The sequence below is a fragment of the Kitasatospora sp. NPDC051702 genome, assembly GCF_040681575.1.
Lineage (GTDB): Bacteria > Actinomycetota > Actinomycetes > Streptomycetales > Streptomycetaceae > Kitasatospora.
On record NZ_JBFAZB010000047.1, the window covers coordinates 1 to 57671 of the forward strand.

48 protein-coding genes (1 of these 48 running past the window's edge) are annotated in these 57671 nt (G+C 74.6%); 20 read left to right on the forward strand and 28 right to left on the reverse strand.

Annotated elements, in window-relative coordinates:
- The 8 genes from AB0N04_RS30610 to AB0N04_RS30645 all read right to left on the reverse strand — a co-directional run.
- Positions 1–1368 (reverse strand): beta-ketoacyl synthase N-terminal-like domain-containing protein (locus AB0N04_RS30610; RefSeq protein WP_360215635.1); only part of this gene is annotated, 1368 nt, incomplete at its 3' end.
- 138 nt (positions 1369–1506) lie between these two features.
- Complete coding sequence (locus AB0N04_RS30615) at positions 1507–2592, reverse strand: alpha/beta hydrolase (RefSeq protein WP_360215632.1); 1086 nt, start codon at positions 2590–2592, stop codon at positions 1507–1509.
- Positions 2589–3626 carry a 2-oxo acid dehydrogenase subunit E2 gene (locus AB0N04_RS30620; RefSeq protein ID WP_360215629.1) on the reverse strand — a complete coding sequence of 346 codons (1038 nt, stop codon included), beginning with the start codon at positions 3624–3626 and terminating at the stop codon, positions 2589–2591. Before AB0N04_RS30620 ends, AB0N04_RS30615 begins: the two co-directional genes overlap by 4 nt.
- Positions 3627–3630: 4 nt before the next feature.
- A complete protein-coding gene (locus AB0N04_RS30625; RefSeq protein ID WP_360215626.1) occupies positions 3631–4689 on the reverse strand; it encodes a 3-oxoacyl-ACP synthase III family protein in 1059 nt (352 codons plus the stop codon).
- 380 nt (positions 4690–5069) lie between these two features.
- The gene (locus AB0N04_RS30630) at positions 5070–6839 is read right to left on the reverse strand and encodes an ABC transporter ATP-binding protein (protein WP_360215623.1); all 1770 of its coding nucleotides are present in this window, start codon (positions 6837–6839) and stop codon (positions 5070–5072) included.
- Positions 6840–7008: 169 nt separating this feature from the next.
- Complete coding sequence (locus tag AB0N04_RS30635; RefSeq protein ID WP_360215620.1) at positions 7009–7902, reverse strand: ABC transporter permease; 894 nt, start codon at positions 7900–7902, stop codon at positions 7009–7011.
- A complete protein-coding gene (locus AB0N04_RS30640; protein ID WP_360215617.1) occupies positions 7899–8864 on the reverse strand; it encodes an ABC transporter permease in 966 nt (321 codons plus the stop codon). The genes AB0N04_RS30635 and AB0N04_RS30640 overlap by 4 nt, the downstream gene beginning before the upstream one ends.
- The gene (locus AB0N04_RS30645; protein ID WP_360215614.1) at positions 8861–10582 is read right to left on the reverse strand and encodes an ABC transporter substrate-binding protein; all 1722 of its coding nucleotides are present in this window, start codon (positions 10580–10582) and stop codon (positions 8861–8863) included. Before AB0N04_RS30645 ends, AB0N04_RS30640 begins: the two co-directional genes overlap by 4 nt.
- Before the next feature lie 301 nt (positions 10583–10883).
- Between AB0N04_RS30645 and AB0N04_RS30650 the strand changes: the two genes are divergently transcribed.
- Complete coding sequence (locus AB0N04_RS30650) at positions 10884–11510, forward strand: nuclear transport factor 2 family protein (RefSeq protein ID WP_360215612.1); 627 nt, start codon at positions 10884–10886, stop codon at positions 11508–11510.
- A gap of 38 nt (positions 11511–11548) precedes the next feature.
- Here the strand turns inward: AB0N04_RS30650 and AB0N04_RS30655 are convergent, their stop codons facing one another.
- Both AB0N04_RS30655 and AB0N04_RS30660 read right to left on the reverse strand, forming a co-directional pair.
- Positions 11549–12625: a helix-turn-helix transcriptional regulator gene (locus tag AB0N04_RS30655; RefSeq protein ID WP_360215610.1), complete on the reverse strand. Its 1077-nt coding sequence runs from the start codon at positions 12623–12625 to the stop codon at positions 11549–11551.
- A gap of 230 nt (positions 12626–12855) precedes the next feature.
- Positions 12856–15819: a hypothetical protein gene (locus AB0N04_RS30660; protein ID WP_360215607.1), complete on the reverse strand. Its 2964-nt coding sequence runs from the start codon at positions 15817–15819 to the stop codon at positions 12856–12858.
- 624 nt (positions 15820–16443) lie between these two features.
- Between AB0N04_RS30660 and AB0N04_RS30665 the strand changes: the two genes are divergently transcribed.
- A complete protein-coding gene (locus tag AB0N04_RS30665; RefSeq protein WP_360215604.1) occupies positions 16444–17673 on the forward strand; it encodes a family 2 encapsulin nanocompartment cargo protein terpene cyclase in 1230 nt (409 codons plus the stop codon).
- Positions 17674–17764: 91 nt separating this feature from the next.
- A complete protein-coding gene (locus tag AB0N04_RS30670; RefSeq protein WP_360215601.1) occupies positions 17765–18643 on the forward strand; it encodes a geranyl diphosphate 2-C-methyltransferase in 879 nt (292 codons plus the stop codon).
- Between the two features lie 114 nt (positions 18644–18757).
- Here AB0N04_RS30670 and AB0N04_RS30675 read toward each other — a convergent pair whose 3' ends face one another.
- Positions 18758–19402: a dihydrofolate reductase family protein gene (locus AB0N04_RS30675; protein WP_360215598.1), complete on the reverse strand. Its 645-nt coding sequence runs from the start codon at positions 19400–19402 to the stop codon at positions 18758–18760.
- Positions 19403–19701: 299 nt separating this feature from the next.
- On the opposite strand from AB0N04_RS30675, the gene AB0N04_RS30680 reads away from it, so the two are divergent.
- Entirely contained in the window at positions 19702–20772 is a 1071-nt protein-coding gene (locus tag AB0N04_RS30680; RefSeq protein ID WP_360215595.1) for a phosphatidylinositol-specific phospholipase C domain-containing protein, read from the forward strand.
- A gap of 73 nt (positions 20773–20845) precedes the next feature.
- On the opposite strand, the gene AB0N04_RS30685 is transcribed toward AB0N04_RS30680, so the two are convergent.
- Positions 20846–22108: a YncE family protein gene (locus AB0N04_RS30685; RefSeq protein ID WP_360215592.1), complete on the reverse strand. Its 1263-nt coding sequence runs from the start codon at positions 22106–22108 to the stop codon at positions 20846–20848.
- Positions 22109–22258: 150 nt separating this feature from the next.
- On the opposite strand from AB0N04_RS30685, the gene AB0N04_RS30690 reads away from it, so the two are divergent.
- Positions 22259–22936 carry a TetR/AcrR family transcriptional regulator gene (locus AB0N04_RS30690; protein ID WP_360215589.1) on the forward strand — a complete coding sequence of 226 codons (678 nt, stop codon included), beginning with the start codon at positions 22259–22261 and terminating at the stop codon, positions 22934–22936.
- A 96-nt stretch (positions 22937–23032) separates the two neighbouring features.
- Complete coding sequence (locus tag AB0N04_RS30695; protein ID WP_360215586.1) at positions 23033–23425, forward strand: ribonuclease domain-containing protein; 393 nt, start codon at positions 23033–23035, stop codon at positions 23423–23425.
- 134 nt (positions 23426–23559) lie between these two features.
- On the opposite strand, the gene AB0N04_RS30700 is transcribed toward AB0N04_RS30695, so the two are convergent.
- Positions 23560–23793: a hypothetical protein gene (locus tag AB0N04_RS30700; protein WP_363365622.1), complete on the reverse strand. Its 234-nt coding sequence runs from the start codon at positions 23791–23793 to the stop codon at positions 23560–23562.
- A gap of 4 nt (positions 23794–23797) precedes the next feature.
- Between AB0N04_RS30700 and AB0N04_RS30705 the strand changes: the two genes are divergently transcribed.
- Complete coding sequence (locus tag AB0N04_RS30705) at positions 23798–24247, forward strand: hypothetical protein (protein ID WP_360215580.1); 450 nt, start codon at positions 23798–23800, stop codon at positions 24245–24247.
- Positions 24248–24404: 157 nt separating this feature from the next.
- Here AB0N04_RS30705 and AB0N04_RS30710 read toward each other — a convergent pair whose 3' ends face one another.
- Positions 24405–25322: a S41 family peptidase gene (locus AB0N04_RS30710; protein ID WP_360215577.1), complete on the reverse strand. Its 918-nt coding sequence runs from the start codon at positions 25320–25322 to the stop codon at positions 24405–24407.
- Positions 25323–25379: 57 nt separating this feature from the next.
- On the opposite strand from AB0N04_RS30710, the gene AB0N04_RS30715 reads away from it, so the two are divergent.
- From AB0N04_RS30715 to AB0N04_RS30735, 5 genes are all read left to right on the forward strand, one after another.
- Complete coding sequence (locus tag AB0N04_RS30715; RefSeq protein WP_360215574.1) at positions 25380–25886, forward strand: winged helix-turn-helix domain-containing protein; 507 nt, start codon at positions 25380–25382, stop codon at positions 25884–25886.
- Between the two features lie 266 nt (positions 25887–26152).
- Entirely contained in the window at positions 26153–28657 is a 2505-nt protein-coding gene (locus tag AB0N04_RS30720; RefSeq protein WP_360215571.1) for a hypothetical protein, read from the forward strand.
- Between the two features lie 172 nt (positions 28658–28829).
- On the forward strand, positions 28830–29180 hold the full coding sequence (locus AB0N04_RS30725) for a PadR family transcriptional regulator (protein WP_360215568.1): 351 nt from the start codon (positions 28830–28832) through the stop codon (positions 29178–29180).
- Positions 29181–29242: 62 nt separating this feature from the next.
- Positions 29243–30163, forward strand: a complete 921-nt coding sequence (locus AB0N04_RS30730) for a hypothetical protein (protein ID WP_360215565.1) — start codon at positions 29243–29245, stop codon at positions 30161–30163.
- Between the two features lie 219 nt (positions 30164–30382).
- Positions 30383–30742: an isomerase gene (locus tag AB0N04_RS30735; RefSeq protein WP_360215562.1), complete on the forward strand. Its 360-nt coding sequence runs from the start codon at positions 30383–30385 to the stop codon at positions 30740–30742.
- Positions 30743–30910: 168 nt separating this feature from the next.
- On the opposite strand, the gene AB0N04_RS30740 is transcribed toward AB0N04_RS30735, so the two are convergent.
- A complete protein-coding gene (locus tag AB0N04_RS30740; RefSeq protein ID WP_360215559.1) occupies positions 30911–32524 on the reverse strand; it encodes an alpha/beta hydrolase in 1614 nt (537 codons plus the stop codon).
- 215 nt (positions 32525–32739) lie between these two features.
- On the opposite strand from AB0N04_RS30740, the gene AB0N04_RS30745 reads away from it, so the two are divergent.
- Positions 32740–34062, forward strand: a complete 1323-nt coding sequence (locus AB0N04_RS30745) for an MFS transporter (RefSeq protein WP_363365623.1) — start codon at positions 32740–32742, stop codon at positions 34060–34062.
- Positions 34063–34120: 58 nt separating this feature from the next.
- On the forward strand, positions 34121–34972 hold the full coding sequence (locus tag AB0N04_RS30750; RefSeq protein WP_360215553.1) for an SAM-dependent methyltransferase: 852 nt from the start codon (positions 34121–34123) through the stop codon (positions 34970–34972).
- A 51-nt stretch (positions 34973–35023) separates the two neighbouring features.
- On the opposite strand, the gene AB0N04_RS30755 is transcribed toward AB0N04_RS30750, so the two are convergent.
- Positions 35024–36211, reverse strand: coding sequence for a CapA family protein (locus AB0N04_RS30755; protein WP_360215550.1), 1188 nt, complete (start codon positions 36209–36211; stop codon positions 35024–35026).
- Between the two features lie 255 nt (positions 36212–36466).
- Between AB0N04_RS30755 and AB0N04_RS30760 the strand changes: the two genes are divergently transcribed.
- Positions 36467–37105, forward strand: coding sequence for a DUF4360 domain-containing protein (locus AB0N04_RS30760; protein ID WP_360215547.1), 639 nt, complete (start codon positions 36467–36469; stop codon positions 37103–37105).
- Between the two features lie 134 nt (positions 37106–37239).
- On the opposite strand, the gene AB0N04_RS30765 is transcribed toward AB0N04_RS30760, so the two are convergent.
- On the reverse strand, positions 37240–37944 hold the full coding sequence (locus AB0N04_RS30765) for a TetR/AcrR family transcriptional regulator (protein ID WP_360215544.1): 705 nt from the start codon (positions 37942–37944) through the stop codon (positions 37240–37242).
- 185 nt (positions 37945–38129) lie between these two features.
- Between AB0N04_RS30765 and AB0N04_RS30770 the strand changes: the two genes are divergently transcribed.
- Positions 38130–39764, forward strand: a complete 1635-nt coding sequence (locus AB0N04_RS30770) for a metallophosphoesterase family protein (RefSeq protein WP_363365624.1) — start codon at positions 38130–38132, stop codon at positions 39762–39764.
- Positions 39765–39873: 109 nt separating this feature from the next.
- Here the strand turns inward: AB0N04_RS30770 and AB0N04_RS30775 are convergent, their stop codons facing one another.
- The 5 genes from AB0N04_RS30775 to AB0N04_RS30795 all read right to left on the reverse strand — a co-directional run bounded on the left by AB0N04_RS30775 (position 39874) and on the right by AB0N04_RS30795 (position 44589).
- A complete protein-coding gene (locus AB0N04_RS30775; protein ID WP_360215538.1) occupies positions 39874–41409 on the reverse strand; it encodes a cytochrome P450 in 1536 nt (511 codons plus the stop codon).
- A gap of 43 nt (positions 41410–41452) precedes the next feature.
- Positions 41453–42070, reverse strand: coding sequence for an ATP/GTP-binding protein (locus AB0N04_RS30780; protein ID WP_360215535.1), 618 nt, complete (start codon positions 42068–42070; stop codon positions 41453–41455).
- Positions 42051–42413 (reverse strand): DUF742 domain-containing protein, encoded by a 363-nt coding sequence (locus AB0N04_RS30785; protein ID WP_360215532.1) that lies wholly within the window; start codon positions 42411–42413, stop codon positions 42051–42053. Before AB0N04_RS30785 ends, AB0N04_RS30780 begins: the two co-directional genes overlap by 20 nt.
- 122 nt (positions 42414–42535) lie before the next feature.
- Positions 42536–42922 (reverse strand): roadblock/LC7 domain-containing protein, encoded by a 387-nt coding sequence (locus AB0N04_RS30790; protein WP_360215529.1) that lies wholly within the window; start codon positions 42920–42922, stop codon positions 42536–42538.
- A 17-nt stretch (positions 42923–42939) separates the two neighbouring features.
- Positions 42940–44589: an ATP-binding protein gene (locus tag AB0N04_RS30795; RefSeq protein ID WP_360215527.1), complete on the reverse strand. Its 1650-nt coding sequence runs from the start codon at positions 44587–44589 to the stop codon at positions 42940–42942.
- Positions 44590–45045: 456 nt separating this feature from the next.
- On the opposite strand from AB0N04_RS30795, the gene AB0N04_RS30800 reads away from it, so the two are divergent.
- Complete coding sequence (locus tag AB0N04_RS30800) at positions 45046–45981, forward strand: class I SAM-dependent methyltransferase (protein ID WP_360215524.1); 936 nt, start codon at positions 45046–45048, stop codon at positions 45979–45981.
- A gap of 51 nt (positions 45982–46032) precedes the next feature.
- On the opposite strand, the gene AB0N04_RS30805 is transcribed toward AB0N04_RS30800, so the two are convergent.
- On the reverse strand, positions 46033–46707 hold the full coding sequence (locus AB0N04_RS30805; RefSeq protein WP_360215521.1) for a signal protein: 675 nt from the start codon (positions 46705–46707) through the stop codon (positions 46033–46035).
- Between the two features lie 259 nt (positions 46708–46966).
- On the opposite strand from AB0N04_RS30805, the gene AB0N04_RS30810 reads away from it, so the two are divergent.
- Positions 46967–48937, forward strand: a complete 1971-nt coding sequence (locus tag AB0N04_RS30810; protein WP_360215518.1) for a heavy metal translocating P-type ATPase — start codon at positions 46967–46969, stop codon at positions 48935–48937.
- A 95-nt stretch (positions 48938–49032) separates the two neighbouring features.
- Here AB0N04_RS30810 and AB0N04_RS30815 read toward each other — a convergent pair whose 3' ends face one another.
- Together AB0N04_RS30815 and AB0N04_RS30820 are read right to left on the reverse strand one after the other, a co-directional pair.
- Positions 49033–49842 carry a hypothetical protein gene (locus AB0N04_RS30815; RefSeq protein WP_360215515.1) on the reverse strand — a complete coding sequence of 270 codons (810 nt, stop codon included), beginning with the start codon at positions 49840–49842 and terminating at the stop codon, positions 49033–49035.
- Positions 49843–50054: 212 nt separating this feature from the next.
- Positions 50055–52424: a lamin tail domain-containing protein gene (locus AB0N04_RS30820; protein WP_360215512.1), complete on the reverse strand. Its 2370-nt coding sequence runs from the start codon at positions 52422–52424 to the stop codon at positions 50055–50057.
- A gap of 345 nt (positions 52425–52769) precedes the next feature.
- On the opposite strand from AB0N04_RS30820, the gene AB0N04_RS30825 reads away from it, so the two are divergent.
- Complete coding sequence (locus AB0N04_RS30825; RefSeq protein ID WP_360215510.1) at positions 52770–54221, forward strand: WGR domain-containing protein; 1452 nt, start codon at positions 52770–52772, stop codon at positions 54219–54221.
- A 79-nt stretch (positions 54222–54300) separates the two neighbouring features.
- Here AB0N04_RS30825 and AB0N04_RS30830 read toward each other — a convergent pair whose 3' ends face one another.
- The gene (locus AB0N04_RS30830; protein ID WP_360215507.1) at positions 54301–55308 is read right to left on the reverse strand and encodes an NADP-dependent oxidoreductase; all 1008 of its coding nucleotides are present in this window, start codon (positions 55306–55308) and stop codon (positions 54301–54303) included.
- A gap of 201 nt (positions 55309–55509) precedes the next feature.
- On the opposite strand from AB0N04_RS30830, the gene AB0N04_RS30835 reads away from it, so the two are divergent.
- Positions 55510–56076 carry a Uma2 family endonuclease gene (locus tag AB0N04_RS30835; RefSeq protein ID WP_360215504.1) on the forward strand — a complete coding sequence of 189 codons (567 nt, stop codon included), beginning with the start codon at positions 55510–55512 and terminating at the stop codon, positions 56074–56076.
- A 28-nt stretch (positions 56077–56104) separates the two neighbouring features.
- Here AB0N04_RS30835 and AB0N04_RS30840 read toward each other — a convergent pair whose 3' ends face one another.
- Both AB0N04_RS30840 and AB0N04_RS30845 read right to left on the reverse strand, forming a co-directional pair.
- Positions 56105–57187: an LLM class flavin-dependent oxidoreductase gene (locus tag AB0N04_RS30840; protein WP_360215501.1), complete on the reverse strand. Its 1083-nt coding sequence runs from the start codon at positions 57185–57187 to the stop codon at positions 56105–56107.
- 219 nt (positions 57188–57406) lie between these two features.
- On the reverse strand, positions 57407–57671 hold the 3' portion of the coding sequence (locus AB0N04_RS30845) for an SCO5389 family protein (RefSeq protein ID WP_360215498.1). 125 nt of this gene lie beyond the right edge of the window; 265 of the gene's 390 nt are visible here — the last part of the coding sequence; the start codon falls outside the window, past its right edge; the stop codon is at positions 57407–57409.

The following is a 57671-nucleotide window of genomic DNA, read 5'->3' on the forward strand; positions in this document are numbered from 1 at the left end:
CTCGAGGATCAGGTGGGCGTTGGTGCCGCTGATGCCGAAGGAGGAGACCGCTCCCCGGCGGGGCCGTCCGGTCGCCGGCCAGGCCCGGTGCTCGGTGAGGAGTTCGACCCGTCCGGCCGTCCAGTCCACGTGCGGGGACGGCGCGTCCACGTGCAGCGTCCTGGGCAGGACTCCGTGCCGGAAGGCCTCGATCAGCTTGATGATGCCGGCGACGCCGGCCGCGGCCTGGGTGTGTCCGATGTTCGACTTGACGGCGCCCAGGTAGAGCGGCGCCTCGCGGTCCTGCCCGTAGGTGGCGAGGATGGCCTGGGCCTCGATCGGGTCCCCGAGGGTGGTGCCCGTGCCGTGCGCCTCCACCACGTCGACGTCCGAGGTGGTCAGCCCGGCGCTGGCGAGCGCGGCCCGGATCACCCGCTGCTGCGAGGGCCCGTTGGGCGCGGTGAGCTGGCTGCTGGTGCCGTCCTGGTTGACGGCCGAGCCGCGCAGCACGGCGAGCACCGGGTGCCCGTTGCGCCGCGCGTCCGACAGGCGTTCCAGCACGACCAGCCCCGCGCCCTCCGCCCAGCCGGTGCCGTCGGCGGCGGCCGCGAAGGGCTTGCACCGCCCGTCCGCGGCCAGTCCGTGCTGACGGCTGAACTCGACGAAGGTGCCGGGGGTGGCCATCACGGTGACGCCGCCCGCCAGCGCCAGCGTGGACTCCCCCGAGCGCAGTGACTGGGCGGCGTAGTGGATCGCGACGAGCGAGGAGGAGCAGGCGGTGTCCACGGTGACGGCCGGGCCCTCCAGCCCGAGCGTGTAGGAGACCCGGCCGGTGGCGATGCTGCCCGCACTGCCGTTGCCGATCCAACCTTCGAAGCCCTCGGGGGCCGGGTTGAGCCGGGCGCCGTAGTCCGAGTACATGACGCCCGCGAAGACGGCGGTCCGGCTGCCGCGCAGCGTGGTCGGGTCGATGCCGGCGCGCTCCAGCGCCTCCCAGGCGGTCTCCAGCAGCAGTCGCTGCTGCGGGTCGGTGGCCAGTGCCTCGCGCGGGCCGATGCCGAAGAACTCCGGGTCGAAGTCGCCCGCGCCGTACAGGAATCCGCCCTCGCGCGCGTACGCGGTGCCGGGGTGGTCCGGGTCGGGGTGGTAGAGGTTCTCCAGGTCCCAGCCGCGGTCCGCCGGGAAGGGGCCGATCGCGTCCACGCCGTCGGCGACGAGGCGCCACAGCTCCTCCGGCGAGGTGACGCCGCCGGGGTAGCGGCAGCCGATGCCGACGACGGCGATCGGGTCGCGGCGGTCGGCCTCCAGGCTGGCCACCCGCTGGTTCGCCCGCTGCAGGTCGGCGGTGACCCGCTTGAGGTAGTCGCGGAGCTTCTCCTCGTTGGCCATGGGGTGGTTCCATCCTTCGGTCGGGGCGGTGGTCCGTCCGGTGGCGGTCCACCGGGCAGCGGAGGTGCGGTCGGGGCGGAACGGCGGGAACAGCGGAGGGCAGGAGGAGCCCGGGCGGACCGGCAGGGGGCCGGGCGGTCAGTCCGACCGGCGGGCGCGCAGCCGGGCCAGGCGCCAGAGCGCGCCGAACAGCACCCGCCGCGGGTCGCGGACGCCGCGCATCCGCAGGATCGAGAGCACCGCCCAGAGCGGGGTCTCGGCGGCGTGCCGGGGGGAGCCGTGGACGTCGTCGTTGGTGAGCAGCGAGAGCCTCCGCACGCTCCGGCGCAGCAGGGCCACCTCCTCCGGCGGGATCACCTCGTCGCGGCCGCTGACCAGGTAGGCGAGCGGGATGTCGAGGGCGGCGAGGTCGTCGGCGCCGAGGGCCCAGTCGCGGATGTGCGGGCCGAGCCCGGCGGGTTCGACGCCGGACAGGTGGGCGAGGGTGTCGACGGTGATCCGGGGGAGGCGCAGCTGCCACGCGGTGTCGGTGAAGAAGTGCCGCAGCGGAGCGCCGGCGGTGACGACGCCGCGCAGCCGGCGGTCGTCCAGGGCGGCGCGCAGGGCGAGGTGGCCGCTGAAGCTGAACGCGATGGCGTGGGTGTCGGCGGTGCGGGCGCGCTCGCCGACGGCGTCCAGCAGGGCGGGGTAGATCCGGTGGCTGTCGGGGCCGTAGCGCAGGGTGTTGTCGCCGACGCCCGGGAGTTCGAGCACCAGGCCGGCCATGCCGAGGCGGGCGACCTGGAGCAGGACCGGCGCCCACTGCTCCTTGGTGCTGACGATGCCGCCGGAGAACAGCAGCAGCGGCTTGGGGTCGCGGGCGGAGAGTCCGGACGTCCAGGCGCGGACGGTGCCGGCGTCGGTCTCGACGGTCAGCGGCTCGATGACGGGGGCCTCGGCGGTGCGCCAGCGCTCGAACGCGGTGGCGGCGCGCTCGGCGGCCTCCCGGCGGGCGGGGCCGTCCACGTACGGGAAGCGGGCGGTGGTGAAGTGGCGTACGGCGTCCTGGTACCGGCCGGCCCGCTCCGCCTCCTCGCCGACCCGGGACCACTCGGCGGTCCACGAGCCGCCGCCGTCGCCGTCGTGGTGGATCCGGTCGAGGACGAGCCGGCGCTGGTCGTCCGGGATGCGCTGGGCCCGGGCGTGCACCTCGATGTACTGCTTGAGCTCGGTGACGTCGTTCATCGTGCGGTCACCGCCGGGCCGGTGGCGTCGGCTGCATCGCTGTCATCGGTCGCGGCGGGCCCGGCGGTCGCGGCAGTCACACCGCCGCCCTCGGTGCCGCCGGTGCCGTCGGTGCCGCCGTCCGCGGTGAGGCCCGCGGACGATGTGGCGCCCGGCGGCAGGTACACCGGGAACTCCTCCAGCGCCTGCTTGATGCCGCCGAGCACCTCGGCCGCCTCGGCGCCGTCGACGACCCGGTGGTCGAAGGTGAGGTTGAGCCGCAGGACGGGCGCCACCGCCGGGCGGCCGTCGCGGGCGACCACCCGGTCCACGACCCGCCCGACGCCGAGGGTGATCGTGGTGCCGCCGACGGAGTGGAAGCCGTCGACCGGCGCGTGCCCGAGCGAGCTCACGGCGAAGGTGCCGATCCGCCCGGCCCGGGCCCGCAGCGGGCGTACGGTGGCGCGGTAGGCGAGCAGGCCGAGTGCGGGGTGCAGCCGGTGGAGCCTGCGCAACGGGGCCACCTCGGGCCGCGCGGAGGCGTCCTCGCCGCGGTGGTGGTCGATCTGCTGCTGCACGGTGTCGAGGTCGGCGCGATCGAGGTCGGGCACGACGGTGGCGAGGACGACGCGCCGGCCGTCCAGCCGGCGGTCCAGCACGAGCTTGCCGGCCACCGAGGGGTAACGCGCCACGCGCGGCCGCAGCCGGCCGCGGATCGCCGCGTTGGCCTCGGGGTGGCGGGCGAGCACCCGGCCGGCGGTGAGCAGCACGTACGAGACGAGCGAGTACCGGGTGCCGTCGGAGCGGGCGGCGGCCCGGTGGGCCAGGACGGCGGTCATGTCGACCTCGGTGTCGAGGTGGACGGGCGCGAAGGAGCGGATCTCGTCGAGGAAGTACAGGGTGTGCCGGCGCTGGCGGGCCGGCGGCACGACCTCGGCCGTTCCGGTCGCGGTGGCGGAGCCACCGGTGGCCGTACCGGCGGCGGTGGTGGTGGCTGTATCGGCGGCGGCGGTGGTGGTGGGTCGGGTGGGCCCGGCGGGCTGGGTGGAGGACATCGGGTCACGCTCCTTCGAGGGCGAAGCCGGCCTTGATCCACTTGCTGGACTCGACCGCGATGGCCAAGGCCCGCTCGCCGTGGGCGAGTCGGGGCAGCAACTGCTCCAACTGCAGGAAGGGAAGGCCGTTTCCGTTGTTGCCGGTGGTGGTCACGACGCTGATCTCGGCGGCGGACGGGTTGTCGAGCACCTCGCTGATCCGGGTGGTCATCCGGCCGGAGAGCTGGGGCGGGAGCAGGTAGCCGAGCTCGTCCGGCTTCCAGTCCAGACGGTGCAGCAGTTCGTGGTAGATCTCGGCGGACAGCGCGGGCACCCGGGCCTCGATCGCCTTGTAGTCCTCGCTGACGGCCGGGGTGCCGTCGGGCCGGTCGTTGGGGCCGAACCAGGCGAGGGTCTGTCCGGGGGCCTGCCCGAGGCCGACCAGCCGGGTGAACACCTCCCGGACCAGCGGGGCGCCGGGCACCGGGTCGACGGAGAGCACCACGGCGCCCGCGCCGTCGCCGAACAGCATCGCGTTGACCAGCTGCTCGGGCGGCAGCGCGGAGACGTCGGCGGAGAGGTCGAAGGCGCGCGAGCAGACGTCCCCGCCGATCACCAGGACGGTGCGGTGCTCCCCGGCCCGCAGCAACTGCCGGCCCAGGGCGATGGCCTGGAAGGCGCCGGTGCAGCCGGACTGCAGCTGGAAGGTGGGCACCTGGTCGAGGCCGAGCCGGTCGGCGACGATGTTGACGGTGCCGGGCATCAGCAGGTCGGGGGTGGCCGTGCCGAGCACCAGCGCGTCGAGGTCGCCGGCGGCGAGCCCGGCAGCGGCGAGGGCGCGCAGGCCGGCGCTGGTGGCCAGGTCGGCCAGGGAGTGGGTGTGGGTGCCCTGGTCGAGGTCCAGCGCGAGGTGGCGGGTCCGGGTACCGACGAAGAGGTCCACCCACTCGGCCCACTGCGGGCTCTGCCCGAACCTGCGGGCCAGCGCGAGGTTGTCCACGGGGGCGCCGGGCAGGGCGGTGCCGACGGAGAGCAGGCGGACGTCGCGGGTGTCGGCGGGTGCGGGGCGGTCGGGGTGTGCCACAACCGGGCCTCTCTGCTGCGGGGACGGGACGCGGCGTCCGGTCGGCGCTGCCGGCCCGCGGGCGGCGGTGGCCCGGGTGAACGGGGACGGAGCCGGGAGGCGGTGGCGCTGGCGACGGCCGGTCGGCCGGAGTGCCGGACACCCGTCCGGGGGCATGGTCGGGTGGTCCGGCGCTCCCAGCCTCGGGCGGCGGGCTAAACCTGCCCTAAGCCGCTGCGTAAGCCGCAATCAGCCGGAAACGAAGCGGGAAACGAAGCGGGAAACGAAGTCGGAAACGAAGCGGGAAGCGATGGCCGGGCAGCACGACGGCGCCCGCCCACGGGGTGTGGGCGGGCGCTGCGGGAGGTGCGTGGACGGGCGGGCCGCGGACGGGCCCCGGCCTACCCCGGCAGGGCGGCCAGCAGCTGACGGGTGTACGGGTGCGCGGGCCGGGCGAACACCTCCTCGACCTCGCCCTCCTCCACCACCTCGCCGTCCTTCATCACCAGCACCCGGTCGCTGCTGTGCCGGATCACCCCGAGGTCGTGCGAGATGAACAACACCGAGACGCCGGTCCGCTCGCGCACCTCGGCGAGCAGGTCGAGCACCTGCGCCTGGACGGAGACGTCCAGGGCGGACACCGGTTCGTCGCAGACCAGCACCTCCGGTTCCGCCGCCAGCGCCCGGGCGATGGCGACCCGCTGGCGCTGGCCGCCGGACAGCTCGCGCGGGCGCCGTCCGAGCAGTTCCGGGCCGAGACCGACCAGCCGCAGCCGCCCGGCGATCTCCTCGCGCCGCCGCCGTGCGGCCCGTCGCCCGGCGGCGCCGAGCGCCTCGCCGACCAGCCGCTCGACGGTCCACCGCGGGTCGAAGGCGCTCAGCGTGTCCTGCTGGACGAGCTGCACCCGCCGCAGGTCCGCGCCCCTGGCCGGGCCCGGCCAGGGCTCTCCGAGCAGGGTGACGGTGCCCGCGTCGGGGCGCAGCCGCCCGATGGCCATCAGCGCGACGGTGCTCTTGCCCGAGCCCGACTCGCCGAGCACGCCGAGCACCTCGCCCGCCCGCAGCCGGAGCGAGACGCCGCGCACCGCCCGGTGCGTCGAACCGTCCGGCCGCCGGTAGGACTTGACCAGGCCCTCGGCGGTCAGCACCACGGTGCCCGAATCCGTCGCGGACGGCCCCGTCGCGGGCGGCCCGGCGGCGGGCCGCGGTGCGGGCCAGGGCCGGTCGAGCCGGCGGCAGCGCGCCACCCGGTCCCCGGCGAGGCGGACGGGCTCCGGCGGCCGCGTCCGGCAGGCGTCCTCGGCGAGCGGGCAGTGCGGGGCGTAGCGGCAGCCCGCGTCGGCCGGTGCGGGGGTGCCGGGTGGCGGCAGCTCCGGGGAGCGGACGGACAGCCGGGTGCCCCGCGGGTGCCGCCCCGGGACGGCGGCCAGCAGCTCCCGGGTGTACGGGTGGGCCGGTGCGGCCAGCACCTGCGCGGCGGGGCCCTCCTCGACGAAGGCGCCGCCGAACATCACCGCGATCCGGTCGGCCAGCCGGGCCACCACCGACAGGTCGTGACTGATCAGCAGGAGCGCCGCGCCGGCCGCCTTCCGCTCGGCGAGCAGGTCCAGGATCCGGGCCTGCACGGTGACGTCCAGCGCGGTGGTGGGCTCGTCGGCGACCAGGACGGCCGGATCGGCGGCCACCGCGGAGGCGATCAGCGCCCGCTGGCGCTGCCCGCCGGACAGCTCGTGCGGGTACTGCCGGGCCCGCACCTCCGGTTCGGGCACGCCCGCCTCGGCCAGCAGCTCGACGGCCCGGGCCGGGCGCCGGGCGGCGGGCACCAGGCGGTGGTTGGCGAGCACCTCGGTGACCTCGGTGCCGATCCGGCGCAGCGGGTCGAGGGAGACCAGCGCGTCCTGCAGCACCAGACCGACCCGGCGGCCGCGCAGGCCGCGCCAACCGCGTTCGTCGAGCCCGGTGAGATCGACGCCGTCCAGTTCCAGTCGGTCGGCGCGGACGGCCGCGCCGGGGCCGGTGAGGCCGAGCAGCGTCCGGGCGGTGACGGACTTGCCGCTGCCGGACTCGCCGACCACGGCCAGGCACTCGCCGGGGCGCAGCGTGAAGCCGACGCCGCGCACCACGTCCCCGCCGCGGGCGAAGCCGACCCGCAGGTTCTCGACGACCAGCACCGGCGGCTCCCCGGCCGGCCCGGGCTCGGGCTCCGCCTCGGGCTTCGCGTCCGTGAACGATTCCGCGGGTGCACCCGCGAGCGGACCCCCGGTCGGACCGCCGGACGGATCCGCGGGCGACCCACCGGATGGATCCGCGGGCGACCCGGCGGCCGGCCGGGCGGCCTCCTCAGCGACGGCCATGTCCGTGCCTCCCCTCCAGACGGCGTTGCAGGTCCCGCCCCACCACGGTCAGTGCGGCGGCGGTGAGCAGCACGGCGACGCCGGGGCCCAGGGCGAGCGCCCAGGCGTCCTCGAACTGTCCGCGGCCCTCGGCGAGCATCGCGCCCCACTCCGGGTCCGGCGGCTGCGGCCCGAGCCCGAGGAAGCTCAGCGAGGCACCGGCGATGACCGCCCCGGCGATGCTCAGCGTGGCGAAGACGACCAGCGGCGGCAGCGCGTTGGGCACCACGTGCCGCAGTCGCGCGGTCCACCGCGGCTGGCCGAAGCCGACGGCGTGGTGCACGTAGTCGGCCCGGCCGACCAGGAGGGCCTGGGCCCGGGCGAGCCGGACGAAGCCGGGCAGCATGGACAGCCCGATGGCGAGGGTGGCGTGGCCGGTGCCGGGCCCGAGCAGGGCGATCACCAGCAGGGCGAGCAGCAGCCCGGGGAAGGCCAGCAGGATGTCGGTCAGCCGCATCAGGACTTCGTCGACGACGGCCCGCGCGGTCGCCGCCAGTACCCCGAGCAGGGCGCCGGCACCGAGGGCGAGGCCGGTGGCGCCGAGGCCGACGACCAGCGAATCGCGCGTGCCGTGCACCAGCCGGCTGTACACGTCCCGCCCCAACTGGTCGGTGCCCAGGAGGTGTTCGGATCCCGGCGGGGCGAGCGCGTTGACCGGGTCGACGGCGTTGGGCGGCTGCGGGGCGAGCAGGCCGGGCGTCAGCGCGGCGACGGCGAGCAGCACCAGCACGGCCCAGGCCAGCAGCGGCCCGAGCGGGATCCGCCGCAGGGTCGCGAGGGCCGCGACGGCCGGACGGGCTGTGCGGGGCGTGCGGGAGGGGACGAGGGCGGGGACGCTCACCGCAGGGACTCCTTCAACCGGGGATCGGCGATCGCGTACCCCACGTCGACCAGCAGGTTGACCACGGTGAACACCACCGCCGAGACCACCACCACGCCGGTCACCACCGGCAGGTCGCGGGCCGAGATCGCCGAGGCGGTGATCCGACCGATGCCCTGGCGGCTGAACACCGTCTCCACCACCACCGCGCCGCTCAGCAGCGAGCCGACGGTCCACCCGGACAGCGTGAGCAGCGGCACCAGGGTGTGCCGCAGCGAGTGCCGCAGTCGCAGGGCCGTCTCGCCGGAGCCGCGCGCCCGGGCGCTGAGCGCGTACGGCTCCTCCAGCGAGCGCTCCATCGACTCCCGCAGGACCTGGGCGAACACGCCGAGCATCGGCAGCGCCAGGGTGACGGCGGGCAGCACCAGGCCGTCCAGCCCGCCGCCGTCCACCGCGGGGAACAGCTGCCACCGGAAGGAGAAGAGGGTCAGCAGCACGATCCCGGCCCAGAACGCCGGGGTCGAGCCGAGGACCAGTTCCACCGCGGAGGAGGCCCGCCGCAGCCACGGCCGGCGCCCGGCGGTGGCCACCGCCAGCAGCACCGCGCCCAGCAGCGCCAGCAGGAAGCCGGCGAGGGCGAGTTCGACGGTCGCCGCGGCCTGGTCGCCGAGCACGTCCGCGACCGGGCGGGACGCCTGGTAGGAGTGCCCGAGGTCGCCACTCAGCAGCCGCCCGAGGAAGCGCCCGTACTGGACGACCAGCGGCTCGTCCAGCCCGAGGTCGTCGCGGACCCGGGCCGCCACCTCCGGGGTGACCTCGTGGCTGCCGACGATCAGCTGCACCGGGTCGCCGGGGGCCAGCCACAGGCCCGCGAAGGCGGCGCTGGCGGCGCCCAGGACGACCACGACCGCCAGCGCCAGGCGGCGCACCACCCAGTGCCGCAGCAGCGCGAGCCCGCCCGCCGGGGGTGGGAGCCCCTTCATCGCGCGGCCAGCCAGGCGTCGTAGAACTGCGGGAAGGCCGCCGCGTCGAAGCCGACCCCGTGCACCCTGGAGCTCGCGCCGAGCGCGGTGACCGGGACGTACAGCGGGATCTCCAGGACGTGGTCCACGACGTACTTCTGCGCCTGCGCGTACGCCCGGCCGCGGACCGCCGGGTCGCTGCTGGAGGCGCCCTGGTCGAGCCAGCCGTCCAGCTGCGGGTCGGAGATCCGGAACAGATTGGAGCCGCCCTTGTCCGCCGTGGAGGCGGAGCCGAAGTAGTGCCGCAGGATGTCGGCCTCGGGGCGGACGAAGCTGAAGCCGAGGACGTCCGCGGTGCCGCCGACGGCGGTCTTGGCGAAGGTGCCCGGGTCCTGGTTGAGGTACTGCAGCTCGATGCCGGCCTTCTTGGCGTCGGCCTGGACGCCCTGGGCGAGCAGGTCGCGGTTGTCCCGGGCGAGGTAGGCGGAGGTCGGCCAGACGACGGTCAGCCGCTTGCCGTCCTTGGTGCGGTAGCCGTCCGCGTCCCGGCCGGTCCAGCCGGCCTCGTCGAGCAGCTTGCCGGCGCCGGCCGGGTCGTACCCGAGGACGCCCTCGACGGACTTGTCGTAGAAGACGGTGCCCGGGCCGAGCGGGCCCTGCGCGCGGTGCCGCGTGTCGTGGTAGACCGACTTGACGAGCGCGTCGAGCTGGAGCGAGCGGGCGAGCGCGGTGCGCACCCGCTCGTCGGCCAGCACCCCGGCGACGGGGTTGAGGAACAGCCCGTACACCTGACCGGGCGCCTCCTGCTGGAGCACCTGGAAGCCCTTGGTGCCCTTGAGGTCGGCGATCCTCGCCGGGGCGGCGTTCCCGGCGATCTCGATCTGCCCGCTGCGCAGCTGCCCTTGGCGGACCGACTCCTCGGGGACGATCTGGAACACCAGCTTCTCCAGGTGCGCCGCGCCGGTGTGCGCGGCGCCCTCCGGCGCCCAGGCGTAGCCCGGGTTGCGCTTGAGCGTGACGCTGGTGCTCTTCTCCCAGGAGACGAAGGAGAACGGGCCCGAGCCGACCGGCTTGCGGCACAGGTCGGCGGCGTTGTCGGCGAGCGACTTGGGGGACTGGATGCCCAGGTACGGGGTGCTGAGCGCCTGGAGCAGTGCGGCGCGCGGCTTGGTCAGCCGGATCACGGCGGTGGCCGGGTCGGGCGCGTCGGCCCCGGCGAAGCCCTCCAGCAGGCCGCCGGCGTAGAGGGACTTGGTGGCCGGGTCGACGGCGTGCTCCAGGGTGGCCTTCACCGCGGCCGCGTCGAGCTTCGTGCCGTCGTGGAACAGCACGTCGGTGCGCAGGTGGAAGGTGTAGGTCAGGCCGTCCGGCGAGACCTCCCAGGACGTGGCCAGCCAGGGGTGGAACGTCCCGGCGGAGTCGAGCCGCACCAGGGAGTCGAAGACGTTGCGGTCCACCACGCCGGTGACGTCGGCCGGGCTCACCGCCGGGTCCAGGCAGTCCGGTTCGACCTCGGCCGCGAAGCGCAGGGTGCCGCCGTCCACCGGTGCGCCGCCCCCCGCCGCGCCCGCGCCGTCGGCGGAGCCGGACCCGGACGAGCCGCACGCCGCGGTGGCGACCAGGACGGCGGTGGCCAGCGCCAGCGTGCCCAGGGCGCGCAGCCCGGGCCGGGTGCCGGTGCGGCGGGCTCTGGGCGGGCGGATGTCGTCGGAAGCCGGCTGCGGCGCGGTGATGGGCACGGGGAACTCCAGCGCGAGAGGAACGTGGTGGTGGCGACCGGCCCGCGGTGGCGGTGGGGAGCGCGCGGCCCCGGCGTCGGACGGTGGGGACGGCGGAGGGCCGGCAGGCCGGCGGGTCGAGGTCAACGGGAGTCTGGCCAGGCCGCCCAAACCGGCGCTAAATCGCGCACGTCCGGGGCGGTACGTAGTCCGGGTAGGTAATTCCCCGGATGTGGGGCGCCGGCCCGCCCTGGCACCATGACGCCGCGGACCGTACGGATCTGACGGACCGTCATTCACCAGTTGCGAGGGAGACCGACCCATGCCACCCGAGACCGCCGCCGGCGCCGCCCCGACCACGGCCGCCCCGACCACCGACGCCGCACCGATCGTCGAGGCCGCGACCGTCGCCGCCGCACCGATCGCCGAGGACGTCACCGCGATCCGCCGGCTGCTCTCCCGCCAGGCCCATCTGCGGGACACCGACCAGCTCGACGAGTGGATCCAGGGCTACGTGGAGGACGCCGTCTTCACCGCGCACGGCACGGTGGCGCGCGGCCGGGCCGAGATCCGGGCGATCGCCGACGCCCAGCGCGAGGCCTTCTGGTCCGACTGGCGCGGCTCCCACTTCCTCAGTGAACCGGGGATCGACGTCGACCCGGTCGCCGGCACCGCCACCGGCACCACCCACTACACCTTCCTCGGCCTCGGCCCGGACGGCGGTTACCAGGTCTACGTCGTGGGCCGCTACCACGACAGCTTCGTGCGGACCGCGGACGGCCGCTGGCTGCTCACCGCCCGTGAGGTGCGGACCGTCGGCGAGGAGGCCGAACTGCTCCCGGCCGCGGGCCCGGCGTCCGCCGCGACCCCCGGAACGACCGGGACGGCGGAGGCCGGTGCGTCCGCCGCGCCCGACGCGGCCTCCGACGTGTCCGACTCCGGCGCCTGACGGGGCGGACTCCGGCGCGGTGCGCCCCGCGGCTCACGTCAGCAGCGGCCGCCGCCGAGCATGATCCGGGCCACCAGCTCCTGCCGGCTGCCCACCCCGGTCTTGGTGAACACGGACTTCAGGTGGTCCTGCACCGTGTACGGGGTCATCACGAGCAGCCGGGCCACGTCGCGGGTGTCGCTGCCGCGGACCAGCAGCAGCGCCACCTCCTGCTCGCGCGCGGTCAGCCCGTACGCGGCCAGGTGGAGCGGCATCACCTCGGCGGGGGAGGCCGGCGTCAGCACCACCGTCACCTCCTCCGCGGCGCCGCCGCGCAGCGCCGACCCGTGCAGCAGGTACCAGCGGTCGTCCCGGGTGCGCACCCGTACCGGCACCTGCCGGACGGGCAGTCCGTGGGCGGCCCGGCGGGCCTGCTCGGCGGCCATCGCCACCGAGGTCGGGACGGCCAGCGCGGTGGGCGTCGGGTCGGCGAGCCGGGCCAGCAGCTCCTCGGCCGGTCCGGAGACCGCGCGCAGCCGGTTGGCGCGGTCGAGCACCAGCACGGCCGGCCCCGGGTCCGCGGCGTCCGGTGCCGCCGCCGGGAGGTGGCAGGCCCGCAGGGCGTTGCCCAGGTGCCGGGCGGCGGCGTCGGCGAGTCGGCGCTGCCGCCCCAGGTAGGGTCCGCGGTCGGGCGCGCGCATGAACGCGGCGCACCCCCACATCCCGCCGGCCGAGTCGAACACCGCCCGCAGCTCGTCCCCGAACCCGGCCGGCGCGATCTGTTCCCGGTACCGCACGCTCTCCTGCGGGCGCCCCCCGGTCACCCGGCTGAGCGTCTCGGCCTGGACCCCGCTGTGCCGGATCTTCGGGAAGGTCGCCAGGTCGTCCTCCCAGACCTCCAGCCGCACCGCGTGGTCGTAGGCGGCCAGACTCAGGTCCTCGCTCTGCACGGAGTTCACGAGACCGGTCGCCGGGTCCGCCGTGTGCCAGCAGACGGCGTCGAACTCCAGCACGGGGCGGAGCAGTTCGTCGGCGCGCCGGAACACCTGCGCCGCCGTCAGCCCCTCTCCGGCGAGCTCCCGCACCCCCTCGATCGCCGATCGCGCCGCCGCCCCACGAGCTCCAGGTGATCCCATGGCGGGGACGCTAGCACCGCGGTTCGTACCCCGACCACGGGCCGATCGGCGGGTTCGCCCTCCTCCTCGTGGCGCTCTTCCGCGGCCGCCACGCCGTGTGCTGATGCCTCGTCACGCCTCTCGCCGCCGGTCCGTCGCGTGACCGCGTGGCGCGTGACCGCGTGCCGCGTGACCCTCGCCGTCGCGGTCTCCCGCCCCGGCCGTGTGGCCGGAGACCGGCGCACCGTTCGTCAGTGCCGGTCCCCCGCCCGTAGCTCGGAGGTGATCCGGCGCCGCCCGGAGACCAGTGCCTCGGCGAGCACACCGGCGGTGACCAGGGCCGTCAGCCCGAGCACCTGGAGCAGGACCGGCACCAGAGCGGGCCGCAGCCCCGGCGGGACGTCGGTGCCGACCAGGGCGGAGAGGCCGAACGCCGGCCCGAGCAGGGCGGTCGCGGCCAGTGCCGCCGCTCCTCCGCCGACGGCCGCGACGAGGGTCTGCGGCAGGGTCTCGACGAGGATCAGGGCCAGGCCCTGGCGCGGGCGCAGGCCCATGGTGCGCAGCCGGGCGAGCAGCGCGGCGCGTTCGGGGGCGGTCCGGACCAGCGTCAGCAGGACGGCGAGCAGCGCGAATCCGGCGGCGCCGACCACCGCCGCCCAGAACAGCCGGGTGGCCGAGCGCTGCAGCGGGTCGCCGGCGAGCTCGTCGGCCAGGGCGGTGGCGGTGTGCACCCGGTAGCCGTTCGGCAGGCTGACGGCCCCGGCAGCCCCGGCAGCCCCGGCAGCCCCGGCAGCCCCGGCGCTCCCGGACGGCCCGGAGACGCCGTCGGCCGCGGCCCCGGTGCCCGCGCCCGCCCCCGGCGCGACGGCGGACGATGCAACGGCGGAGGGCGCGGCGGCGGACGGCGACACGGCCCCGCTCGCCTCGGCGGAGAGGGCCTCACCGGGGTGCTCGCCGAGGGTGAGCCGCCAGGCCACCGGCGGCGCCGTCTCGCGCACCAGCCGGGTCAGCTCCTTCTCGTCGACGTCGCCCACGGCGAACCACAGGTTGGGCTGCCCGGGCTGGGGGAGCCGGGCGCTCGCGGGGCCGGCCGGCAGCACGACGAACCTGCGGTCGTCCCCGACCAGCGCGGGGGTGGTGGCGATCCGGCCGGCGTCGGCGGTGCCGAGCTCCCAGCCGTCGGGCCACCGCAACCGGTAGCCGCCACCGCTGAACCGGTCCCCCAGGGCGGTGCTGAAGAGGGCGGGTACCGGCGCGTCGGCTCCGCCGGCGCCGGTGAGGGCGGCCGGGTCGAACGCGCCGCGGCCGACGCTGCGGGAGAGTTCGGCGTAGGCCTGGGGGTCGACGACCAGGGCGCTGACCCTGGTCGGCCCGACGTCGGTGCCGAGCAGGTACACCTCGCTCTCCCACCAGACACCGGTGGCGAGCCGGACTCCGGGCAGTGCGGCGGCCGCCTCGGTGAACCGGGAGGGCAGTGAGGCGCCGGTCGGCGCACCGACGGCCGCGTCCCCGCCGACGACGGTCCGGGAGGCGCGCACCCGGGCACCTTCGACGGCGTCCAGCACGGTGGCCCCGAACCCGGCCGTGGTGACGGCGAGGGTCAGCGCGAGCATCGGCAGCAGGGAGGGGCGGCCCCGACCGCCGGGGCCGCGGGCCGCGCGGGCCAGGCCGAGGAAGCCGACCAGGCCGGGGAGCCGTCCGGCGCTGCGGGCGAGTGCCCCGACCGCGACGGGCTGGAGCCTGGCGAGCACGAGGCCACCGGTGACGGCGAGCAGCAGCGGTGCCGCGACCAGCAGCGGGTCAAGGCCCGCGCCGGTGGGCGCGAGGCCGCGGCGGCGGACCTCCAGGACGGCCGCGGCGGTGACGGCCAGCACCAGGAGTTCGGCGACGAGGCGGCGGCCCCCGTTCCCCGGGCGCGGCGCGGACCGGAACAGGGCCGCGCGGGCGGGGAACGCCAGCAGGGCGATCAGGGTGGTGGCGGCGGCCGCCAGGGCGGCGTCCGTCCAGCGTGGGGTGGGCACCAGCAGGAGGGCCAGGGCGGTCGCGGCCGCGGCGGCGGGCAGTACGGTCACCGCGCCCTCGCCGAGCAGGCGCAGCAGGATTCCGCCGCGCGAGCCGCCGCGGGCCCGGAGCAGCCGCAGTTCGGCCGCGCGCCGTTCGGTGGTCAGGCCGGCGGTGAGGAGGAGCACCACGGCGGCGACCCCGGCCAGTCCGGCCGGGCCGATCGCGGCGAGCGGTGCCACGGCGCCCTGCCGGGCGATGGCCCGGTCGAAGGCGGCGGGCAGCTGTGAGGAGATCGTCAGGTCGTTGCGGCCGGTGGCGGTGGCCAGCCCGACGACGGTGGAGCCACCGGTGTACCCGGCGATCTCCCGCCTGGTATCGGGCAGCCGGCGCGCGTGCAGGGCGCCGGTGTCGACCGGCAGGCGCCAGAAGTCGGTCGTGTGGACGCCCCAGTCGGCGAGCCTGTCCAGGCCGTCCGAGGCGACGATCCCGTCGGCTGCGAGGAGGAGGTGGGGGTTCCCCCGCACGCAGGCGCGGTCGACGCAGCCGAGGTCGGCCCAGTACGGGTCGTGCGGGTCGTCGACGGTGTAGAGGCCGACCACCCGGGCCAGTTCCCGGTCCGGTCCCTCGCCGCCCTGGAGGACGTCGCCGAGGCCGATGCCGATGGTGGTGGCCGCGGCCTTGCTGAGCGCGATCGGCACCGGCCCGCGGCCGCCGTCGCCCGCCGGCCAGGTGCCCGCCACCACGGTGACCCGGGTGGTGATGCCCTGGAGGTAGACCAGGCCGACCTTGGGCCGGAGGCCGTCGGGGCGGGCGTAGCCGGGGTTGTCCAGCTCGCGGGGTTCGTCGCCGCGTGCCCCGTAGACCGGGCCGGACGCCGCGTAGCGGAAGGTCGCCCCGGGGCGGGAGCCGAGCGTCCGCGCGACCTCGTCGAGGTCGGCGGCGTCGGCCCGGTGGTCGGCGGTGGCGAGCAGGATGTTCCAGGAGGGGCCGCGGTCCTTCAGGAAACCGTGCAACGCCTCGTCCGCGCCCCGGTCCAGGACGCGCGGGAGCGCGGCGGCGAGCAGCACGGTGCCGAACGCGAGCGCCGCCATGAGCAGGGCGGCCGTCCGGCCCGAGCGCAGCCGGGTGCGGACCCAGGGCGCGGGCCGGTGTCCGCCGGCCGGCCGGGCGGTGTCGGCGTCCGGGGCGCGGGTGTCGGCCGGAGCGGTCACCTCTCCTCCAGGTGCCGCAGCCCGGCGGCCGCCTGTCGCCGGCCGCGTGCGACGGACCCGTCCATTCCGTTCCTCCCCCTGGCGGTTCGCGCCGGTGCCCGTGGGGCCGTCGAACCGGACCCGCGGCGAGGGTCCGCCCGGCCGAGTGCCCCTCGGGAGCCCCGGGCCGGTGCCCGCCCGCCCATGATCACCGGATAGCGGACGATGGTGTCAGATCCGTACTCGGAACGGAAGGGACGTGCGCGAGTCATGTGACCGGTGCGCACGTTCCGGCCGCCGGCCGGGCGTCGACGTCGGAGTCGTGCCTGCGGGGGCGCGCGGAGTGCCTGCCCGGAGCGCGGGTTTACCAATGCATGACGAAGAGGCGTTTCAAACGCCGTACGCCCATACGTTCACCTAATCGGGTGTAGAAGATCGTCCGTTGCGATTCCGGACGGCCCTGCACGCCTACGGTTGGGAAGCGAGCGAGACGGGGCCAGGTGCGAAGAACCCCTGCTCCGCAGGCGAGGTGACAACCCGTCATATCTTGCGATCCTTCACCAGAGGAGGCTCCATGCCCCTGTGCACCAGATCGGACACACCACCCGGGCGACGGCCCGAGCGCGCCGCCCCGGCGGTGGGGTCATGAGCTCACCGGCGATCGAGCGGATCCTGCGCGGACCCAGCGGACTGGGCACCGCCGGGCTGCAGTTGACGCCGTCCGCCCCGTCCGCGGCCGAGCCCGTGCCGGCCGGGCCGGCGCCGACCGCCGCGATCCCGACCGCGCCCGTACCGGCTCCGTTCGGGGCGGCGACACCCATCGCGAGCGCCCCGGGTGCAGCCGACCCGAGCGCGCCCGCGCCGGCCGCACCGACGGGCGCCGGCAAGCCACAGCCGGGGGACCCGATCCCGGGCCTCTACCACCACCCGATCGCCGAGCCCGACCCGGCGCGCGTGGAGGAGCTCAGCCTCAGGATCAAGGCCTGGGCGATCGACGAGATCCAGCTCTACCCGGTGGAGTGGGAGAAGGACTTCGACGGGTTCTCCACCGGGCGCTACATGGTGGCCTGCCACCCCGACGCGCCCAGCACCGACCACCTGATGCTCGCGGCCCGTCTGATGGTCGCCGAGAACGCGGTGGACGACTGCTACTGCGAGGACCTCGGCGGCTCGCCGGTCGGCCTGGGCGGCCGCCTGCTGCTCGCGCACACCGCGCTCGACCCGCTGCACACCACGGCGGAGTACCACCCCGCGTGGGAGGCCTCGCTCGCCGAGGACCCGCCCCGGCGGGCGTACCACTCGGCGATGCAGTACTTCACCCGCGCCTCCACGCCCTCGCAGGCGGACCGCTTCCGGCACGACATGGCGCGGCTGCACATGGGGTACCTGGCCGAGGCGGCCTGGGACGAGACGGACCACGTCCCGGAGGTGTGGGAGTACCTGGCCATGCGCCAGTTCAACAACTTCCGGCCCTGCCCGACGATCACCGACACCGTCGGCGGCTACGAGCTGCCCGCCGAACTCCACGCGCTGCCGGCCATGCAGCGGGTGATCGCGCTGGCCGGGAACGCCACCACGATCGTCAACGACCTGTACTCCTACACCAAGGAGCTGTCCAGCCCCGGACTGCACCTGAACCTGCCGGTGGTGATCTCCCGGCGCGAGGGCGTCCCGCACAAGGAGGCCTACCTCAAGGCGGTCGAGGTCCACAACGAGCTGATGCACGCCTTCGAGGCCGAGGCGGCCGCCCTGGCCGCGGCCTGCCCGGTGCCGACCCTGGTGCGCTTCCTGCGCGGCGTGGCCGCCTGGCTGGACGGCAACCACCACTGGCACCAGACCAACTCCTACCGCTACACCCTGCCCGACTTCTGGTGACCGCCCCGGCGGCCCCGGCACGTCCGGCCACCAGCACCTCCCCGGCACGCCCGCGTGCCACCACCGATAACCACCCGCTAGGAGCTGACGCATGTCCCTGACCGATGACCTCACCACCCAGAACGCCGCGATCCCCGGCCCGGCGACTCCCTACCAGGGCGACATCGCGCGGTACTGGGACCACGAGGCCCGGCCGGTCAACCTCCGCCTCGGTGACGTGGACGGCCTGTACCACCACCACTACGGCATCGGCGACGTCGACCAGGCCGCCATCGGCGACCCGGCCGACAGCGAGCGGGAGAAGAAGGTGATCACCGAGCTGCACCGCCTGGAGTCCGCCCAGGCCGAGCTGCTCCTCGACCACCTGGGCCCGATCCGGCCCGGCGACACCCTGGTCGACGCCGGCTGCGGCCGCGGCGGCTCCATGGTGATGGCCCACCAGCGCTTCGGCTGCCGGGTCCGGGGCGTCACCCTCTCCGCGAAGCAAGCCGAGTTCGGCAACAACCGCGCCGACGAGCTGGGCATCGGGGACTTCGTCCGCTCCCAGGTCTGCAACATGCTCGACATGCCCTTCGAGACCGGCCAGATCGCGGGCTCCTGGAACAACGAGTCCAGCATGTACGTGGACCTGCACGACCTGTTCGCCGAGCACTCCCGGGTCCTCTCGGTGGGCGGCCGCTACGTGACCATCACCGGCTGCTGGAACCCGGCGTACGGGCAGCCCTCCAAGTGGGTGTCGCAGATCAACGCCCACTTCGAGTGCAACATCCACTCCCGCCGGGAGTACCTGCGGGCGATGGCCGACAACCGGCTCGTCCCGCAGGCCGTCATCGACCTCACCCCGGCGACCCTGCCCTACTGGGAGCTGCGCGCGACCTCCTCGCTGGTCACCGGCATCGAGGAGGCGTTCATCAACTCCTACAAGGACGGCTCGTTCCAGTACGTCCTGATCGCGGCCGACCGGGTCTGACCCGGACGGCACGGCCGACGGCCGGTGGCCTTCCCGCACCCGCGGGGAGGCCACCGGCCGTTCTCGCCCGTACGCCGGGCCCGCCCGCACGCCCGGGCGGGCCGGCCCACCGGCCTACCTGCGGGTGAAGGTGACGTGGGTCACGCCGCTGGGGCTGCTCACCGCCTCGGTGCGGAAGCGCTCCTCGACGCCCTCCAGCCCGGCCCAGAGCGACTCCCCGCGGCCCAGCACGATCGGCACCACGACGACGTGCAGGTGGTCGATCAGGCCGGCCTCCAGGAAGGCGCGCACCGTACCGGGTCCGCCGCCGATCCGGACGTCCTGGCCGCCCGCCGCCTCCCGGGCGCGGCGCAGCGCCTCCTCCGGGGTGGCGTCGAGGAAGTGGAAGGTCGTCCCGCCCTCCATCTCCACGGTCGGGCGGGGGTGGTGGGTCAGCACGAACACCGGGGTGTGGAACGGGGGGTTGGCGCCCCACCAGCCCTTCCAGTCCTCGTCCTGCCACGGGCCGCGCTGCGGGCCGAACTTGTTGCGCCCCATGATCTCCGCGCCGATGCCGTCGGCCCAGGTGCGGGCCATCGCGTCGTCGACGCCGGTCTCGCCGCCCTCCAGGCCCTGCATCCGGCGGAACGTCCGGGTCCCGAAGAACCACTGGTGCAGCCGGGTGCCGGCGTGGCCGAACGGGGAGTCGAGGGTCTGCCCCTCGCCCGTCCCGTAGCCGTCGAGGGAGATCGAGAAGTTGTGGACACGGACCAGGGACACGGGAGTTCCTCCAGTGCTCGACGCTCCGGTGCGGAGGGGGCCGCACCGCGTGCGGGCACCCTAACCCGGGCCCCTGACAGCGCCGTGGTTCCCCGCCGCAGGGCGTGGCGCGGGGCGGGCCCCGACCGCCCGGGCCGGTGACCGGAGGCCGCTCGCAGCCGGTCGGGACCCGCCCGCTATTCTCGTCACGACATTGTCGTGTCTTCTTCACCCTGCGCACGCCCGGGTGGGCGATGCTTCGCGGGGCGGTCCGGGAGGGGCCGCCGGAAGGCACATCTCGACCCGGGGGGACAACACCCATGACCGCACGCCGTACCACGGCCGGTTTCCTGGCCGCCGGCCTGCTCGCGGCCTCGGCGGCCCTGATCTCGACGGCGTCGGCCGACGCGGCCGAGGACGCCGCCGGCGACCTGCCGTTCGGCTCGGCCACCACCGTGGGCCTGCACAACACCTACGACCCGGCCGCCTACCCCTACCTCGCCCAGGGGCTGGACACCGGCACCGGCATGATCGAGCTGGACGTCTGGACCGACATCGTCACCAAGGAGTGGAAGGTCAGCCACTCCAACCCGCTCGGCAACTCCAACAACTGCACCGCCGCCACCACGCCGGCGCAGCTGTACGGCGGGGGCGCCAACAAGAACCTGGAGAACTGCCTCGACGACGTCCGGGTCTGGCTCGCGGCCCACCCGGCCGCCGGCCCGCTGGTCGTCAAGCTGGAGCTGAAGGCGGGCTTCTCCGCCAACCACGGGATGGGCCCCAAGGAGTTGGACGCGCTGATCGCCGCCCACCTCGGCCCGGCGGTGCTGCGCCCGGCCGACCTGCTGGCCAAGCCCGGCGGCGGCGCGTACGCCAGCGTCGACGAGGCGGTGCGGGCCGGCAACTGGCCCAGCCGTTCGGCGCTCGCCGGCCGGGTCCTGCTCTACGCGATCCCGGGCACCGTCGAGGAGGGCAACCCCTTCGACACCCTGCACACCGACGTCGAGTACGGCCGCCACCTGCGCGACCTCGCGGCCGCCGGCCGGATCAAGGACGCCCAGCTGTTCCCGGCCGTGCACGGCGCCGCCGCCGGCGACCCGCGCAGCGCGTACACCGGCGCGGACGCCGGCATCCGGCCCTGGTTCGTGGTCTTCGACGGCGACGCGGCGACCTACGTCAACGGCATCGACACCGGATGGTACGACCGCTCGCACTACCTGCTGGTGATGACGGACGCCCACAACGTGGCGCCCGCCATCAGCGCCACCGACCCGACGGCCGACCAGGCCCGGGCGCGCACCCAGCAGCTGGCGGGGGCGCACGCCAGCATCGTCTCCAGCGACTGGCGCCGGCTCCCGGCGGTGCAGTCCCTGGTGCTGTCGCGCGGCTGATCCGCGGCTGATCGGCGGCTGTCCGGCGGCCCCGGGGCTGGGCTGAGGCCCGGCCCCGGCGAGGCGCCGGGCCTCAGCCCGTGGCCGGTCCGGTCCAGCCGCCGGGAACGCGGCCGGGCCGGACCCGCTGGGGGTGGCGGCCGACGGAGACCGAGGCGGTCTTGCGCCCGGTCGCGAAGTCGATCGCGGTGACCTGGTCGGCGCCGCTCTCCGAGATCAGGCAGGACCGGCCGTCCCCGCTGACCGTCGCCCAGTAGGGCTTGGAGGCCGGGACGAGCGGGCCCTCCTGGAGCGTGGCGCGGTCGACGACGGTGGCGTAGTCGTCGACGGTGCCCGCGACGCAGAGCTTGTCGCCCGACGGGCTGATCGACAGGCCGTGGTGGCGGGAGTCGTTGGGCCAGGTGGTGCGGTCCCCGTCGGTGCCCGGGCTGCCCGGCAGCGTCTTCACCCGGGTGATCCGGTCCGCGGCGACGTCGTACTCCAGGAAGCCGTTGAAGAAGGACACCTGGAAGTAGAGCCGGGAGCCGTCGGGCGAGAAGACGGCGGGGCGGACGGCGTTGGAGAGCCCGCCGAGGCCGGCGTCGTCCAGCCGTTTGCGCATGTCGATGACCCTGATCGGGGCGAACGTGGCCGTGTCGACGACGGTGATGTGCCGGTCGCCCTTCGTCCAGTCCAACCACGGTGCGTCGAGGGCGGTCTCGACGTTGCCGATGGACATGTTCCAGAGCTGTCGGCCGCCGTCGGTGAAGATGTTCTCGTGCGGCTTGTCGCCGGTGCGGAAGGAGCCGAGCTGGGCGCCGGTCCTGACGTCCAGGACGTGCACGGTGTTCGCGGTGGAGGCGGACACGGCGACCCGGGTGCCGTCGGGGGAGAGCGCCATGTGGTCGGCGCGGTAACCGGCCACGGGGAAGCGCCAGTTGATCCGCCCGGTGGCGAGGTCCAGGGACACCACGTCGGCGAAGCTGGGGCGCGAGACGACCAGGGCGGAGCCGTCCGGGGTGGTGTACATGTCGTCGACGAACTGGTCGTGGCCCTCGCCCGGGCCGAGTCGGATGCCGAGGAAGTAGCCGAGCCTGACCGGGTCGAGGTAGATCTCGGCGAGGCGCTGGTCCTTGTCGGGGATGACGTCGATCCGCCCGATCCTGGTGAGGGCGCCGGAGGGCTCGATGGCGTCGGCCGTGCCCTCCCAGTTGTTGCCGACGAACATCACCTCCCGGAGTGCCGCGGGCGTGGTGGCGTGGCCGGTGGCGGCGGCCGGCAGCAGCAGGCCGAGGGCGGCCGCCAGGGTGCAGAGGGATCGGACGCCTGGACGGCGTCGGGAACCTGACCGGGGCATCGTCGCTCCTTCGCGGTGGCACGAAGTCTGAAAAGACGGTTTGTCAGATTGCGCTACCCGACGGTAGGGAGGGGTGCGGCCGCCTGGCAAGACCCCGGTCACCGACAATCGTCCCGGGACGGTGTTCGGAGCGGAGAGGGGCGGGCGCGGATGGGCACGGCCACGGGCACGTACGGCGGCAGGTCCGCGCAGGAGCGGCGGGCGGAGCGCCGCGAGCGCTTCCTCGCGGCCGGGCTGGAACTGTTCGGCGCAGGCCCCGGCTACCGCGCCTCCTCGGTGACGGCGCTCTGCGAGGCCGCCGGGCTCTCCACGCGGCAGTTCTACGAGGAGTTCCGCAACCTGGAGGACGTCCTCGCCCGACTGCACCTGCGGGTCAACGACCTGACCGAGCAGGAGGTCGTCCGGGCCCTCGCCGACGCGGCGGCGGACGGCTTCGAGCAGCGCGTCACGGTCGTCCTGCGGGCCTACGTCACCGCCGTCACCCGCGACCCGCGCCGACTGCGGATCACCTTCGTGGAGATCGTCGGCGTGAGCGCGGCGCTGGAACGCCAGCGGCTCCTCCGGCGCGCCCGCTGGGTGGAGCTGATCCTCGCCGAGGCCGCGGCGGCCGCCGCCCGGGGCGAGATCGCCCCCCGGGACCACCGGATCGCCGCGACGGCCTTCATCGGCGCCGTCAACGGCCTGCTGCACGACTGGACGGCCGGCCAGTTCGAGGCCACCCTCGACCAGGTGGTCGACGAACTGACCGGGCTGCTGCTCGGCGCCGTCCGCCCCCGGGAACGCCGAGCCGCCCCGGCCGCCCCGAAAGCCTCCCCCGACGGTCGCTGACCAGGTCAAGGCCTGTGCCAGTACGCCGAGTTGACCCGAGGTGAAGAGTTGGATCAGGGCTTCCGGCCGGCTCCGGGGGTCGCCATGCTGGTTGTCATGACCCGCACTCTACGCGCGTGGACGACTCGCGCTGTCGCCGTCGCCGCCGTCACCCTGACCACCCTGGCCCCCGTCGCGGTCGCCACCGAGGCGCACGCCGCGGTGAGCGGCTCGGTCTGCCTGACCGCGCTGCCCTCGCAGGCCCGGACCACGCTCAACCTGATCGCGTCCAACGGGCCGTTCCCGTACAGCCAGGACGGCGTGGTGTTCCAGAACAAGGAGCGCGTGCTGCCGAACCAGTCGTACGGCTACTACCACGAGTACACCGTGGTCACGCCCGGCTCGCCGACCCGCGGCGCCCGCCGGATCGTCACCGGCAAGCGCTACCACGAGGACTACTACACCGGCGACCACTACGCGACCTTCAGATCGATCAACTTCGGCTGCTGACCAGGCGTTTCCGTCCGCACGACCCACCCCCACCGCTCGTCCCCGGCCCCATCGGCCCACGGCCCCGGCGCCCGTCCGCGCCGGGGCCTCGCGGTGCTCGCGTTCGAGTGATCAGAATCGCCTTCCGCCGAGTCCTACCGGTTCCAGTCGGTCCAGCCGCCGCCGCTGTTGCGGGTCTTGTACCAGTACTTCCCGTCCGTGCCCGTGATCTTCAAAGTCACGGAGCCGTTGCTGTTGCTGTATCTGGGCACGACTGATCCGGTACCGACGATGCCGCCGAGCGACTGCCACTTCGTGTCGTACCGCACCCACACGGCGCGGTCCGTCCCCACGCCGAAGACGTGCAGCACGCCGTTGATCCTGAGCATGACCATGAGTTCGTTGAACCCGCCCCCGCAAGGGAAAATGCCTTCGTCGGAGAAGGGCGGATTTCCTCCCATGTCGGCGAGGCGCTCGTTCGTCACGTTCGGCTTACTGCACACCGAGTTCTGCAGATTTCCGGCCACATCGATCCAGTCCGTGGCAGCACCGGCCGGGCTCGACAAGGCCACAACGGCCCCCATCGCCATCGACGCGGCAACGGAAACCGACGTGGCGCGCCTCCCGAGATTCTCTGTCCTCAACACTGACCTCTCCGCGTTCGATCTGCCCGCCGGCCGGACGGCAAGCGGTGCGGGCCCGGCTGCAGGCAGGTCGGCCGGCGGCGGCGTCCCGGTGTGTGCAGCGCCGGACCCGTCACCCGAATGTGATCAGCTGACTGACGGCACGTCAATGGAAATGCGGGTGATGCCGGAAATCCTGTTCCTGATCGCGTGCAGGTGAACCATGCGGGGTTTTCCGCCCGTTGGTGATCGGCAGTTCGTCGACCGAGCACCCACCTCAGCGATGAATCGACCGGAGGTAACAGCAGTTCCGGCAGCCCGCCGATTCCGGTGCGGGTCGGCCAGGAGACGGGTCCGTACGTGAGAGGCGTACGGGGTCAGGCCAGGCGCGCCACCGTCCGGGCCAGCGCGCGGTCGAGCGCCGCCCCGGCGTCGCACGGGACGTCGGGGCGGACGCCGGTGCCCTCCCAGTTGGTTCCCGAGACCGGGTTGACCGCGCGGGCGACGGGCACGCTGAGCTCCAGGTGCTGGTGCACCGTCCAGCCCTCCCGCGGGTGCGCGCCGCCCCGGGTGGCCTCCCCGACGACCTCGGCGCGTCCGAGCTGCTGCAGGTCGTAGGCGAGCTCCTCGGCCGCGGAGAAGGTGTTCCCGCTCGTCAGGACGGAGAGCGGCTTGCTGCCGCCGAAGCGGGCCCCCGGGACGAACGGGGGAGTCCAGGACTGCTCGGCCAGCTCGCCCTGTCGCGAGAGCATGGTGTTGAGGTGGGTGCGGCCGTCGAGGAGGTAGCCGCAGACGAAGGCGACGGTGTCCGGATCGCCGCCGGTGTTGCGGCGCAGGTCCAGGATCAGAGCGCGGGCGGGGGCCACCAGGGAGAGCGCCGCGGCCAGCGGCTGTGCCGCCCAGTCCAGCGGGAACATCTTGGGCCCGATCTCCAGGACCGCGACGCCGCCGTCGAGGAGTTCCACCCGCGGGACACCGCACAGGGAGGCGTCGAACTCCCGGCGCATCTCGGCGAGTGCGGCCGCGCCCCGCTCGGGCGGCACCGGGGCGGCGTGGTGCTTGAGGGCCAGGTGCAGGTCGCCGTTGACGGACCGCAGGTCCGCGGTGACGGCTTCGGCCAACTCCTCTGCGGTCCCGGCCCGGTAGGAGCCCTCGGCGCCCCGGCGCCGCAGCAGGGCCGCCAACTGTCGGGCGACGTCGGGGAAGACGTAGTTCGCGCCGACCAGGTCGGCGATCGACTCGACGACGGCGGCGGTGTCCAGCTCGGGCAGCGAGGTGGTGGAGGTGGAGGTCATGGGAGGGAGTAGACCAGCGGCTTGCCAAAGCGTCAAACGTCCTTAACGCTTGATCGGGTGAGCAACCAACCGGACGAGGACGTCCAGCGGATCAGCACGTCCCGGCAGCACACCGCACTCGCCCACCCCCTGCGCCAGCGCCTGCTCTTCGCCCTCAGCGCCCGGCCGTCGACGATCAGTCGGCTCGCCGCACAGCTGGGGGTGAACAAGGGCAGCGTCTCCCACCACCTCGGGGTGCTGGGCGAGGCGGGACTGGTCCAGGACGCGGGAACGCGGACAGTGCGCGGCGGCACCGAGAAGTACTACCGGCGGAGCGCCGAACGGCTCCTCGTCGCCGAACCGCAGGCGGAGGGCACGGCCGCGCTGTTCGGCGCCGTCGCCCAGGAGCTGGACCGCTCGCCCACCGGCCACCTCCTGACGCTGCGCCACATCAGGCTCAGCCCGGCCAAGGCGGCGAAGCTGGCCAAGGCGCTGGCCGCGCTGGTCGACGAGGCCGAGGAGGATCCGGAGGGCGAGCCGGTGCACGGCCTCCTGGTGACGCTCTACCGGCAGGCCGGGACGTAGGGCGGGCGGACACCGAGCCGGCAGCGGGAGCTCCGCCTCCCGGGTCCCAGCCCGGTACGACTCCCACCCCGGTACGACCGGGCCCGCTGCCGTGACCTCACGGCCTCGACCTTCGGATGTCCAGGGGCCCGTTCACTCGGGGAGGCCAGCCGGTCCGGCCGTTCGATCGTCTTCCCTCCCCGTTCGGGCTCCGCCTGGGTGCCCGGGGCCGGGGGCCGCCCCACCGTGTGAGCGTGGGGCGGATCCGATACGGAGAGTGAGGGCGGATGAGACACGAACGACGCGGCGGGCGGTGGCGCGGCCGGGCCGGGCGGGCCGTGGCGGTGCTCGGCCTGGCACTGCTGGGAGCCGGAACCGGGTTCGGTACGGCGCCGCCGCCGGCCCAGGCCTCCGTCCGGGCGGCCCGCAGCACGACGGTGGTCCTCAACAACACCAGTGACCGGGCGCTCGTGCTGACCAGCGACAACCTCGACCACGGGTGCTGGACCCACGAGCCGCCCGCCCGGATCGAGGCCGGGGCGTCCGCCAGCTGGGAGTCGGAGTCCTGCGGCTTCATGACCGGCACCGAGGGGTCGGCCTTCTTCGCGATCGACGGCGAGAGCGGGCCCGACCTGCGGATCCACTGGGACAACCCGTTCTACGGCTCCAACAGCTACAGCGAGACGGTGCCGAGCGGCTACAAGATCAACCGCACCGGGGGCGACGGCAACGACGCCACCGCGACGTACGCGTTCGACTGCAACTCCAAGATGTGCGACGGCATCGCCGACGAGTGGAAGCAGCACGGCGTCTCCCTCGACCCGGGCGACGGCAGCGGAATGCAGTTCATCGACCTGCCCGCCATGGGCGCCGACGTCAACAAGCCGGACATCTTCATCCAGGTCGACTGGATGGAGGACACCAGCCCCGGCAACGCCCACAGCCACCGGTTCGACGCGGCGGCGGCCAAGCTGCTCGTCGACGCCTTCGCCAACGCGCCGGTCCAGCGCCGGGGTGCGCCCGGCTCCGGCGTCAACCTGCACATCGACGCGGGGCCCGACAGCATCATGAACTTCGCCACCGGACAGACCTGGGGCGGGTACAGCCGCGCCCGGCAGCTGGCCGAGACCACCAACCTCGGCACCTGCGACGGCGACGGCAGCTGCAACAACGACAGCCGGTACCAGTGGAACGCCTTCGACGCCATCAAGAAGGGCAAGGGAGGATTCGTCAGCTCCGGCCGCGCACCGGTGTTCCACTACGCGGTGGCCGCGCACCTGCTCGTCCCCGGCACCTCCTGGACCGGCATCTCCCCGGACGGCGGCAGCGACATCGTCCTCGCCCTCGGCAACCAGACCGGCCAGGTCGGCGACAAGAACGAGCAGGCCACCGACCTGATGCACGAACTCGGGCACAACCTGGGGCTGCAGCACGGCGGCTTCGAGGAACTCAACTTCAAGCCGCACTACTTCAGCGTGATGAACTACCTGTACTCCGGCGACGGCCTGCCGCACGGGGCCGACCGGTTCGTCGACTACTCCCGGACCGCCACCACCCTCGACGAGACCCACCTGGACGAGGCGTCCCCGCCGGCCACCGGCAGCGGCGTGCGCTACGACGTCAAGCGCAACTGCGGTGGTGCGTTCATCGCCGCGCGGGTCGACACGGCCGGCTACATGGACTGGAACTGCAACGGTTCGAAGGACCCGGGGACGGTCTCCTCCGACGTCAACAAGGACGGCGTGCAGAGCGTCAAGCTCGACGGGTACGACGACTGGGCGCACATCCGCCTCAAGGGCGGGGCGATCGGCGGCGCCACCGTGCCCGGCCTCCCGGCGCCGCAGAAGATCCACGAGCCCGACGCGCAGGTCTTCCAGCAGATCCAGCCGGTCGACACCGCTGCGCCGGTCACCACCGCCACCGCCGACCCGCCCCCGAACGGCGCCGGCTGGAACAACGGGGACGTCACCGTCACCCTGGGCGCCACCGACGACCTCAGCGGGGTCGCCCGGACCGAGTACGACCTGGACGGCGGCGGCTGGACGGGCTACACCGGCCCGGTGCCGGTCACCACCGCGGGCGTCCACACGCTGTCCTACCGCTCCGTCGACCGCGCGCAGAACACCGAGGACGCCAGGGCCCTCACGGTGCGGATCGACCGGACGCCGCCGGTCACCACGGCCGCGCTCGGCTCGACCACCAATCCGGCCGGCTGGATCACCGCCGACGGGCACGTCACCCTGACCGCGGTGGACGAACCGGGTGGCTCGGGCGTCGCGGGCGTCAGCTACCGGACGAGTGGCGCCCAGACCACCCCGGAGACCACCGTGCTCGGCGGCACGGCCGCCCTGACGATCACCCAGGAGGGCGAGACCGTCGTCACCTTCCACGCCACCGACCGGGCGGGGAACGAGGAGACCGAGAAGACGTACACCGTCCGGCTCGACCGGACCGCGCCGACGTCGGCCTTCACCACCGCGTCCGAGGCGATCTTCGTGGCCGTCCCGGCGGGCGGGCCGCACGACGACCAGTACGTCACCGGTACCGCCGGTGACAACGCCTCCGGCGTCGACCACGTGGACGTCGTGTTCACCTCGAAGGTGCCCGGCCCGACCCTGGTGCAACGCGCCGAGCTCAGCTGCTCGGACGGCACGCACCGGCACTGCACCTGGCGGGTGCGGCCGCCGTCCGGCCTCGGCGTCTACCGGGTGACGTCCACCGCCACGGACGTGGCCGGCAACGTGGAGACGCCGCCGGGGCGGGGAATCGACGGGATCGTCGTCCGGACGTAGACGCGGGGATCACGCGGCGCGGGCCCCCGGCGACAGCGGTCGGGGGCCCGCGCCGGCCGGCCGTGCCCCCTCGGTGGACGTCCGGGTGAGCCGCCGTCACCTGACGCCCGGGGAGACCCCGTTCGACCAGCGGGGTTGTGGATAGGCCGATGATCTACCTATCCTTCGGGTCATGACGCAGCGAGCACTGCAGGAACCGACCCTGCTCATGCTGACGGTGCTGGCCGACCGGCCGCGGCACGGGTACGCCATCGTCCAGGAAGTCCTCGCGGTCTCCCGGGGGCGGGTGCGCCTGCGCACCGGCACGCTCTACAGCGCCCTGGAACGCCTGGTCCTGGAAGGCCTCATCGAGGTGCACGGCGAGGAGACCGTCGCGGGCAGGCTCCGCCGCAGCTACCGCCTGACCGGGCAGGGGCGGGCGGTGCTCGTCGAAGAGGCCGAGCGACTGCGCGCCGCCGCCGCGGAAGTCGAACGCCGCCTGGCCAACCCCGTCACGCCGACCTGGAAGGACTCCTTCGCGTGAACCCACACCACCCCGCCGTGCCCCCGGTCGGGCCCGGAGAGCCGGGACGACCGGGCCCGGCGGTGACCGGACCCTCCGAGCCGGCGCCGCCGGCCCCCCGCGGCCTGCTGCGCGTCTACCCCGCCGGGTACTGGCAGCAGCACGGCGAGGAGATCGCGGCCCTGCACGGGGAGGCCCGGGCCGAGGCCGTCGGCCGGGTCGCGCGGGCGAGGGAGAACCTCGACCTGTTCGGGCACGCGGTCCGCATCCGGCTGGGGATCTCGTCCACCACCGCCGCGGGCAGGGCGCTGGCCGTCGCCGCACCGTACGCGCTGGTCGGCGCCGCGGCCTCGGCCGTGCTCGGCCTCGTCCCGACCATCTTCACCCCCGAGTCGCGCGCGCTGTGGCCCTACGGCCTCGTCCTCAACGCGCTGCCCGCACTCGGCCTGCTCTGCGCCGTCGCCGGACGCTGGACCTGGGCGAGGCCGTTGGCGCTCGTCGGCAGCACGCTGTCCCTCCTGGTGACGGCGATCGCCCTGGGCCCGTCGTTCGCACCGGCGCGGATCCCGTTCCTGGCGCTGGTCTCCCTCCTGCTGCTGAGCGCCCCGCCCGACCTGCCGCCGACCTCGCGCCGCAGTCAGTGGGCCATGCTGGCCACGGCGGCCGGGATCGTGCTGCCACCGGTGGCCTGGAGCCTGGGGGTGCCGGGGATCGTCCCCTCCGACCGCACGCCGTGGCCCGTCATCGTGATGGCCGTGGTGATCCTGGTCTCGCTGGCCCGGCTCCGGTCGGCGCCCGCGGCCGTCGCCGGCGCGTTCCTGGCCACGCTGCCCTGGTTCTCCAACGTCCTCGCCTACCACCCCTCGCCGCTGCTGCAGATCGAGATCGGCGCCTACGGCGGTCTGCTGCTGATCGCCGGCGGCCTGCGCCTGGCGCTCGGCGCCCGAGGGGCCGCGGCAGGGCCGCAGGCCGAGGCGGGGACCGGTGGCACCTCGGTCGGCTGACGTCGGGCGAGCCCCTGGTCCGCAGGGCCGGGGGCCGGTACGGACGTCCTCCGGACGGCCGTCGATGCCGTGTCACACCGCACCGTGAGCCCCGCCGTTCGGCCCGGCGGCGGCGCGCGGTAGCGTCACCGCGGCGCCCCGGACCGGTCCCGACCGGTCCGGGCGCCGCCGTACCCTCCGCCCGAGCCCGTCGTGGGCTCCGCCCCCCCGGGAGCACCCGTGCCACAGATCCTGGTCGACCACTCGGCCGGTCTCGACCTCGACCGCGAGGCCTTCGCGCAGGAGGTCCACCGGCTGATCACCGAGGTGATCGACACCACCGTCGCCGACTGCAAGACCCTCTTCCGCCCGGCCGGGCACACCTCCGTCGGCGACGGGACGGGCGGGCACGCGGTCGTGCTGGTGGAGATCAAGATCCTGGCCGGCCGCAGCACCGCACAGCGCGCCGAACTGACGGCCCGGGTGCTCGCCGCCGTCCGGGCCCGCGTCACCGTCCCCGCCGCGATCGGCGTGGAAGTCACCGAACTCGACCGCGAGACCTACCGCTTCGTCCACCACCCGGGCAGCTCGGTGTGCTGACCCGGGGCGACGCGCGGCAGCGGACGCTGTCGCTGCTCGAACCGGCGGTGGGGTACCGCGGGCGCTGAGTCGTCGGGGAGCCGGTGGGGGCCCGGCACGGTGGCGGCAGGCCCCGCGGCCCGGGCCCGGGGTTTCCGGGGCGGGCGGCGGGGCCGGGGAGCCGTGCGGTCAGTCCGTCGCGCAGTGCGTCCCGGCGGCCGGGACGGTGCCGTCCACCAGGAAGGTGTCGACGGCGCCGCGGATGCAGGAGCTGGCGCCGTAGGCGGTGTGCCCCTCGCCGTCGCGGGTGAGCAGGACGGCGTTGCCGAGCTCGGAGGTCAGCTTCTCGGCCCAGGCGTACGGGGTGGCCGGGTCGCCGGTGGTGCCGACCACGACGATGGGCGCGGCGGCGGTGGACTTGATGACGTGCGGCTTCTCGGTCGCGCGGAACGGCCAGATCCGGCAGTCCGGGTCGAACAGCGCGGCCGTCGGGTCGTGTTTGCTGACCAGCGGGGCCTTGGCGGCGAGGTCGGTGAGCGCGGCCTGGAGCTGCTCACCGGTGGGCGCGTCGGTGGCGCCGTCGGCACAGTGGATGGCGGTGTAGGCGTCCGCGGAGGCGCCGAAGTGGCCGTCCTTGTCGCGGCCGTTGTAGCCGTCGGCGAGGTCGAGCAGGTAGTCGCCCTTGCCGCGCACCATGGCCCAGCCCAGGACGTTGCGCAGGTCGGCCCAGGCCTGCTCGCCGCCGTAGAGCCGGCTGATCACGCCGGTCCAGGCCGCGGTGGCGGTGACGGTGCGGCCCTTGGCGGTGGTGAGCGGCTTGTCCTTGAGGCCGTCGAGGAAGTCGGCGAGCTTCTGGGGCGCCTTGTCGGCGTTCTTGCCGAGCGGGCACGGGTCCTTGCCGGCGCAGTCGGCGGCGAAGGCCTTGAGGGCGCGTTCGAAGCCGGCCTGCTGCTCGATGTTGTGCTGCACCAGGGTGGCGGACGGGGAGGTGGCGCCGTCCAGGACGAGCCGGCCGACCCGGTCGGGGAACTCCTCGGCGTAGAGCGAGCCGAGGTAGGTGCCGTAGGACATGCCGAGGTAGTTGAGCTTCCGGTCGCCGACGGCGGCGCGCAGCACGTCCATGTCGCGGGCGGTGTCGCGGGTGCTGACGAAGGGCAGGACCTTCGCGTACTTGGCCTGGCAGGCGTCGGCGAGCTGCTTGCCGTGGTCGGCGCCCGGCTCGTCGGTGGTGACCCAGCCGTCCCTGGCCTGGTCGTCGAGGCACTTGAGCGGGTCGGTGCCGCCGACGCCGCGCGGGTCGAAGCCGATGACGTCGAACCGGTCGTGCAGGGGGCCGTCGAAGCCCTTGGGGTCGCCCTTGACCATCCGCACTCCGGAGCCGCCCGGGCCGCCGGGGTTGACCAGCAGGGAGCCGACCCGCTGGTCGGGCTTGGCGGCGGGGTTGCGGACGACGGCGACGTCGAGGGTGTCGGCGGCCGGGTGGCCGTAGTCGAGCGGGACCTTGAGGGTGGCGCACTGCTCGACGGACTCGTCGACCTTCTCGGTCGCCGGGTCGTCCGGGCACGGCGCCCAGGCGATCTGCTGGCCGTAGAACGGCTTGAGCGCCGGGTCGTCGGCGCCGGTCGGCTTGACCGTGGGCGTCGGGGCGGGCGCCGGGGTGGTGCTCTGGGCGGGGGTGGCGCCGGCCGTGGTGGCGGTGGGCGCCGCGGTGGTCGCGCCGCCGCCGCTGCAGCCGGCCAGCAGGGCGGCGGCGATGAGGGCGGGCAGGGCGCGCCGGGATATCCCGGTGATCGTCGAATGCACCGCACACAGATATCACCGCACCGTCACGCGCGTCACATCGGTACGTCGTGTCCGAAGCGCCGGCGGCTCCGCGGGCCCGCCCGAACCGCCCGGCGCGGGGCGGGCCGGATCCGGCCCCACGGGAGCGGCGCGGCTGCCATGCTGGGGCCATGACAGATCGGACCGGAACCATCCCGTCGGGCGAGGGCCCCGAAACCGGGCGGCGGCGAAGGGAGTTGGCCGCAGCGACGGTCGGCTCGGTGGTCGAGTCCTTCGACTGGAACGTCTACGCCGTCCTCGCCCCGTACTTCGCGGCGGACCTCTTCGGCCACGGCAAGGGCGGACTCGGCGGGCTGCTCGGCGCCTACGCGGGCTTCGCGGTCGGCTTCGTCGCCCGGCCGGTCGGCTCGTACCTGATCGGGCGGCTCAGCGACACCCGGGGGCGGCGCTTCGCGCTCACCCTCGGGATGTCGGTGATCGCCGCGGCCAGTCTCGGCATCGCCGTGGTGCCGGACCAGCGGTCGATCGGCGCCTGGGCGGCCGTCCTGGCCGTCGCGGCCCGGGTGGTGCAGGGCCTGGCCTTCGGCGGGGAGGCGCCCAGCGTCGCCGCGTACGTGACCGAGACGGCCCCGCCCCGGCACCGCTTCGCCTTCAGCTCGGTGTCCTACGGCGGGATCATCCTGGGCTCGCTGCTCTCCTACGGCGCGCTCGCGCTGCTGCTGCACACCCTCGGCAAGGACGGTGTCACCCACGGCGGTTGGCGCTGGGCGTTCGTGGTCGCGGCGCTGCTCGGGCTGGCCGCGGTCTGGGTGCGCCGGGCGGCCCCGGAGAGCGCGGAGTTCCACCGGGCCCGCAGGGAGCGGGGACAGGCCGACCGGGGCCGGGCCCGGGGGCCGGCCGGGCCCCCGCCGTTCGCGCGGGTGCTCCGCGACCACCGCCGGGCGGTGCTCACCGTCTTCCTCAACACCCTGGGCGGGACGGTCGGTTACTACTTCGCCCTGGTCTACCTGCCGCAGTACGCGGCCGCCTACGGGGTGGTCGACAAGGAGGAGGCGACCTCCTTCATGACGGTGGTGCTCGCGGTGGTGCTGGCCACCATGCTGCTCACCGGCGCGGCCGCCGACCGGATCGGCCTGCTGCCGGTCGCCCGTGTGGGCTTCACCCTGCCGGTGCTGCTGGTGCCGCTGCTGCTCACCGCGCTGCGTCAGGGCTGGCTGCCGTTCCAGGCCGTCGCGGTGCTGCTGGGGATGCTGGTGGCCACCGTGCTGGGCACGCTCAACGTCTTCACCGGGCTGCTCTTCCCCACCGAGGTCAGGGCGCTCGGCCTCGGCGTGGTCAACGCGACCACGATCGCCGCGTTCGGCGGGACGTTCCCGCTGCTCGCCGAGTGGCTGCGCGACCACCACCACCTGGGTCTGATCCCCGGCTACGTGACCCTCTGCACGGCCGGCCCGGCGCTCGGTCTGGTCACCGCGCTGCGGGTGCCGTCCTTCGCTGCCGCCGTGGGGGAACCGGGTGTTCAGTCACTCGACGGTCAAGTGCCGTCCGAAAGCGGCTGACGTTCGATCATGTTCTGTGGTTGAGTGGGCAGCAGACGAAGTACTGGGAGGGCAGGGCATGGAGAGCAACGGACCGGACGACTGGCTGAGCGGGACCCGGTTCGAGGAGGCGCCGCCGCAGGTCGACCTGCACACCGACCGCGCCCACCCGGCCCGGGTCTACGACTACCTGCTGGGCGGGAAGACCAACTTCCCGGTGGACCGCGCGGTCGGCGACGGCATCCTCTCCGAGTGGCCGGGCTCGCGTGCCGCCACCGCCGCGGCCCGCGCCGTGATGCACCGGATGGTCCGCCGGCTGGCCGAGGTGCACGGCGTCCGCCAGTTCCTGGACGTCGGCACCGGCATCCCCATCGCGCCCAACCTGCACGAGGTCGTCCAGGCCGTCGACCCGTCCTGCCGGGTGGTCTACGTCGACAACGACCCGATCGTGCTGGCCCACTCGCGCGCGCTGCTCACCAGCAGCCCCGAGGGCCGTACCGCCTACGTCGAGGGGGACCTGCGCGAGCCCGGCAGGTTCCTCGGCGACCCGGCGGTGGCCGCCACCCTGGACTTCGACCAGCCGATCGCGCTGACGCTGATCAACATCGTGCACTTCCTCTCCGACGAGGCCGCGCACCCGCCCGTCCGCAAGCTGCTGGACGCGCTGCCCTCCGGCAGCTTCCTCGCGCTGACCGCCGGCACCGCCGACACGATGCCCGAGCGGGTGGGGGTGGGGTCGCGCCGCTACTCGGCCGCGGGGATAGAGAACCACCTGCGCCCGCGCGCCTCCGTGGAACGCTTCTTCACCGGTCTGGAGCTGGACGAGCCCGGCGTCGCGCTGGTCAACCGCTGGCACCCGGAGCTCGGCGACGGCCCGGCGCTCGCCGACGACGAGGTCGCCTGCTACGCGGGGCTCGGCCGCAAGCCGTAGGACCGTCCTGGCCGACCCGGCCGCGGAGCGGGCGCCGCCCGGGCGGGTCGCTCACGGAGCCATGGTGAGCCCCGCCGCGCCCGCTCCGCGGCTGAGCACCACCGAGCGGATGTGGTCCAGGGCCCGGGCCCAGTCGGCGCGTTCGGGGTGGCTGCGGACGGCCTCGCGGAGGTCGCGCACCCGGTACGGCGGCCCGAGGTCGGTGATCTGCGGGACGAACTCGGCGCGGCCGACCGTCCAGCGCAGCCCCGGCCCGGCGGGCGGGTTGACGGTGAAGCGGGCCATGGAGCTCCAGTTGCCGCGCGGGTCCTCGGCGCCGTCGTAGGTGAACATGTGTCCGGCGAGCTGGTCGCCCATCCCGTAGACGGTCCAGGTGTCGCCGATCTTCTCGTAGGCCTGCGGGATGTGGGCGTGGGTGCCGAGGATCAGGTCGACGTCGGGCCGTCCGGGGCCCTGCCCGGTGGCCAGCTCCTTGGCGAGGGTGAGCTGTTGCTCGTTCGGGGCGTCCTGCCACTCGGTGCCCCAGTGGACGCTGACCACCACCAGGTCGGCGCCGGCGGCCCGGGCGGCGCGCGCGTCGGCGAGGATGCGGTCCCGGTCGATCAGGTTGACCGCCCAGGGCTCGCCCGCGGGCAGCGGGATGCCGTTGGTGCCGTAGGTGTAGGCGAGGTGGGCGACGGTGGCGCCGCCGGCGTGCAGCAGTGCGGGCCGGCCGGCCTCCTCGGCCGTCCGGGCGGAGCCGGTGTGGGCCAGGCCGACGGCGTCCATGGCGTCGAGGGTGCGCCGGATGCCGTTCGGCCCGTCGTCGAGCGTGTGGTTGGACGCGGTGTCGCAGGCGGCGTAGCCGGCGTCCCGGAGCGCCCGGGCGATCTGCGGCGGGGTCTTGAAGGCGGGGTAGCCGGTGAACGGCCCGCCGTCGGCGCCGTAGACCGTCTCCATGTGGCAGATCGCGAGGTCGGCGGCGCGGACGAGCGGTTCGACGCCCGCGAGCATGGCGGTGAAGTCGTAGCCGTTGCCGCCGGCGTCCTCCTTGGCCTGCTGGATGATCTCGGTGTGCGGCAGGACGTCGCCGGTGGCGAGCAGGGTGAACGGCCGTGGTCCGGCGGGAGTGGGGGAGGGCGCCGCCGCGGTGCCGGTGGCCGGGGCGGGTGGCGGGGCGGTGTCCGGTGCGCCGCACCCCGGGAGGGCGAGGAGCAGGGCGAGGGCCGCGGTGGCGGTCCGGCGGTGGGGCAGCGACATCCTCGGCTCATCTCACGATCGGACGATAGGACTGACGCTTCGACTATGCGAGCGATCGTGGACGCACCGCCGGACCCACGCCCGCAGGTCACCCGGGGGGAGCGCAGTCCCACGCCGCCGACGCCTTCCGCTACGCTGGGTCACCCCCTGTACACGGGCGGGCAGGTGTGCTGACATATGCATGTCAAATCCGGGGTCGCGCCCGGACCGGCACCGCGCCGGCCCCGGCCCCGTGGACGACCGAAGGGGAAGCCCATGCTGCTCCGTGCCCTGGCAACCACCGGAATCGTCGCAACACTCCTCACCTCACCGGCCTTCGGGGTCGACTCGCTGCCCACTCCTCCGGACCGCATCGTCATCGACGTCGCCACCGTCAACGGCTCCGGCTGCCCGGTCGGCACGACCGCCGTCGCCGTGTCGCCCGACAACACCGCCTTCACCGTGACCTACAGCAGCTACCTGGCCCAGGTCGGCGTCGGGTCCAAGCCCACCGACTTCCGGAAGAACTGTCAGCTCAACCTGCGCGTGCACGTGCCGCAGGGCTTCACCTACGCGATCGCCTCCGCCGACTACCGGGGCTTCGCCCACCTGGAGCCGGGCGCCACCGGCACCCAGCGCGCCAACTACTACTTCCAGGGGCAGGCCCAGACCACCTCCCAGAACCACTCCTTCCGGGGTCCGACGGACGACAGCTGGCAGGCCACCGACACCGTCGACGTCGCCGCCCTCGTCTACGCCCCCTGCGGCGAGCAGCGCAACTTCAACATCAACACCGAACTGCGGGTCGCCGCCGGCAGCTCGGACCCGACCCGCACCACCAGCTTCATGACCATGGACTCGACCGACGGCGACATCAACACCATCTACCACCTGGCCTGGAAGCACTGCCCCTGAGTCGCCTCCCCACCCGGCCCGTGACGGGCCGACCCCCTGCGCCCGGCCCCGGCGGACCTCGCGTCCGCCGGGGCCGACGCACGCCCGGCGCGGTACCGCCCGGCCGTCGCCGCCCCCCGGGCCGGAGTCGCGGTTCAGGGGGCGGCCGGGAGGCGGAGGGCGGCGGCGTCGAGGAGGAGCTCGAGGGCGAACGGGTAGCCGCTGCGGTGCATGTCGGCGGTCAGCAGATCGGCGGTGGCGGCGATGTGCGGGTGGGTGGTGGCGTCGAGCCGGGCGTAGGAGGCCTGCCAGACCCGCAGGTCGGCGCTCTGGGCGGCGGGCGGCAGGGCCAGCGCGGCCGCGTCGAGGGCCGCGAAGCCCAGGCTCTGGTCGACGAAGGCGTGGTAGATCCGCACGGCCTCCGGGTCGGGGAAGCCGGCCCGGCGCAGCGTGCCGATGATGGCCTCGACGGCGGCGATCTCGTGGGCGCGGCCGGTGGTGCGGTGGGCGGCGAGCAGGGCGGCCTGCGGGTGGGCCTGGTAGGCGGCGTGGATGCGCAGACCGATGGCGCGCAGGTCGGCGCGCCAGTCGCCGGTGGCCTTCCAGCCCTGCTGGGCGCGGCCGATGAGTTCGTCGGCGAGTGCCAGCAGCAGGTCGTCGGTGCTGCGGAAGTAGCGGTAGACGGCGCTCGGGTCGGCGCCGAGGGCGGCCCCGAGCCGGCGGACGGTGAGCGCCTCGGCGCCGTGCTGGCCGACGAGCCGCAGTGCCGTCTCGACGATGAGCTCCCGGGAGAGGACCACGCCCTGCTTGGTGGGGCGGCGGCGCCGTCGCTGGGGCTCGGGGACTACGCGTTCGGTCATGGCGTGGAGCCTATGTCACCACCGTTGACACAGCCAGGGGTGCGGACCGGGCCCCGGGCCGGGTGTGCGCGGTGGTGCGCGGCCCTGCGGGGCCGGCGTGACGATCCGTCAAATCGATCGTCCCGACATGCACATGTCGGTACAGTGCTCCGGGTCCGACACCCCCACGCGGCAGGCGGAGTTCCATGACGATCGCACGCAGGTCCCTCCTCAAGGGCACGTCGGCGGCCGGCGCCGCGCTGGTCACGGGCGCCGCCGCCGCGCAGCCGGCCGCGGCCGCGGACCCACAGGACGGTCCGGCCGCGAGCCCGCTGCTCCAGTCCACCCCGCACCGGCTCGGGGCGCCCAGCGTGAGCGGCCTCCACCTGCAGTTCGGCACCGACCCGGCCGCCGAGATGACCGTCTCCTGGATCACCCCGCAGTCCGTCCGACGCCCCCAGGTGCGGATCGGCTCGCCCGACGGCGGACTCGGCCGGGTCGTCGAGGCCGAGACCCGCACCTACCGGGACGCCCTCTCCAAGGACGAGGTGTACGTCCACCACGCCCGGCTCACCGGCCTGCGCCCGGGCACCACCTACCTCTACACCGCCGGGCACGACGGCGCGAGCCCCGAGACGGGCTCCTTCACCACCGCCCCGCGCGGCCGCGTCCCCCTCACCTTCACCAGCTTCGGCGACCAGGCCACCCCGAACCTCCGCCGCCAGGTGGTCTTCCCGGACGGCGTGCCCTCACCGCTCGGCACGTACCCGGTCTTCACCAGCAGCCAGGTCGGCACCGCGCACTCCGCCGACATCGTCACCGCCGTGGAGCGGGTCGGTCCGCTGTTCAACCTGGTCAACGGCGACCTCTGCTACGCCTCCTACAGCGGGCGGCACGGCCAGAGCCGCACCGCGACCTGGGCCGACTGGTTCATCAACAACAGCCGCTCCACCCGCCTGCGCCCCTGGATGCCCTGCGCGGGCAACCACGAGAACGAGGGCGGCAACGGCCCGATCGGCGCGCTCGGCTACCAGACCTACTTCTCGCTGCCCGACTCCTCGGCCTCCTCCGACGAGGAGACCCGGGGCATGTGGTACGCCTTCACCGCCGGCTCCGTGCGCGTCATCAGCCTCGCCAACGACGACGTGGCGATCCAGAACAGCGGCGACACCTATCTGCGCGGCTACTCGGGCGGAGCCCAGCAGCGCTGGCTGGAACGGGAGTTGCGCGCCGCCCGGAGCAACCGCTCGATCGACTGGATCGTCGTCTGCATGCACCACCCGATGATCTCCAGCTCCCGGCACGGCAGCGGCAGCGACCTCGGGATCCGCGAGGCCTGGGGGCCGCTGTTCGACGCCTACGGAGTCGACCTGGTGGTCAGCGGGCACGAGCACTACTACGAGCGCTCGCACCCCGTCCGCGGCACCCTCCCCAACGACACCCGCACCCCGGTGCCCACCGGCACCGACCTGCGCACGGCCGACACCGACCGCGGCACCGTGCACATGATCATCGGGGCCGGCGGCAACGCCGCCACCACCCAGGACGACCTCTTCGAGCAGCCCAGGGGCCGGGTGGTCGTCGCCCTGGAGGACGCGCCGCGCCCGCCCGCGCCCTACCGCGAGTCGATCTGGGTCACCGAGGACGCGCCGTGGGCCGCCTTCCAGGACCGCACGCACACCCACGGCTTCGCGGCCTTCGAGGTCGACCCGGGGGACCGGCGCGGCGGCCTCACCACGATGCGGGTCACCTACTACACCTTCGACGGTCCGCACGCCGAGCTCACCCCGGTCGACACCTTCACCCTCCGCCGCCACCGCACCGACGGCCACCCGGCCTGAGGCTGTGCCGGCCCCGGTCCGAGGTCGTGCCGCTCCCTGGCCGCACCCGCGACGAACGCGGGTGCGGCCAGGGACCACCCGAGGGCCGGGACCACCGCCGAGCCGGGGCTCAGCGCCGGAACACCCCGGTCAGCACGCTCCACCAGTTGCGCCGCTGCCGGGGAACCGACACCGCGGCAGGAGGAGCGGCCGCGGCGGGGGCCGCCCCCGGCCCGGACGGCCCCGCCGCGGGAGACTCCGGCGCGGTGACCGCGGCGCCGGCCGCCGCCTTCGCGGCCCTCGCCGCCTGCGCCTCCACCCGGGCTGCCTGCGCCTCGGCCCGGGCCGCCTCCTCGGCGGCCGCCACCGACTCCGGGTCCGGCTCGATCTCGCGCGGGGTGAACTCCACCGGCAGCGCGGTCAGGTGGCGGGAGATCCAGGCCGAGCTCCAGGACAGCTCCGCCTCGTCGACGGCCAGCCGCAGGTCGGGCAGGAGGGTGAGCAGGATGTCGATCCCGACCTCGGCGACGTTGCGCCCGATGTCCTGACCGGGGCACTCGTGCGGCCCGGCACCGAAGGACAGGTGGGAGCGGTTGCCGTAGAGCGGGGTGGTCGGGTCGGGCCGGACCACCGGGTCGACGTTGCCGGCCGCCAGGCCGAGCAGCAGCATGTCCCCGGCCCGGATCCGCTGCCCGCCGAGCTCGGTGTCGGCCGTCGCCCAGCGCCCCGCCACCAGGGACATCGGAGGGGAGTCCCAGAGCACCTGGTCGAGCGCCTCGCCGAGGGTCATCTGGCCGCCGGAGAGGTGGGCGCGGAAGCGCGGGTCGGTGAGCACCATCTTCAGCGAGTCGGCGATCAGGTTGACGGTGGTCTCGTTGGCGGCGAGCAGCACCACCCGCAGGTGCTCCATCACCTCCTGCTCGGTCAGCCCGGCCGGGTGCTCCAGCAGGTAGCTGGTCAGGTCGGCGCCGGGCTCCGCGCGCTTGGTCTCGATCGTCCGCTGCAGGCTCGCCACCACGTAGTCGTTGCTGGCGATGGCCGTCTCGGTGCCCTTCATGAGGTCCCGGGCCGCGTCCACCAGCTGCGGACCGTACTCGTCGGGCATGCCGAGCAGCTTGGTCATCACGAGCATCGGCAGGTGCTCCGCGAACTGGGTGATCAGCTCGGCCCGGCCGGTCGGTCCGACGACCTGGACCAGGTCGGTGGTGAACCGCCGGACGTGCCGGCGCACCCCGCGCCGGTCGAAGCGGTTCAGGCCGTCCAGGACGGCACCGCGCAGCCGCCGGTGTTCCTCGCCGTCCGCGAAGACGCACAGCGGCTGCCAGGCGATCACCGGCATCAGCGGGGACGTCGGCGGGACCTCGCCGTCGCGGAAGCACGACCAGAGGCGGGAGTCCCGGGAGAACAGGGACGGCGAGCGCATCGCGGTGATGTTCGCGCCGTGGCCCAGGATCAGCCAGGCCGGGAAGTCGCCGTGCAGCAGCACGGGGGCGACCTCGCCGTGCTCGGCGCGCAGCTTCTCGTACAGCCCCGCCGGGTCGGCCTCGGCCTCCGGCCCGTACAGGCGCCGCACGCCGCCGGGGCCGAGCGGTTCGACGGCGTGCGCGTGGGCGGGGCAGCCGGGCGGCGGGGTCGGGGCGGCGTCGTCGGGGAGCGGGGTGGTCACGGGGTCTCCGGGGTGGTTCGGGTCGGGAAGGGTGGTCACGGGCTCACCGGGCGCGCGGGGCGGCGAGTTCGTACAGGTGGCGCATCAGGGTCATCAGGGTGTCCCGGCCGGACTCCCGGCTGCGCGCGTCGCAGGCGATGATCGGCACCTCGGGCGGCAGGTCGAGCGCCCCCCGCAGTTCGTCGAGGGGGTACGAGGGGGCCTCCGGGAAGCCGTTGACGGCCACCACGAAGGGCACGCCGCGGTCCTCCAGGCGCCCGATCACCTCGAAGCTGACCTCGAGCCGGCGGGTGTCCACCAGCACCACGGCGCCCAGGGCGCCCTCGAACAGGCCGTTCCAGAGGAACCAGAACCGCTCCTGCCCGGGGGTGCCGAAGACGTAGAGGACGAGCTTGTCGCTGATGCTGATCCGGCCGAAGTCCATCGCCACGGTGGTGGAGTTCTTGCGCTCGACGCCGGTCGGGTCGTCCACGCCGACCCCGGCCTGGGTCATCGTCTCCTCGGTGGTCAGCGGGCGGATCTCGCTGACCGAGCCGACCAGCGTCGTCTTGCCGACGCCGAAGCCGCCCACGATCACCACCTTGACCGCCATCGTGACGGAGTCCGGCAGCAGGTCGGCCGTCGCCGGTCCGGCCACCGTGTCAGAGCCTCTGAAGTCCATGGATCACCGCCTCCAACAGGGCACGGTCGGGGAGTTCGGCCGCGGGCACGGCGGCGCGGGCCTCGATCCGCCCGTCGTCGAGCAGGTCGGCCAGCAGCACGGTGACCACGCTGGTGGGCAGCTCCAGGTAGGCGGAGACCTCCGCCACCGACAGCGGCGAGCGGCACAGCCGCAGGATGGCCGCGTGCTCCGGCTGCATGGTGGGCGTCGGCTCCGCGCGGGAGACGATCAGGGTGACCAGGTCGAAGACGCCCGGTCCGGACGGGCCGCTTCGGCCGCGGGTGATCACGTACAGGCGTTCGGGGTCGGGGCCGTCCCAGTCGCCCTGGTCGGCCGCCGTCATGTGCCCGCCTCACTGTGCTCGTTCATGTGCGCGTCCCGGGGTCGTCGTTCATGGGCCCGTCCGGGGGTGGTCGGGGGGCGGGCGGCGGCGGCCCGCCGGGCGCGGGCCGCGGTCCGGCCGCCTCACGCGACCGCCTCGGGGTTGCGCGGGGGAGCGGCCAGGTGCTCGCCGATCCGGGCCACCAGGTCGCGCATCTGCTGGCCGACCAGCCCGGCGTCGACGCCCTCGTCGGCGAGCACGGCGAGGTAGGCGCGGGAGGCGGCGGCCATCAGGTAGAAGAACCCGCCGTCCACCTCGATCACCACCAGCCGCATCGAGCCGTCGCCGTGCGGGAACTCCTGCCCCACCGCGCCGGCGAGGCTCTGCAGTCCGGCGCAGGCGGCGGCGAGGCGGTCGGCGGTGTCCGGGTCGGTGCCGTGCTGGGCGATCCGGAGGCCGTCGCCGGACAGCACGACGATGTGGCGGACGCACGGGACGCTGTGCGCCAGATCCCGGAGGATCCAGTCCATGTTGCTGCGGTGCGGAATCACTGCTCGCCTTTCGCTGCCGTCTGTTCGGTGGTCTGACCGGCCGGACCGGCGGACGGTCCGTTGCCGTTGATCCCCTCGGTGAACGCCTCCAGCCAGAGGCCGGGCTGCACCGGCTCCTTGACGGGGCGCGCCGCCGGGTGGGCGGGGCCCGCGGCCGGCCCCGCGGTCGGGCCGACGGGCTGCCCGGTGGTGCGGGCCGGGCCGGGGAAGGCCGCCCGGGTGGTGGGCGGCCGGCGCCGGCGCTGCGGCAACCCGTTGGCGGTGCGCTCGGTCACCACGACCTCGTCGTCCCCGTGGCCGGACCCCGCGCCCGGTCCGGATCCGGGCCCGGACGAGCCGCTCGGAGCCCACGGGTCGGCGGTGCCGAAGGACGACCCGGGGGCGCCGGCCACCGTCGTCCGCGCTCCCCAGGGCCGTTCCGGGGCGGCCGGCCTGGGCGGGTTGGCGGGCAGCGGCCGGGGGCCGGAGAACGCGCCGATGCCGTGTGCGCGCCCGGTCGGCGGCGCGGTGGTGACCAGCTCCTGCGGCACCACCAGGACGATCCGCACGCCGCCGTAGGCCGAGCGGCGGAGCGAGATCTGGAAGCCGTACGCCTGGCAGAGCCGGCCGACCACCGCGAAGCCGAGCCGCGGGGACTCCGTCAGGTCGTCGAGGTCCTTGGAGACCTGGGCCTCGCGCAGGCTGCGTTCGGCGCGGAGCCTGGCCTCGTCGGTGAGGCCGAGGCCGCCGTCCTCGATCTCGATCGCTATGCCGCTCTGCACCTCGGCGGCGCTCAGGTGCACGTGGGTGTGCGGCGGGGAGTACCGGGTGGCGTTGTCGAGCAGTTCGGCGACGGCGTGGATCAGGGGCTCGACGGCCGGGCCGATCACCGACACCTGGGCCACCGGGTGCAGGTCGACCCGCTGGTACTCCAGGATGCGCGACATGCCGCCGCGCAGCACGCTGTACAGGGCGACGGGCCTGGTCCACTGGCGGCCGGGCCGGGCGCCGGAGAGCACGGCGATGCTGTCGGCGAGGCGGCCGGTGAGGGCGTTGCCGTGGTCCAGGCGCAGCAGGTCGTCGAAGACCGCCGGGTCGTTGCCGTGCCGGTCCTCCATCTCGCGCAGGTCCTTGGCCTGGCGGTGGATGATCGCCTGCACCCGGCGGGCGATGTTGACGAAGGCGCGCTCGGCGGAGTCGCGCCGGCTCACCTCGTCGTCGACGGCGGTGATGACGCCGCGGGCCACGGACTCCAGCGCGCCGCGGAACTTCGGGCCGATCGGGGAGTCCGGCTTCCGGTACGGCCGGAGCAGGGTGTCGCTGTCCGTGCCGTACCGCGCGCCGGCCACCAGCCGGGCCAGCCCCTCCCGCGCGAGCAGCACCGCCTCGGCCTCCTGGCCGGCCAGCCGCTGCTGCAACTCGCCGACCTGACGGGCGTGCTGCTCCCGGGCCGCGGCCAGTGCCCGCCCCCGACGGGCCGACTCGGCGGCCACCACCGCCACCAGCACGGTTCCGGTCGCCCCGCACCAGAGCACCGCGGCCCGGGCCCCGGCGGTCACCACCGCCTCGGCGATCCCCACGGCGGCCGCCATCACGGCGGTGGGGAGCAGCCAGCCGAGCAACGGCGCGGCGGGCCGTCTGGCGGGTGATGATCCAGCTCGAAGCATTCGGCATCCTCCAACGATCGGAACGGTGCGGGATACGGGGACGGGGCGGCGTCCGGCGCCGGTGACGTGGTGCTGCAGCATAGCCAAGTTCAGGACATTCCTGATCGAAACTCAGAAATACTGCTGTAGAGCTGACTTGTACCGCCGTGCCGGACATGCCGGACATCTCGCACACCAGTGGCAACAATCGTCGGCGCCGTCCCGGCACCAGGCTTCTCGCCTCGCCCCGTCGATACCGGGAACCCGCCCGGGATTCGCTCATGTGAAGGGATTCTCGGCCAAGTCCCGCCCTGGAAAGTCGAGTTCGTGCTAAGGCGGGCCCGCCTCGTCAACTCCGGCCGCAGCGATCACCCGCGCGGGGGGCGGTGCGGCGGCCGGCGTGTCAGAGCAACGTCTGTTGCCTGGCTGGGCAATGAATGTTGACGTGTCCGGCTCCCGGTGCGTACGGTGCCGGGCATGGCTACGGATGATCTCGGTCGTCACATCGCGGACGACGTGGTGGGGGACGGCGGACTGGACGGGTTGCGGCGGCTGTCGGAGGTGGTGGCGGCCCTGGAGGAGCGCCGGACGGAGGTGGTGGCGGAGCTGCGCCGGGGGAGGTCCGCGACCTGGGAGGAGATCGGGCGGGCCTGCGGGATGACCCGGCAGGGGGCGACCCGGCGGTGGTCCGGCCGGCTGCGGGCACGGTCCTTCGGCGCCGCCGCGGACGCCTACCAGCAGGGCAGGCCCGGCTACCCGCAGGCGCTGGTCGGCTCGGCGGTGCCGCGCGAGGCCCGGCGGGTGCTCGATCTGGGCGCCGGGACGGGCAAGTTGACGCGGCTGCTGGTCGAGGCGGGGCTCGACGTGGTGGCGGTCGAGCCGGACGCGGCGATGCGCGAGCAGCTGGCCGCGGCCGTGCCGAGGGCGGCGGTGCGGGCCGGCTCGGCGGAGCACATCCCGCTGGCGGACGGCAGCGTGGACGCCGTGGTGGTGGCGCAGGCCTGGCACTGGTTCGACCCGGCGGTCGCGGTGCCGGAGATCGCCCGGGTGCTGGCGCCGGGCGGGACGCTGTCCCTGGTGTGGAACGTCCGGGACGAGTCCGAGCCGTGGGCGGCCGAACTCGGTGCGCTGATGCACCGTTCGGCGCGGCAGGAGATCGACACCCGGCCGCTGCTGCCCGCCCCGTTCGGCGCGCCCGAGCGGCTGGAGATCCGCTGGGAGCACGTCACCACGCGGGAGGGGATCGTCGCCATGGTGGCCTCGCGCAGCTACGTCATCGCCCTGCCGGAGGACGAGCGGGCGCGCCTGCTGGCCGACGTCGACCGGCTCCTCGCCACGCACCCCGACCTGGCGGGCCGGGAGGAGATCGCCCTGCCGTACGTGACCCGCTGCACCCGGGTGCGCCGGGACTGATCCGGGCGCCGAGCGCCGGCCCGGCGCGCGCCGCGCCGGGCCGGCGCCCGGTCAGGCCGCGTTGGTGGGGACGGGCCGGGCGACCTTGAGGTGGTAGTCGACCGAGGTGGTGAAGGCGCCGGACCGGCCGCGCAGGGTCAGTTCGTGGCTGCCGGGGTCGAGGGGATCCAGCCGGACCCACAGTCCGCAGGAGTGGGTGTTGACGCTGCCCTCCCCGCTGGTGAACGGGTTGCCCTCCTGCGGGTACATCCGGATCGGCGTGGAGCCGAGCGCCTCGGCGGTCAGCTCGCGCCCGTCCAGGGTGGCGCTGCCCTGTGCGGAGTCCATGAACTCCAGGCAGTCGGACGACTCGCCGAACAGGTTCACCAGCGGGAACGCGATCGGGAGCCCGACCGGGACGTTGCAGGTGCGGGTCACGGCGCCGCCGGTGGTGCCGGCCAGGAACCAGACGTCGTCCCGCTGGCCCTGACCGCACAGGTGGCCGTCCTGGTCGGTGACCGGGTTGCGCTCCTCCGCCACCGAGGTGGCCCAGTCCCACCAGCGGGACTGCAGCTCGGCCGAGGTGAGGGCGTGTACGGCGAGCGGGGTGTGCGGCTCGGGCGACGGCTCGTCGGCGACGGGCGGGGTGCCGGAGGGCGCGGCCCGGTCGGGTGCCGGGGCGGCGGTGCAGGCCGCGGTGAGGGCGAGGGCGCCGACGAGCAGCCCGGCCAGTCGTCTTGCAAGCATGATCGTAAAGCTTAGGGGGTGCCGGGCGACCCCCGGAACGGATTTTCGAGGCTGCCCCGCGGACCGCACCGCAGTCCGTCCCGCGAGCCGCCCTCCCGCCGCCCGGCAGCTGCTCCGCGCCCGCTCCGGCCCCGGAGCGGCCCCGCATCCGGCCCGCTTCCGGGCCGCCTCGCGGCGGTCGACGAATGAAAGTGCGTTCATATGTACATGTATGGTTGATCGGTCGAGAGTCCCGCCCTGCCCGAAGGGTCCTGCTGCCATGCCCGCCACCCTGACCGAGCGCCCCGTACCCCCGCTCGCGCCCACGGCCCCCGCCGCACGGCGCCGCACCCGGGTGCTCTCGCTGCCCGAGGCCCGCTGGGCCGCCGCCGCGGCGGCGCTCTTCCTGGTCGCCCTGCCGCTCCACCTCGCCGGTGCCCCCGCCTGGTCCTGGGGCCCGCTGTACGCGCTCGCCTACGCCGCCGGCGGCTGGGAACCGGCCCGGGCCGGCCTCCTGGCGCTGCGCGAGCGGATCCTCGACGTCGACCTGCTGATGATCGTCGCCGCCCTCGGCGCCGCCGCCGTCGGCGAGGTCACGGACGGCGCCCTGCTGATCGTCATCTTCGCCACCTCCGGCGCACTGGAGGCCCTGGCCACCGCCCGCACCGCCGACTCGGTGCGCGGACTGCTCGACCTCGCCCCGGCCACCGCCACCCGGCTGCTCCCCGACGGCCGGGAGGAGCTCGTCCCCACCGGGGTGCTCGCCGTCGGCGACACCGTGCTGGTCCGGCCCGGGGAGCGGATCGGCGCCGACGGCCGGGTCCTGGACGGCGCGAGCGAGGTCGACCAGGCCACCATCACCGGCGAGCCGCTGCCGGTGGCCAAGGAACCCGGCGACGAGGTGTTCGCGGGCACCCTCAACGGCACCGGCGCCCTGCGGATCCGGGTCGGGCGCGACGCCGCCGACTCGGTGATCGCCCGGATCGTCGCCATGGTCGAGGAGGCCTCCGCGACCAAGGCGCCCACCCAGCTGTTCGTCGAGAAGGTCGAACAGCGCTACTCCCTCGGCATGGTGGCCGCCACCCTCGCCGTCTTCGCCGTCCCGCTGGCCGCCGGAACGGCCCTGACCGACGCGCTGCTGCGCGCGATGACCTTCATGATCGTCGCCTCGCCCTGCGCGGTGGTGCTGGCCACCATGCCCCCGCTGCTCTCCGCCATCGCCAACGCCGGCCGCCACGGCGTCCTGGTGAAGTCCGCCGTGGTGATGGAGCGCCTCGGCCAGGTGGACGCCGTCGCACTCGACAAGACCGGCACCCTGACCGAGGGCACCCCCAGGGTCACCGAACTGCGCCCGCTGGCCGGCTCGGGCCTCGACGAGGACGCCCTGCTGGCGCTGGCCGCGGCCGTCGAGCACCCCAGCGAGCACCCGCTGGCCCGCGCGGTCGTGGCCGCCGCCCGCACCCGGGGTCTGGCGCTCGCGGACGCGGCGGACTTCAGCTCCGTCCCCGGCGTCGGCGTGAGCGCCACCGTCGACGGCCGGGTGGTCGGCGTCGGTGCCCCGGTCCGGCTGCTCGGCGGCCGCGCGGACGGCGCCGCCGGCGAGGCGGCCGCACTGGCCGCCGCCCTGGAGGAGGCCGGCCGCACGGCCGTCCTGGTGGAGGTCGCCGGCGTGCCGGTCGGCGTCCTCGGCACCGCCGACCGGCTGCGCCCGGACGCGGCCGCCACCGTCGCCGCCCTGGCCGGGCTGACCGACGGCACGCCGCTGCTGGTCACCGGGGACAACCCGCGGGCCGCGGCCCGGCTGGCCGCCGAGGCGGGCATCACCGAGGTCCGCGCCGGACTGCTGCCACAGGGGAAGGTCGCGGCCGTCCGGGAGCTGGAGGCCGCCGGCCGCCGGGTGCTGGTGATCGGCGACGGCGTCAACGACGCCCCGGCACTGGCGGCGGCGCACACCGGCGTCGCGATGGGCCGGGCCGGCTCCGACCTCGCCCTGGAGACGGCCGACGCGGTCGTGGTCCGGGACGAGCTCGCCACCGTCCCCGCGGTGATCGAGCTGTCCCGCCGGGCGCGCCGGCTGGTCGTCCAGAACCTCGTGCTCGCCGGCGGGTTCATCACCGCCCTGGTGCTCTGGGACCTGGTCGCGACCCTCCCGCTGCCGCTCGGCGTCCTCGGCCACGAGGGCTCCACCGTGCTGGTCGGGCTCAACGGACTGCGCCTGCTGCGCGAGGCGGCCTGGCCCGGCGACGCCTGAGCCCGGCCCGGCGACCGGCGCCGCTACCTGGAGCGCCCGAGGCCTACCTGCGCCACCTCACCGGGCCCTGACCGGGCTCCGACGCCGGGCGGCCGTCAGCCGTTGCCCAGCTGCGCGGCGCGGGCGACGGACTCGGCCAGGCCCGGCACGTCCGCGCCGCTGTCGTAGTTGGTCCCGCTGTTGTTCCAGTTGTAGCGGTTCTGCGAGCGCGAGTCGGCGTAGTCGTAGATGCAGGGGACGACCCGGAAGTCCGCGTCGAGCAGGAAGACGATCGCCGCGCCGTGGGAGCCGCCGGCGACGTGGAAGTGGTAGCGGCGGTTGAGGACCGGCTCGACGTGCCCGGTGGAGGTGTTGACCCGGATCTGGTTGAGCCTGACCTGCTCCTCCAGGTTGCGGTCGGCGTTGCCGAGGCCCACGCCGTTGGCGTACCGGACGGTGCCGACCATCTGCCAGGTGTCCCGGCGGTCGGCGGCGGTCGAGGCCCGGCGCTGTTCGACGACGGCCGCCGCGTCCTGCTGGGCCTGGGCCTGTGCGGCCCGGGCGGCCTCCCACTCGCCGCGCACGGAGGCCTTGAAGTCCTCCTCGTGCACCTGGGGCTTCGTGCTGATGTTCTTCGCGTCGAGGAAGGTGTAGTAGTCGACCTCGAAGACCTCGGTGCCGTGCTCGGCGAACCACTCCCGGCTCATGGCGAGGAACTTCGGCCCGGCGGCGGCCATCCGCTGGACGGTCTCCCCGGCCCGGGGCCGCCCGTCCTGACGCATCATCCGGGCCACGGCGGTGTTGCCGACGCTGCGCTGGAGGGCGAGCGCGGGCGGTGCGGCGGCCGTGCGGCGGACCGGCGTACGGGCGGCCGCGGACTCCTCCGTCCTGGTGTCGGCGGTCCTGGCGGTGTCTCGGGCCTGCACGGTGGGCTCCTTCGCGGTGGCGGCTCCCCCCACTCATACCCGAAGGACGGGCGGGCCCGGCAGGTCCTCGCGGGCAGCACCGACTGCCCGAACAGGCACGGCGGCCCGCCGCACCGCGGCCCCCCGGCGGCCCCGCACGGTCGGGCGGGGCCGGAACGGCGGCGGTGCCGGCCCCCGTGGCGGGAGCCGGCACCTCGTCGGCGGACGGGACGTCAGGGCAGCGGGATCCGCACGACCTGCGGGTCGTGGTCGCTCAGCTGGCCGCTGAACTCGCTGTTGATGTGCACGATGTCGTAGCTGTAGGCCTTCGCCGCGAGCGCGCCGGAGATGAGGATGTGGTCGAGCACCTGGGAGTTGCCCTCGTACACGTAGGTGTAGCGCTCGGGCAGCGGGAGGGTGCGCGGCAGGTCGGTGAGCGAGCCGCCGGCGGTGAGGATGTCGGCGGTCTGCGAGAACTCGAAGTCGTTGAGGTCGCCGAGCACGATGACCGAGGCGTTCGGGTCCACCGCGAGGATCTGGTCGGTGAAGCCCTTCACCACCGTCGCCTGCTTGTGGCGCTGGGCCTCGGACGGGTGCGCGGGCGGCTGGTAGCGGCCGAAGAGCGGCTGGTCCCCGCCCTTGGAGTTGAAGTGGTTGGCGATCACGAAGACCGGCTTGCCGTTCCACCGGAACTCCCCGGCGAGCGGCTTGCGGCTGGCGTTGAAGGCGGAGTTGGTCGGGTCGATCCGGCCGGGGGAGTAGGCCAGCTGCGGGGTGCCGCCAGCGTTGACCACCGAGTCGGCGGTGGTGGAGCCGGCGCCGGCGCGGTCGGTGAAGCTCAGGCCGCGGTCGGTGCGGAAGAGGAAGACCTGGCGGATGTTGCCGCCGGGCTGGCCGCCGTCCTGGCCGTCCACCGGGTTGATCTGGCGGTAGGAGTAGGCCGGGCCGCCGGCGGCCGTGATCGCGGCGGTGAGCTTGGCGACCGTCTGGTCGGCCGCGGTGACGCCGTCGTCGGTGGCGCCGCTGTTGTCCTGGATCTCCTCGAGGGCGACGAGGTCGGGCGAGCGCAGGTTGGTGACGATGCCCGCCGCCAGGCCGTCGAACTTGCTCTGCGGGTCGGAGGGGGCGAGGTTCTCCACGTTGAAGGTGGCGGCGGCGAGCTGGCCGGCCGCCGGTGCCGCGGTGACCTCGGGGGCGATGCCGCCGGAGGCGACCGTCGGGGTCGCGGTGACCTGCAGTTTGAAGTTGCCGAAGGAGTAGTCGAGGACGCCGACGGTGGCGCCGGTGAGGGTGTCGCCGACGTTGGCGGTGGGGGTGGGCGCCAGCGCGTTGCCGAGGGTGACCCGCTCCGGGTTGCCGTCGGCGGCCTGCAGCAGGATGCCGCCCCGGTTGGTGCGGGTGGTGCTGCCCTGCGGGACGACGGGCAGGTCGCCGTACGTGTTGCTGGGGCCGACGACGGCGGCGTTGTCGATCTCGACCCGCATGCCCTCCAGCGACGCCCAGAAGTCCAGGCCGTCGGTGGTGGGCCGGTAGCCGCCGGCGGTCTCGACGTCCCCGCTGGTGACGCCGGATATCACCGCGGACGGCGGTACCCGCCCGCCGGCGCCGACCAGGGTGGCGGCGGGCAGCGGCGCGTTGTGGGCGACCACGCCGACGGTGGGTGCGGTCAGTTCGGTGATCGACAGGTTGGTGGTGCCACCGGTGCCGCCGGGGCGGTACTGGCTGACGGTGCCGCTCACCGTGACCGAGTCGCCGACGGCGACGGCGGGCGCGCCGGCCGTGTAGACGTAGATCCCCTCGCTGGTGCCCGGGTCGCCGTCGGGCTGCGGGTCCTGGTACCAGAAGCCGCTGGGGCCGACGGCGGTGACCACGCCGGGCACCGAGCTGACGGCGCTGCCGGTGAGCGGGGAGGTGCGGGCGGCGCCCTGGATGTCGTGGATGCGGGTGCCGCCGGTGCCGCCCCCGCCGGTGGAGGCCGCGTTGCGCGGCGCGGGCGAGCCGACGGCGAAGTCGGCCGCGTTGTTGTCGGTGTCGGTGGCGCCGCCGCCGGCGCGCAGGGCGGCCGTGCCGTTGGACAGGGCGCCGGTCGGCGAGCCCTCGGCGGAGCTGACGCCGGACCCGTAGCCGACGAAGTCCCGCACGCCGGCCTGCGTCGCGCAGCCCGAGGAGCAGGTCAGCGCGGTGCCGTTGGTGACCAGCGCGACCTTGCCGGAGGTGGCGGACATCGCGATCGTCCCGGTGGCGTCGGGAGTCGGCAGCGCCGCGCCCGCACCGGCCCCGGCGCCCTCCTGGACCAGGAAGTAGTGCCCGGGCGCGATCGTCCCGGAGAGCGTGGTCCTGGTCCACGAGGAGCCGCTCGCCGAGGCGTACTGGACCGTCCAGCCGGTGACGGAGACCGGCGCGGTGCCGCGGTTGTAGAGCTCGACGAAGTCGTTGGTGTACGGGGCGCCCGAGTTGCCGCCCCCGCCGAACACCTGGCTGATCACCACGTCCGGCGAGGCCGCCTGAGCGACGCCCCCCGGCAGTGCCAGCAGGGCCCCCACCACGGCCGCGGCGGCCGCCCCCGCCATCGCTCGGCGCCGAACTCGCTGGGTTCTCCGCATCGGGCTTCCTCCTGACGGCCGCACGGGCTCGTGACCCGGCGGCATGACCACGGACAAGAAAGGTCGGGCGCTGAGGTTCTAGCAACGCCACCCGATCCCTACCGTGCGCGGAGGGCGACGGCCAGATGTACGGAGGAAGAACGGTTCGCCGGGCGGCAAGTGGGAGGCGGCCCTCCGGTGGGCACCCGGCGGACGCGTTGTCAGTGCCGGGGCCTAGGTTGGGGGTCGTGGGTGAGCGGCGGGTGCAGGCCCGGGTCGCGTTCCCGGTGCCGTCCGGCTCCGGTGCGCCGTCTCCGCAGCCCCGCCCGTGTCCGTCATCTCCGTTGCCCGAAAGGGGACTTCGTCGTGTCCGTTGCCGTGGAAGAGCAGGTCACCTACCTCGAACTGTCCGAGGACGAGGGGGGTGCGCACAAGTTCTACGAGGTGCGGCTCGCCGGCACCACGGTGACCGTCCGCTACGGGCGGATCGGCGACGCAGGGCAGAGCAAGACCACCGGTTACCCGAGCGCCGAGAAGGCGGCCGCCGCGGCGGCCAAGAAGATCGGCGAGAAGGTGCGCAAGGGTTACGCGCCCGCCGTCCAGGGCGTGCGCGAGCGGCGCGGGGTGACCCGCCGGCAGATCGTCAGCAGCCGCTCCACCGCGACCCAGGCGCCGCTGCTGTGGCGCTTCCGCTCCGGCTCGCCCGCCTTCGGCATCTTCGTGGGCGAGGAGCACGCCTGGGTGGGCAACGAGCGCGGCGACGTCTACACGCTCACCCACGACGGCGAGGTCACCGCCCGCTTCGGCCTGCCGGACGGCGTCAAGTGCATCGTCGCCGACGACTGGTGGATCTACGCGGGCTGCGACAACGGCAAGGTCTACGACCTGGGCGGCAAGGTGCCGCGGGTGGCGTACGAGATCGCCGAGGACGTGGACATCTTCTGGCTCGACATCCACGACGGCGTGCTCGGCGTCGCCGACGAGCGCGGCGGCCTCACCACGGTGGACCACGAGGACGAGTTCCAGTGGCGCCGCAACGCCGACGGGAACTCCGGCTGGATGGTGCGCTGCGACGCCGACGGCGTCTACCACGGGCACTCGCGCGGTGTCGCCCGTTACGCCTCCCGCGGCGGGGAGCAGCTCTGGCACACCGCCACCAAGGGCGAGGTGCTGTTCGGCTGGCAGGAGGCCGACTCGGTGTTCGCCGGGACGTCGCGCGGCTGGGTGCACCGGCTGCGCAAGTCCGACGGCGCCGAGACGGCGGCCTACCGCTGCGACGCGGCGGTCTTCTCCTGCGCGGCCTCCCCGGACGGCGAGTACGTCTTCGCCGGGGACAACCACTCCTCCGTCTACTGCTTCGCGGCCGACGGCACCCGGCTCTGGAAGCTCGCCACCGGCTGCGGCTCGGCGTACAGCATGCAGTACCGCGACGGCCGGCTGTACGTCGTCACCACCGACGGCTCGCTGGCCTGCCTGGACGCGAGCGAGCACGCCGTGCGGGCGGCCGAGGGCGGCACCCTGCCGGCCACGGCCGAGGTGCGGGACACGGGCTGGGAGCCGGTGCTGGCGGGCGCCGCCCTGGAGACGGTCACCGTCACGGCCGACGGGCCGGCCGGTGCCGGGGTCGAGGTGGAGTGCGTGCAGGACGGCAACCGGCTGCGGGTGCGGGTGGTGTCGGCGGGTTACGACCGGGCGCGCCGGGTGCAGTTCCCGAAGGACATCCGGGTCCCCGGGGCGCGGTACCTGGTCGCCGAGGTGCGGGAGTCCGCCTCGGGCGGCTTCTACCGGGCGCGCGGGGAGATCAAGCGCCTGCTCTGAGCGCACCCGGCACGCGGGCGGCCGCCGGTGCTCCGGCGGCCGCCCGCGGTGCGCGCGCACCGCTGCCCGCGGCGGCGGATCAGGCCAGGCGCAGCACCAGCTTGCCGGTGTTCTCGCCGCGGAACAGCATCCCGAGGGCCGCCGGGAAGTCGTCCACGCCGCCGTCCAGCACGTGCTCCTTGACCTTGATCCGGCCCGCGCCGATCCAGCCGGCCAGCTCCTTCGCGGCCTCCGGGTACCGGCGGGCGTAGTCGAAGACCACGAACCCCTCCATCCGGGCCCGGCGCACCAGCAGCGACAGGTAGTTGGACGGGCCCTGCACGGCGGTCTCGTTGTTGTACTGGCTGATCGCGCCGCAGACCACCACCCGGGCGTGCATCGCCAGGCGGGTCAGCGCGGCGTCCAGGATCTCGCCGCCGACGTTGTCGAAGTACACGTCGATGCCGTCCGGTGCGTGGGTGCGCAGTGCCTTGCGGACGTCCTCGGCGCGGTAGTCGATCGCCGCGTCGAAGCCCAGTTCCCCGGTGAGCAGCGCGCACTTCTCCGGGCCGCCCGCGATGCCGACGACGCGGCAGCCCTTCACCTTGGCGATCTGCCCGACCATGGTGCCGACGGCCCCGGCGGCACCGGAGACCACCACCGTCTCGCCCTCCTTGAGCGCCCCGACGTCGAGCAGGCCGAAGTAGGCGGTCATGCCGGGCATGCCGAGCGCGCCCAGGTAGGTGGACAGCGGTGCGAGCGCGGGGTCGACCTTCAGGGTGCCGCGGCCGTCCGAGAGCGCGTACTCCTGGACGCCGAAGGTGCCGACCACGTGGTCGCCGACCCGGTACTTCGGGTGCCGCGACTCGACGACCTCGACCACCGACCCGGCGCGCATCACCTCGCCGATCCCGACCGGCGGCAGGTAGGACGGCCGGTCGTCGAGCCAGCCGCGCATGGCCGGGTCGAGTGAGAGGTAGCGGGTGCGGCCGACGAACTCGCCCTCCCCGGCCGTCGGCACGGCCTCGGACCCGTGGGTCCAGTCCTCCGCCCGCACCTCCCCGACCGGCCGGCGGGCAAGGCGGATCTGGCGGTTGACTGCGGTCATGGCATCTCCTGGGCACGCTCGCTGCTGCACTGGCCGCCCGATTCTAAGCAAGCGCTTATTCATCTGACCAGACCCGTCGTCCGCGCTGCCGCCCGTGCCGCTGCCCGGCCGCCGCTCCCGGCCGGTGCGGCCGGGCACCGGTAGTCTGGCCCGCGGGCGGCCCCCGGGCGCGCGGGCCGGCGCCGGACAGGAGAGCAACGAGTGAGCACAGCGCACATCGGCCCCGGCGACTACAGCCGGGTGCCGAACCCGGAGCAGGCCCTCAAGTACGCGATTCAGCACATCGCGGGCGACCGCGTCGAGATCGTCGAGGGAGTCATCACCCCCGTGTCGCCGTCCTGGGCGCATGAGAGCGCCATCGACCTGATCCGCGAGCAGATCGGCCCGCGGATGCGCGAACTGGGTCTGCGCGCCGGCTCCGGCAACCTGGACCTGCCGGGCACGGAGAACTTCTACGTGCCCGACCTGGCCGTGGTCCCGGCCGAACTCGCCAAGTCGGAGGGGGCGTTGCTGCCGGACCAGACCCTGCTGGTGGTCGAGGTCACCTCGCCGTCCAACGCCGACACCGACCGCACCGTGAAACGCCGGCGCTACGCCCAGTTCGGCGCGCCGCTCTACCTGCTGGTCGACCGGCAGGACCGCTCCTGCACCCTGTTCTCCGAGCCCGGCACGCTCGGTTACACCCTGGCCTCCGGCCCGCACCCCTTCGGCACCCGGGTGCGCCTGCCCGCGCCCTTCGAACTCGATTTGGAGACCGGCGAGTTCTGACCGTGCCGGTGTCTGCGCGGCCCCCGGGTCAGCCGTTCGTCCCCGTGCCAGTGCCAGTGCCAGTGCCCGTGCCCGTGCCCGTGCCCGCGTCCGCGTCCGCGTCCGAACCGGCGTCCGCGGGCCGCCAGCCGAGGGCCGGGCCGAGGCGGGTGGCGATGTCGGTGAGGATCTGCCCGTAGTCCGCCCGGTCGAAGGTGAAGGGCAGCGCGAAGGCCACCTCGTCGACCTCCCGGTACCCGGCGTGCTCCTCCAGCCGCTCGGCGATCTCCGCCGACGTCCCGACCAGGTCCGGCGCGAACAGCATCCGGGCCGGTCCCTGCGGGGCGAGCGTGCGCGGGGTGCGGGCCTCGGCGTACGCCCGGTACTTGGCCCGCTGCTCGGGGGTGGCGCCGTCGGTGGGGATGACGACGAGGCCCTGGGAGACCCGGGCGCGATCGCCGTCGGGGTGCGCGGCGCGGAAGGCGTGGATCTGCGCGCGCTGGTTCTCGGCGAAGTCCTCGGACTCCTCGGCCTTCACGACGCTGCTGGTGAGCAGGTTGAGCCCGTGGTCGCCGGCCCAGCGGGCGGAGCGCAGGCTGCCGGCCCCGTACCAGATGCGGGCGGCCAGGCCCGGGGAGTGCGGCTGGACCCGGCGGGAGTAGACCTCGATGCCCTCGGTGCCGACGAAGTCCGAGGCGGGCTCGCCGCGGACCAGCTCCAGCAGCCGCTCGGCGCGGCGGTGCCCGAAGTCCTCGTGTTCGGCGGTGTCGGGGTAGAGCGCGGCCCGGACGTTCTCGAAGTGGGTGGGCGGGCCGATGCTGATCCCGGCGTTGAGGCGGCCGCCGGAGAGGACGTCGACGGTGGCGAGGTCCTCGGCGAGGCGCAGCGGGTTCTCCCAGCCGAGCGGTGTGACGGCGGTGCCGAGTTCGATCCGGCGGGTGCGCTGGGAGGCCGCGGCGAGGACGGCGACGGGCGAGGAGATGCCGTACTGGAGGTGGCGGTGGCGGAGCCAGGCGCTGTCGAAGCCGAGCTGCTCGCCGAGGGTGATCAGGTCGAGGGTGTCCTCGTGGCCCCGGCGCGGGTCGGCCTCGTCGAACAGTCCGATGGTGAGGAAGCCGAGTTTCCGCAGCATGGTGGGTGCTCCGTGTGGTGTGGGGCGGCCCCGCAGGGCCGGGACGGCCGGTACGGGTCGAACGTACGCAGCCGATCGCGCCCCGACAAGATCGCCGGGCACGGTGTCACCCGCCCGCAACACGGTGCAACCCCGGTTCACCCTGACCGCCGTCACGGGCCGGGCGGGGGCTCGGCCCCCGCGCGGGGGCGCGGGGGCCGGCCGGTGGGCTGCCCGGCGTCAGCAGCTGCGCAGCTCGGGGCTCTGGTTGCGGATCTGGTTGTGCAGGGAGGTGAACTCGCGGTAGGCGTCGCCGTCCTCGGTGCCGGGGCGGAAGGCGCCGACGCGGTGGCAGTTGACGAACGCGAGCTTGACGGCGAAGTGCTCCTCCAGGCTGCCCCGGATGGCGTTGCTGGCCAGCGCACGCAGCAGCTGGGCGCGCTCGTGGTCGCTGGGCGTGGTGTTGTCGGTGGTGAACTCGGCGTCGGTGGCGCCGAGTTCGGCG

Coding starts and splice junctions, on each gene's coding strand:
- AB0N04_RS30805 (WP_360215521.1), bottom strand. CDS start 46,707: ATGCTTGCAAGACGACTGGCCGGGCTGCTCGTCGGCGCCCTCGCCCTC.
- AB0N04_RS30760 (WP_360215547.1), top strand. CDS start 36,467: ATGCTGCTCCGTGCCCTGGCAACCACCGGAATCGTCGCAACACTCCTC.
- AB0N04_RS30750 (WP_360215553.1), top strand. CDS start 34,121: ATGGAGAGCAACGGACCGGACGACTGGCTGAGCGGGACCCGGTTCGAG.
- AB0N04_RS30830 (WP_360215507.1), bottom strand. CDS start 55,308: ATGACCGCAGTCAACCGCCAGATCCGCCTTGCCCGCCGGCCGGTCGGG.
- AB0N04_RS30690 (WP_360215589.1), top strand. CDS start 22,259: ATGGGCACGGCCACGGGCACGTACGGCGGCAGGTCCGCGCAGGAGCGG.
- AB0N04_RS30620 (WP_360215629.1), bottom strand. CDS start 3,626: ATGTCCTCCACCCAGCCCGCCGGGCCCACCCGACCCACCACCACCGCC.
- AB0N04_RS30700 (WP_363365622.1), bottom strand. CDS start 23,793: ATGCTCAGGATCAACGGCGTGCTGCACGTCTTCGGCGTGGGGACGGAC.
- AB0N04_RS30695 (WP_360215586.1), top strand. CDS start 23,033: ATGACCCGCACTCTACGCGCGTGGACGACTCGCGCTGTCGCCGTCGCC.
- AB0N04_RS30770 (WP_363365624.1), top strand. CDS start 38,130: ATGACGATCGCACGCAGGTCCCTCCTCAAGGGCACGTCGGCGGCCGGC.
- AB0N04_RS30655 (WP_360215610.1), bottom strand. CDS start 12,625: ATGGGATCACCTGGAGCTCGTGGGGCGGCGGCGCGATCGGCGATCGAG.
- AB0N04_RS30710 (WP_360215577.1), bottom strand. CDS start 25,322: ATGACCTCCACCTCCACCACCTCGCTGCCCGAGCTGGACACCGCCGCC.
- AB0N04_RS30670 (WP_360215601.1), top strand. CDS start 17,765: ATGTCCCTGACCGATGACCTCACCACCCAGAACGCCGCGATCCCCGGC.
- AB0N04_RS30680 (WP_360215595.1), top strand. CDS start 19,702: ATGACCGCACGCCGTACCACGGCCGGTTTCCTGGCCGCCGGCCTGCTC.
- AB0N04_RS30705 (WP_360215580.1), top strand. CDS start 23,798: ATGAGTTCGTTGAACCCGCCCCCGCAAGGGAAAATGCCTTCGTCGGAG.
- AB0N04_RS30640 (WP_360215617.1), bottom strand. CDS start 8,864: ATGAAGGGGCTCCCACCCCCGGCGGGCGGGCTCGCGCTGCTGCGGCAC.
- AB0N04_RS30615 (WP_360215632.1), bottom strand. CDS start 2,592: ATGAACGACGTCACCGAGCTCAAGCAGTACATCGAGGTGCACGCCCGG.
- AB0N04_RS30795 (WP_360215527.1), bottom strand. CDS start 44,589: ATGCTTCGAGCTGGATCATCACCCGCCAGACGGCCCGCCGCGCCGTTG.
- AB0N04_RS30820 (WP_360215512.1), bottom strand. CDS start 52,424: ATGCGGAGAACCCAGCGAGTTCGGCGCCGAGCGATGGCGGGGGCGGCC.
- AB0N04_RS30665 (WP_360215604.1), top strand. CDS start 16,444: ATGAGCTCACCGGCGATCGAGCGGATCCTGCGCGGACCCAGCGGACTG.
- AB0N04_RS30840 (WP_360215501.1), bottom strand. CDS start 57,187: ATGCTGCGGAAACTCGGCTTCCTCACCATCGGACTGTTCGACGAGGCC.
- AB0N04_RS30685 (WP_360215592.1), bottom strand. CDS start 22,108: ATGCCCCGGTCAGGTTCCCGACGCCGTCCAGGCGTCCGATCCCTCTGC.
- AB0N04_RS30720 (WP_360215571.1), top strand. CDS start 26,153: ATGAGACACGAACGACGCGGCGGGCGGTGGCGCGGCCGGGCCGGGCGG.
- AB0N04_RS30725 (WP_360215568.1), top strand. CDS start 28,830: ATGACGCAGCGAGCACTGCAGGAACCGACCCTGCTCATGCTGACGGTG.
- AB0N04_RS30800 (WP_360215524.1), top strand. CDS start 45,046: ATGGCTACGGATGATCTCGGTCGTCACATCGCGGACGACGTGGTGGGG.
- AB0N04_RS30780 (WP_360215535.1), bottom strand. CDS start 42,070: ATGGACTTCAGAGGCTCTGACACGGTGGCCGGACCGGCGACGGCCGAC.
- AB0N04_RS30810 (WP_360215518.1), top strand. CDS start 46,967: ATGCCCGCCACCCTGACCGAGCGCCCCGTACCCCCGCTCGCGCCCACG.
- AB0N04_RS30755 (WP_360215550.1), bottom strand. CDS start 36,211: ATGTCGCTGCCCCACCGCCGGACCGCCACCGCGGCCCTCGCCCTGCTC.
- AB0N04_RS30650 (WP_360215612.1), top strand. CDS start 10,884: ATGCCACCCGAGACCGCCGCCGGCGCCGCCCCGACCACGGCCGCCCCG.
- AB0N04_RS30785 (WP_360215532.1), bottom strand. CDS start 42,413: ATGACGGCGGCCGACCAGGGCGACTGGGACGGCCCCGACCCCGAACGC.
- AB0N04_RS30790 (WP_360215529.1), bottom strand. CDS start 42,922: ATGGACTGGATCCTCCGGGATCTGGCGCACAGCGTCCCGTGCGTCCGC.
- AB0N04_RS30765 (WP_360215544.1), bottom strand. CDS start 37,944: ATGACCGAACGCGTAGTCCCCGAGCCCCAGCGACGGCGCCGCCGCCCC.